This is a genomic window from Mycobacterium sp. VKM Ac-1816D (assembly GCF_000416385.1).
Classification (GTDB): domain Bacteria; phylum Actinomycetota; class Actinomycetes; order Mycobacteriales; family Mycobacteriaceae; genus Mycobacterium; species Mycobacterium neoaurum_A.
The window spans coordinates 1-56,089 of sequence record NZ_AOHQ01000105.1 but is presented as its reverse complement, the minus strand read 5'-3'; the positions used below and the strand labels follow the sequence as shown (position 1 = coordinate 56,089).

Here is a 56,089-nt window from a genome sequence, read left to right as displayed (position 1 = left end):
GCCCGGCGGTCGGGTGGAACGTTTCCACCGGATCTGTGCGGCAATCGTCGGCCGGCTGCCATGGGGGCTGAGTTCGGTTGTCGCGCCGACCTTTCTGGGCTTCGGCTTGATCGCGGGCTTCACCTTCAGCATCGACATGGCCCTGCTCACCCTGCTCTACAGCGGCATGGACGCGCCGCTGCCGGTGGCCTTGACGGTCGGCTACGTCTGCGCCTTCGCGCTGGCCTACGTCCTCAACCGCACGCTGAACTTCCGCTCCCACGCCACCGTCGGCCCACAGCTGGCGGTCTATGCGGCGGTGGTGGCGATCAACTACCTGTTGTTCATCGTCGCGCTGCCGACCTCGTTGGTCGCGGCCGGATTGCAGTACCACCTGGCGCGATTATCGGCAGGCTGCTGCGAGGCCGTCTTCATGTACAGCGCGATGCGATGGGTGGTGTTTCGCCGCTGAGACGGCGGTCCCGGGCGCAGAATGACCGCTATGACCCTGGGGCGTAGGCAGATGGTGGTCGGGAGCGCGATGGCGGTCGGCGCGCTGGGCGCGGTCGCGGCGTGTGGATCCGCGGAGGCTCCTTCGGCCGCCCCGCAGACGCCCAGCGAGCCGGCCGAGAACACCGAATTGGCCAAGACCGCCGATGTGCCGGTCGGATCGGCACTCGTCGTCGACGGCATCGTGCTGACCCAGGAACAACCCGGTCGGATCAGGGGCTTCTCGACGGTGTGCCCGCATGCCGGTTGCGCCGTGTCCAAGGTGACCGGTGCGGAGGTGATCTGTCCCTGCCACGGCAGCAGTTTCGGTCTGGACGGCGCGGTGCTCACGGGCCCGGCCCACGGACCGCTCACCCCGGTGGATGTCGTCGTGCGGGGCGATTCGGTCGTCAGGGGGTGAAACGTCGTTACCATCAGCGCCTGTGACAGACGATGCGGGCGACCGGGCCGGCGCCGAGACGCCGGTTCCCTGGTACGAGGAATCCTGGGCGATCGTCAGCGCCGGGGTGGCCGGCGTGCTGGCCATCGGCGTGCTGATCTATGCGGTGCTGAACACTGCGGAGAGCTCGGTCGATCCGACCGGCGGACCCCAGGTGTATCCGGACACCAGCACGTCCCGCACCACCTCACCGACGACCTCCTCACCGACGACGTCGCGGACGACGACCTCTCGCACCACCACAAGCACGATTACCACCACCACCAGCACCACCGACGAGACCACGAGCACCACCACCACCGAGACCACCTCGGAGGAGAACCCGTTCTTCGTCGACCCCTTCCAGACGAGCACGGTCACGAGCACCGCGACCGCCGGCGAGGGGTAACCGGGCAGGGTTCGATTCGCTCAGGACGGGAACGTCTGACAGAATCGGCCACGAGGGGAGTACTCCTGCGCTGCGGTGTCGTCATCACGTCGTTCACATTCGGACGACCGGTGCCGCGGGCCCGCGTCACGTTGCGCAGGCGGAAGAGACCTCGGCCGTTTGATCGACGACCGGAGGTCCTGAATATATGAACGTGTCCACCCTCGAGTGGGGCATCACCCTCGCCGTCACACTGGGCGTCCTGCTGGTGGACATCCTCGTGTTCGGCCGCCGGCCGCATGAGCCGTCCACCCGGGAAACCTCGATCGCGCTGACGTTCTACGTCGGTCTCGCGATCGCCTTCGGCATCTGGACCTGGACGTTCCACGGCAGCCAGTACGGTGTCGAATTCTTTGCCGGATGGCTCACCGAGTACAGCCTCTCGGTGGACAACCTGTTCATCTTCTTGATCATCATGGCCAGCTTCAAGGTGCCGCGGATCTACCAACAGCAGGCGTTGCTGGTCGGCATCATCCTGGCGCTGATCTTCCGCGGCATCTTCATCGCGCTCGGCGCCGTCGCCATCGAACAGTTCTCGTGGGTGTTCTACATCTTCGGTGCCTTCCTCATCTACACCGCCATCAAGCTGGCCAAGGACACCGACCACGACGACGACGGTGAGAACGGTGTCGTCCGGTTCGCGCGCAACTACCTGAACACCACCGACAAATGGCACGGGCTCAAGCTCACCGTCAAGGAGAACTCCAAGCGCGTCATCACCCCGATGTTCCTGGTGATCATCGCGCTGGGCACCACCGACCTGCTGTTCGCGCTGGACTCGATCCCGGCCATCTACGGCCTGACCCAGGAGCCCTACCTGGTCTTCACGGCCAACGTGTTCGCACTGATGGGTCTGCGCCAGCTGTACTTCCTGCTCGGCGATCTGCTCAAGCGGCTGGTCTACCTGTCCCAGGGGCTGTCGTTCATCCTCGGCTTCATCGGCGTGAAGCTGGTGCTGCACGCCCTGCACGAGAACGAGCTGCCGTTCATCAACGGTGGCGAACCCGTGCATGTGCCGACCATCCCGACGCTGGCCAGCCTCGGTGTCATCATCGTCACGCTCGTCATCACCACTGTCGCCAGCCTGTACAAGACAAGGGTGGTCGACAAAAAGAATGACGAGCCCTCGAAGCAGAAAACGGATTAAGCCGTTCGGACGACCCGCGATCCGCCGCTCAGCAAACTTTCTCGGAGTAGCATCCGGCGAAATCGTTGTTCCGAGCGAGCGGAGCCGGGTTGTCCAGAACACATGTCGTGGGGCTGGCCTCGGTGCTGACCCTGGCGGTCGGACTGTCGCAGGCTGCCCCGGTGCTGGCGAGCAGCACTTACTACCTGGAGGGCACCCGGATCGGGAACACCACCGGGCACCAGTCACCGCAGGATTTCGCCACCGATATGTACACCGGCGCCGGGCTGAGCGCGCCAGGTGATTTCCGGCAGGTGGACTACCCCGCGGCCATCGGACCGTTCTCCTCCGGTGGCCTGCGGGACGCGACCTGGAACACCTCGGTCGGGCGTGGGGTGGCCAACCTCGGCGAGCAGCCGGTCGCCGGTGACACCGTGTTCGGCTACTCGCAGGGCGCGGTGGTCGCCTCCGCCTACAAGGGCGGCCACCGGGCCAACGGTGTCAACTACGTCCTCGTCGAGAATCCGGGGCGGCCCAACGGCGGGATCATGGCGCGGTTCGGCGGCCTGTACGTGCCACTGCTGGACATCACCTTCAGCGGTCCGACCCCGGTGGTGCGCGACCCGCAGCCCGGGGCCGGGACCACGGTGGACATCGCCCGCCAGTACGACGGGTGGGCGGACTTCCCGACCTATCCGCTGAACCTGCTGGCCACCGCCAACGCGATCCTCGGCATCATCTATCTGCACGGCGGAACCCAGGATCTCGACGCGACGGCGCTGTCGAGCATCGACACCGGTGACCCGCACTACTACCAGCAGCGCGGCGACACCACCTACTACCTGATCCCGACCGAACGCCTGCCGCTGCTGATGCCCCTTCGCGGGATACTGCCGGATCTGCTGCTCGACGCCATCGAGCGGCCGCTGCGGGCACTGGTCGAACTCGGATACGACCGCTCCGACTACAGCAGACCGACCGGAGCTGCGCTCCTTCCGCCGCTCGGCGCGATGTTCGCATCGCAGGCCCCGGCACAGCCGGCACCGGCAGCACTCGAGCCGAAACCGGTGGCCGATACCACCGCCGTGGATTCGTCGGCCCCGATCGTCGAGCGCACCCGCGGGCTGCGGGCCGGGTTCGGTGCGCGGGTGAACACGGCCGGGCGCGAGACCGAGTCGCTTGATGACACCGACATTGCCGACCCGACAGACCCCGCGGACCCCACCGGCCTTGCCGACGTTGCAGGCCACGAGACGGATCACGAGGGCGGTGACGGTATCGAGGTGCGCACGCCGGAAGAACCCGAGCCGGGCAGGGCCGCGTCGAGCGGGCCGTCGGGGGCGGACACGGCACCGGAGCCGCCCGCCGGAGAGAGCTAGCAGCGGCCCGGGCATCGGCGGTCGTCACCACCTAGGGTGGTGGCGTGACGATGAGGCCGCGCCGGTGATCGACCAGCTGCTCGTCGTTGTGTTCGCATTGTGCGCAGCGATTTTCGCCGCCATCGGCATCGTGGTGCGGCAGCGTGCGACGCTCGACGTACCCGAGGAACACGGTGTCAGCACCGTCATGTTCGCGACCCTGCTGCGACGTCCACTGTGGTGGGCCGGGACGGCCGCGGCTGTGGCCGGGTTCGTCTTCCAGGCGTTGGCGCTGGACAACGGATCGCTCATCGTCGTCCAACCCCTGTTGGTGTCGGCGCTGTTGTTCGCCCTCCCGCTCAGCGCCCGGTTGGCGCACCGGCGGGTGACACGCGGCGCCTGGTTGTGGGCGCTGCTGCTCACCGCATCCCTGGCGGTGTTCGTCCCGCTGGCCCACCCGCGCGTCAACGAGCAGGTGGCTCCGGCGCCGACGGTGGCTGTCGTCATCACCATCTGCTCGGTGCTGGTGATCGGATGCGTGGTGTTCGCGGTACGCCATACCGGCTGGAAACGTGCGGTGCCCCTGGCGGTCGCGGTCGGCGTGATGTTCGGTCTGGTCGCGGTGCTGACCAAGATCCTGATGTTCCTGCTGGACCGCGGAAGTGCAGTCGCGGTGTTGGCGACTCCGGTGCCCTACGCACTGGTCGCGCTGGGTGTACTCGCCACCCTGCTGCAGCAGTCGGCGTTCCACGCCGGATCGCTGCAGACGTCGGTCCCGACCATGGTTGTGGTCGAGCCGATCGCCGCGGTGTTGTTCGGCGTGTTCCTCCTCGGCGAAACCCTCAACGCCAACCGGTGGGAGACCGTGGTGCTCACCATCGCCGTCCTGGCCATGACCGCGGCCACCATCGCGCTGGGCCGTGACGAGGGCGCCTACGAGGAACGGTTGGAAGCCCAGGCACACCGATCCTGACAGCCTTTTGGCAGGAAATCCGCAGCTTGTGGCGGTCGGGCATATCTTTAGTTTTGCTAACGTTGTACGCGTTGGTCGGTGAGGACGATGAGGTCCCCGGCCGTTGCAATACGTCGTGAGTAGATCCGAGGAAGTGTGATGTTCGCCGAAAATCTTGATGACCAGCAGCGCCTGGCCGACCTGTACGCCACCGATCCCGAGTTCGCCGCCGCGGCACCAGACCCCGCCATCGCCGACGCCGTCGCCGCTCCCGAGATGCGCCTGCCCGAGATCATCCGCACCGTTCTGACCGGGTACGCCGAGCGGCCCGCGCTCGGCAGCCGTGCCGTCCAACTGGTCACCGACGAAGCCACCGGACGCACCCGTGCCGAGCTCCTCGGCCACTTCGAGACCATCACCTACGGACAGCTGTGGGACCGCGTCCGTGCCGTCACCAACGCCTGGTCCGACACCGTGCGCCCGGGTGACCGCGTGGCCATTCTCGGTTTCGGCAGCGTCGACTTCACGGTCATCGACATCGCCCTGACCCAGCTCGGGGCGGTCTCGGTCCCGCTGCAGACCAGTGCGACGGCCGCCGCCCTTGCCCCGATCGTCGCTGAGACCGAACCGGCGCTGATCGCCTCCGATGTGAACCATCTCGATGACGCCGTGACGCTGGCGCTGGAGTCCGGTGTGGCGACCGTGGTGGTCTTCGACCAGAACCCCGCCGTCGACGACGACCGCGAGGCGATCGCCGCCGCCACGGCCCGGCTCGACGGGCAGACCCTGGCGACCCTCGACGAGGTGATCGCAGCCGGAGCCGAACGCCCGGACGTCGCGATCCCGGCGCAGGAGGGTGATCCGCTCTCGCTGCTGATCTACACCTCCGGTAGCACCGGCGCCCCCAAGGGCGCCATGTACCCGCAGGGCAAGGTCGCCGACATCTGGCGACCGGCCATCAACTCGCACTGGGATGCCCGCCAGGGGCACGTTCCGGCGATCGTGCTGAGCTTCATGCCGATGAGCCACGTCATGGGACGCGGCATCCTCTACGCATCGCTGGCCAGTGGCGGCGTGGTCAATTTCGCCGCCCGAGCCGATCTGTCCACACTGCTGGAGGATCTGGCGCTGACGCGCCCGACACAGCTCAACTTCGTCCCACGGGTGTGGGACATGCTGTTCCAGGACTATCAGAGCCGCGCCGCCCACGGCGGCTCCGAGGCCGACATTCTCGCCGATATGCGGACCAATCTGCTGGGCGGCCGCTATGTCAGCGCGCTCACCGGATCGGCGCCGATTTCCCCCGAACTCAAGGCATGGGTCGAGCGGCTGCTGGATCTGCACCTGGTCGAGGGCTACGGCTCGACCGAGGCCGGTGCGGTCTTCGTCGACGGTCAGATCAGCCGGCCGCCGGTGCTGGAGTACAAGCTGGTCGATGTTCCCGAACTGGGTTATCACTCGACCGATGTGCCACATCCGCGCGGCGAGTTGCTGATCCGTTCCGAGCAGCTGTTCCCGGGCTACTACAAGCGCCCCGAGGTCACGGCGTCGGTCTTCGACGAGGACGGTTTCTACCGGACCGGTGACATCGTGGCCGAGCTCGGCCCCGACCAGGTCGCCTACATCGACCGGCGCAACAATGTGCTCAAGCTGTCCCAGGGTGAGTTCGTCACCGTCTCCAAGCTGGAAGCGGTGTTCAACACCGCGCCGCTGGTGCATCAGATCTACATCTACGGCAACAGCGCCCGGCCCTACCTGCTGGCCGTGGTGGTGCCCACCGACCCCGCTGCCACCAAGGCCGAGATCGCCGACGCCCTGAAGGCGGCGGCGCGCAAGGCTGACCTGCAGAGCTACGAACTCCCGCGCGACTTCCTGGTCGAGACACAGGAGTTCACCACCGAGAACGGGCTGCTGACCGGGATCAAGAAGCTGGCTTGGCCGAAACTGAAGGAGCGTTACGGCGCCGAGTTGGAGCAGCTCTACACCGATCTGGCCGACGGCCAGGCCGGCGAGTTGCAGGCACTACGGGCCACCGGTGCCGATGCGCCGGTGCTGGAGACCGTGGGCCGTGCCGCCGTGGCACTGCTCGGCGCCGCCAGCTCCGATATCGCACCCGATGTGCATTTCACCGATCTCGGTGGTGACTCGTTGTCGGCGTTGACGTTCGGCAACCTGCTGGCCGACATCTTCGACGTCGAGGTGCCGGTCAGCGTGATCGTCAGTCCGACAGCGGATCTGGCCTCCATCGCCGCGCACATCGAGACGCAGCGCTCCGGTTCGGGCCTGCGGCCGAGCTTCGCCTCGGTGCACGGCAAGGACGCCACGGTGGCTCGGGCCGCCGACCTGACCCTGGACAAGTTCATCGATGCCGAGACACTGGCGGCCGCGGGCGATCTCGCCGGCCCGGCGACCAATGTCCGCACCGTCCTGCTGACCGGCGCCACCGGATTCCTTGGCCGCTACCTGGCCCTGGAGTGGCTGGAACGGATGAACCTCGTCGACGGCAAGGTGATCGCCCTGGTGCGGGCCCGCTCCGATGCCGAGGCACGCGCCCGCCTGGATGCCACCTTCGACACGGGTGACCCGAAACTCGTTGCGCACTACCGGGAACTGGCAGACAAACACCTGGAGGTGCTCGCCGGCGACAAGGGTGAGCACGATCTCGGACTGGATCGCCAGACCTGGCAGCGGCTGGCCGACACGGTCGACCTGATCGTCGACCCGGCGGCCCTGGTCAACCACGTGCTGCCCTACAACGAATTGTTCGGGCCCAATGCCCTCGGCACCGCCGAGCTGATTCGCGTCGCGTTGACCACCCGCATCAAGCCGTTCGTGTACGTCTCGACCATCGGTGTCGGGGCGGGTATCGAGCCGGGGCGCTTCGTCGAGGACGCCGATATCCGCGAGATCAGCGCCACCCGGGTGCTCGACGACAGCTACGCCAACGGGTACGGGGCCAGCAAGTGGGCGGGTGAGGTGTTGCTCCGCGAGGCACACGAGCAGTTCGGGCTCCCGGTCTCGGTGTTCCGCTGCGATATGATCCTGGCCGACACCAGCTACGCCGGTCAGCTCAACCTGCCGGACATGTTCACCAGGATGATGCTGAGCCTGGTGGCCACCGGCATCGCCCCGAAGTCGTTCAATCAGCTTGACGCCCAGGGCAATCGGCAGCGCAGCCACTATGACGGCCTGCCGGTCGAGTTCATCGCCGAAGCCATCTCGACCCTCGGTGCCGATGTCACCGACGGATTCGAGACCTACCACGTGATGAACCCGCACGATGACGGTCTCGGTCTCGACGAGTTCGTCGACTGGCTCGTCGACGCGGGACACCCGATCCGGCGTATCGACGACTACCAGGCGTGGTTCGAGCAGTTCGGTGCCACCTTGCGGACGCTGCCGGACCGGCAACGGCAGGCCTCACTGCTGCCGCTGCTGCACAACTACACCACCCCGGGCCAGCCGGTGAACGGCGCCATGGCACCCACCGATGTGTTCCGCACGGCGGTGCAGGAAGCGAAAATCGGCCCGGACAAGGATATTCCGCATGTCAGCCGGGACGTGATCGTCAAGTACGTCACCGACCTGCAATTGCTCGGCCTGCTGTAATCAGGCCTGCCAGACGGCCCAGTGGTGGACTTTGATCTCCACCACTGGGCCGTCGAGCGCGGTGCGTTCGTACTGCGGGTATTTCGCGCGAAGCAGCCCGTATCCGATTGCCATCTGCTCACCGTCGTGATGCACGGTGGCCGTGCCGTCGGCGCGCACCCACCACAGCGCCGACCAGTCGTCATCGTAGTGATCGACCAGCAGGCTCACCCGCGGGTTCACCTCGATATTGGCCAGCCTGCGCAGGCGCTGTGTGGACTTCCGCTTGGCGTCGACCGCCGTGTACACCGTGTCGCCCTCGACGGCGAAGACCACCGGCACCAGATGCGGCACCCCGTGGTCGTCGGCGGTGGACAACGCGGCGACGGGTGCGCCGGCGAACAGGGCGTGCGGTTCGGCCATCCTCCGATCGTAGAACCCGGTAGCGTCGGACCTCGTTCACCGAGATGTCAGGTCACGGCCACCAACCGGTCGTCTGCCCATCGGAAGGTTCCCACATGTTGATTTCGTCGACCGGTCGCACGCAGCGACGAGGAATGGCAGTCGCCGCGGCGGTGCTCGTCGGGGCGGGCCTGGTCGCCTGTGCACCGCCGGAGAAGGACCAGGCCACCGACGGCGGTGGCAGCGATGCCCGCACCGCCACCTCGGCAGCCGATTTCGGCGGTATCCAGGGCCTGATCGAGGCGGCCAAGGCCGAGGGCGAACTCAACGTCATCGCCCTGCCCGATGACTGGGCCAACTACGGCCAGATCATCAAGACCTTCGGTGACAAGTACGGCATCAAGGTGAATTCGGCTCAACCCGGCGCCAGCAGCCAGGAGGAGATCAACGCCGCAGAACAGCAGAAGGGCCGCAGTACCGCACCGGATGTCTTCGATCTCGGGCAGTCGGTGGCACTGGCCAACACCGACAGGTTCGCGCCGTACAAGGTCGAGCACTTCGGTGAGATCTCGGACTCGTTCAAGCATCCAGACGGTCTGTGGGTCAACGACTATGGCGGCTACATGTCCATCGGTTACGACTCCACCAAGGTGCCCACCATTGCCGGTGTCGACGACCTGCTCAAGCCCGAGTTCGCGGGCAAGGTGGCACTCAACGGTGATCCGACCCAGGCCGGGGCCGCGTTCTCCGGCGTGATGATGGTCGCCGTGTCCCAGGGCGGTTCCCCCGATGACATCGCCCCCGGGGTGGAGTTCTTCCGGAAACTCAACGAGGCGGGCAACTTCCTGCCGGTCGACCCCACCCCGGCCACCATCGCCTCCGGGCAGACACCGGTGGTGTTGGACTGGGACTACCTCAATGTCGAACAGTCCAAGAAGGTTCCGGGCTGGAAGGTCGTCATCCCACCCAACGCGGCGGTGGCGGGCTACTACTTCCAGGCCATCAACAAAGACGCGCCGCATCCCGCGGCAGCGCGGCTGTGGCAGGAGTTCCTGTACAGCGACGAGGGGCAGAACCTGTACCTCGGCGGTGGCGCACGGCCGGTGCGCGCGGACTGGATGGTCACCCACGGCACCATCGATCGCGAGACATACGGCACACTGCCCCCGGTCGACGGTGCGGCCACCTTCGTCACCGTCGAGCAGAACGCGGCCGCGACGAAGTATCTGGAAGCCAACTGGGCCAAGGCCATCGGCTGAGAAGTGCGCTACCTCCGGCAGACCCTGCCGCTGCTGCCGTTCCTGGCAGTGGTCACGGTCTTCCTGCTGATCCCGACCGTGACGGTCATCGTCAACGCCTTCGTCGTGGACGGCAGGTTCTCCCTCGAACTCGTCGGCGCGTTGTTCGGCCAGGCGCCGCTGACCGCGCTGGTGCGCAGTCTGGTGCTCTCGGCTTCGAGCGCGTTGATCGGGGCGGTAGGCGGCGCGGTGCTGGCCTGGCTGATCCTGAGCAGCCCGCCGCGCTCGCTGATCCGGCGCGCCGTGCTGGCCCTGTCCAGTGTGCTGGCCCAGTTCGGCGGTGTCGCATTGGCTTTCGCGTTCCTGGCGACGGTGGGTATCAACGGTGTGCTCACGCTGTGGTTACAGCACCTGTTGAGTGTGAACATCGCGCCGGGCGGCTGGTTGTACAGCCTGCCGGGATTGATCCTGGTGTACACCTACTTCCAGATCCCGCTGATGGTCATCGTGTTCCTGCCCGCCCTGGAGGGCCTGCGCGCCCAGTGGCGTGAGGCCGCGGTGAGTCTGGGGGCGAGCACCTGGCAGTACTGGCGTGCGGTGGCACTGCCCTTGCTGACGCCGGCCTTTCTCGGCTCGACGCTGCTGTTGTTCGCCAACGCATTCGCCGCGTATGCCACCGCGGCGGCGTTGGTCAGTCAGGGCAGTCCGATTGTGCCGCTGCTGATCCGGGCGGCGTTGACCAGTGAGGTGGTGCTCGGTCAGGCCGGGCTGGCCTATGCCCTTGCCGTGGAGATGATCGTGGTGGTCGCCATCGTGATGATCGCCTACAACCTGTTGGTGCGCCGGACCGCCCGGTGGCTGCGATGATCCGACCGGTACGCATCCTGCTGTGGCTGGCCTTCGGTGCCTTCTTCCTGTTCCCGCTCTATGCGATGGCCGATTTCGCGACCCGTGACCCGTTCGGCGGCGGCCGCACCATGGCGGCCTGGGCGAATCTGGTCACCGATGAGGCGCTGCTGACCGCGATCGTCACCTCGCTGCTGCTGTCGGTGCTGACCGTGGCGGCCATGCTGGCGCTGCTGGTCCCCACCATGATCTGGGTTCGGCTGCGGGCCCCGTGGGCGAATCGGTTGGTGGAGTTTCTGTGCCTGCTGCCGTTGACGATTCCCGCGTTGGTGGTGGTCGTCGGGCTGCGCAACGTGTACCTGTGGGTGACCTACCTGCTCGGGGAGTCGGCGCTGACGCTGACTTTCGTCTACATCGTGCTGGTGCTGCCGTTCGCCTACCGGGCGCTGGATTCGGCGCTGTCGGCGATCGATCTGCGGACGTTGTCGGAGGCGGCCCGGTCGCTGGGGGCGGGCTGGACGTCGACGATCGTGCGGGTGATCGTGCCCAATATCGGCACCGGCATCCTGTCGGCGGCCTTCATCTCGATCGCCGTGGTGCTCGGCGAGTACACCGTGGCCTCACTGTCCGGATTCCAGACGCTGCCGGTGCAGATCGTCGAACTCGGCCGAAGTGACGGCCCGACATCGGTGGCGGCATCGCTGGCCACGTTGATCTTCGGCTTCGGACTGCTGTTGGGGCTGTCGTTGCTGACCGGACGGAAGAGGCGGCGCGGACACTCATGAGCGTGGCTGTTGAATTACAGGATCTGACACGCACTTTCGGGACGGTGAACGCCCTGGACGGGCTTGACCTGCGCATTGAACCGGGGGAGTTGGTGGCACTGTTGGGGCCGTCGGGCTGTGGCAAGACCACCGCGCTACGCATCCTGGCCGGCCTCGAGGAGGCGACGTCGGGATCGGTGCTCGTCGACGGCCGCGATATCACCGGGGTGCCGGCGAGCAAGCGCGATATGGGGATGGTGTTCCAGGCCTACAGCCTGTTCCCACATCTGACGGTGCTCGACAATGTCGCTTTCGGGCTGAAGATGCGCGGGGTTGGTGCCGGCGAACGGCGGTCGCGGGCGGCCGAGATGCTGGAACTGGTCGGGTTGTCTGCCCAGTCGCGGCGCTATGCCGACGAGTTGTCCGGCGGTCAGCAGCAGCGGGTGGCGCTGGCACGTGCGCTGGCGGTGCGTCCGCGGGTGCTGTTGCTCGACGAGCCGCTCTCGGCGCTGGACGCCAAGGTGCGCACCCAGCTGCGTGACGAGATCCGCAGGGTCCAGCTGGAGGTGGGGACGACGACGCTGTTCGTCACCCATGACCAGGAGGAGGCGCTGGCCGTTGCCGACCGGGTGGGCGTAATGAACGCCGGCCGGTTGGAGCAACTGGCGGTGCCGGCAGAGCTCTACGCCCACCCGGCAACCCCGTTCGTCGCGGATTTCGTCGGGCTCAGCAACAAGGTGGCGGCCACGGTGTCCGGCGGCACGGCAGGCCTGCTCGACGTGTCGGTCCCCGCGCTACCCGGCTCGGTGGACGGCGCCGGTGTGGCCATGGTGCGCCCGGAATCGGTGACCGTGCAGGCCGATCCGGCGGGGCGGGCGACGGTGGTCGCGGTGTCGTTCCTCGGCGCGATATCCCGGGTCAGCGTGACGGCGGCGGACGGCGCGGCGCTCTATGCCCAGATGAACAGTTCGGCGGCACGGGCGTTCGCGCCGGGCGATCGGGTCACCGTGGGGTTGGAACCGGGCGGCGTGCTCGTCGTCGCAGAGTAGGGGGTCGCGGGTCAGACGGCCTTGACCGGGTCGATGCCGAGGTCCCGATAGGAGACCAGGGCCGCGAAGGGCACACCGAGACCGCCGAACAGTTCGGCCGCGACATCACCGCGGTCGACCATCGGGATCACTCCGGTGACCGTCACACCGGCCTCCAGCACCCGGTCGTAGGCCTTCTTGGTCGATCCGCCGGTGCTGATCACATCGTCGACCAGCAGGACCCGGTCACCGGGGGACAGCCGGGTGCCTTCGATCCACTGTTCGCGGCCGCGTTGCTTCTGTTCCTTGCGGACCGAGAACCAGGCCGCACCGGTGACGATCGCGATGCCGTGGGCCAACGGATCGGCACCCATGGTCAACCCGCCGACCGCGTCGAACTCGATACCGTGTGCGGCGGCCAGATCGGCGACGGCGCGGCTGACGGTGGTGAGCCGCTCACCGTTGTCGATGGCGTGCTTGCCGTCGATGTAGTCATGGCTCAGCTGGCCGCTGACCAGCTTGAACGGCTCCTCGCGCCGTTCGTGGGCACGGGTGCGAATCAGATCGAAGGCGGCCTGCCAGCTGTCCGGACGTTGCATACGGCGATCGTATTGCACCGCGCCGGGGCGGTGTGAGAACGGTTCAGCCCCGCTGGGCCCGCCGCGTCAGTTCCACTGCGGCGGCGCGCAACTCACCGATGCCATCGATGGGCTTGAGGTAACCGGCCCGGGTGTAGGCGATTCCGCGGGGCGTGTCCACCCGCAGGTCGAGGCCGTATCGGTCGGCCCCGGTGCAGGTCGCGGCGGTGGCATCGGGATATCCACCGAGCGCCCTGGCCATGGCCGTCAGCGCATCGGCGTGGTCGGCGTTGAGGTGGGCGATGGCGCCCGCGGAATGCGGTGCGACGGGGTCGGGTGCGGCGGCGGTGTACTGCGCCCCGGTGGTGGAGTCCATCCGGCCGTAGCCACCGACCCAGCGCACCCGCTGCACGTCGAGCACCCACAGCGTGAAATCGCTGTAGTCGATGTAGTACTTGGCGGCGGGAACCGCATCGAGGTGGGCCTGCCGGGCGGCGTCCAGCGCGGCGCCGGTGGGCCGCACGGCCACACCGGCCAGCGTGATGCGACCCGATGCCAGCGGGTCGTCCGGCGTCTCGGGGGCGACGATGGCGATGCTGGCCCGCTGGTCACCGGCGAGGTTGCGGCCATGTTCGGCGAGGTTGGACACGCACAGCACCGGTGCGCCCTCGTGCAGACCGTAGGTGACGAAGGATGCCCACGGATCACCGTCGGAGGTCAGGGTGGCCAGCGTCGCGGTGTTGGTGGACGCCGCGATGGTGCGCGCCTCCTCCGCAGCCGAAGGGCGGGTGGCGTCGCTCACCGGGGCCGTCGGTGGCGGGATCGACGGGGCGTCTCCCGGATCGCCGTGGTCGCGCAGATCAGCCATAGCGGCACCCTACCGAAACCCGGGGCGGGTGTATGTGGGCGCACAGTCGGGTACGAGGGTGGAAGGGCACGGCATCCGGGCCGCCCCGCGACTACGTTGGAGAAGCGATGACCTTGCCGTTCGCCCAGTGGTTACCCCGACAGCGGTGGTACGGCGGGCGCGGCCGCTATCTGACCGACGTCCGCCCGACGGTGGTGCCCCTCGGCGAGGACCTCGACCTGGTCCTGCTCGAGGTCGACTACGCCGACGGGTCCGTCGATCGGTATCAGGTGGTGGTGCGCTGGGACTCCGGTGCCGAGCACACCGCGATCGGCACCGATGCCGGCCGTACCGGATACGACGCCCTCACCGATCCCGAGGTGGCCGGCCGACTGCTGGGCCTGATCGGCGAATCCGCCACCATCGGCCCGGTCAGCTTCTCGGCCGAACCCGACGTCCAGTGGGGTCCGGTGACACCGGTGCGCAGTATGGGCGCCGAACAGTCGAACACCAGCGTGGTGTTCGGCGACCACTCGATCATGAAGGCATTCCGCAGGCTGACCCCCGGCATCAACCCCGATATCGAACTGACCCGGGCGCTGGCTGGTAATCCGCATATCACCGCACTGCTCGGCTCCTATGACATCGCTTGGGAGGGTGAGCAGTACACGCTGGGCATGGTGAGCGTCTTCGCCAAGGGTTCATCCGACGGCTGGTCGGTGGCAGAGCGGCGCACCGAGGATTTGCGTTCGGCGGAGGCGGATTTCGTTCAGGAGTCACACCTGCTCGGCGAGGCGGTGGCCTCGGTGCACCTGTCCTTGGCCGAGACCCTCGGCAGCCGGATGACCGCGTTCCCGGCACAGACGCTGATCGATCGGGCCCGGTCGGTGGCCGCGTCGGTGCCCGAGGTCGCCGCACGCCTCGCCCAGATCGAGCAGTGCTATCGGCAGGTCGCCGACGAGCCGACCCCGCAACAGCGTGTCCACGGCGATCTGCACCTCGGTCAGGTGTTGCACACGCCCGCCGGCTGGCTGATCATCGATTTCGAGGGCGAACCCGGGCAGCCGCTGGCCGAGCGCCGCCGCCCGGACTCCCCGCTGCGCGATGTGGCGGGAATGCTGCGCTCCTACGATTACGTTGCCTCGCAACGGTTACTGACTGTCCAGGACGCCGACCTCGAAGTGGCCGCGCGCGAGTGGGTGCAGCGCAACCGCAAGGCTTTCTGCGACGGGTACGCCTCGGTCGGCGGACTCAATCCTTGGGATTCGGCCGGTGTGTTGGTGGCCTACGAGCTGGACAAGGCGGTCTATGAGGTGGGCTACGAGTCGCGCTACCGCCCGACCTGGCTGCCGATCCCGCTGGGTGCACTGGACCGGTTGCTGGGCAACTAACGCACCAGCCGACGCAGCAGCGCCGATGCGGTGAGCACTCCGAGCGCCGCCGACCCGACCAGCACCGCGATGTCCAACGCCGCATTGGTGGGCGTTCCGATCAGCAGGCCGCGCAGTGCATTCACTTCATAACTCAGGGGATTGACCGCCGACAGCCAGCGCAGCCACTGGGGCATGACCTCCACCGGGTACAGCGCATTGGAGGCGAAGAACAGCGGCATGGTGATGGCCTGGCCGATGCCCATCAGCCGGTCCCGGTTGCGCACCAGCCCGGCCAGCGACATCGACAGGCAGGCGAAGAACGCCGAGCCGAGCATCACTACCGCCATCGCGCCGAGGATGCGCAACGGGTTCACCGTCATGTGCACACCGATGACATACGCCAGCGCGACGACACCGATGACCTGCACCACCGAACGCACCCCGGCGGCGAACGCCTTCCCGGTGATCAGGGCTGACGGTGGTGCCGGAGTGACCATCAGTTTGGCCAGGATGCCCGCGTCGCGGTCCCAGATGATCTGGATGCCATAGAAGATCGAGATGAACAGTGCCGATTGCGCGATGATCCCCGGTGCCAGGAACGCCAGATACGGCACGTCGCCGGTGTCGATCACGCCGAGCCGATTGAAGGTCTGACCGAAGATGATCAGCCACAGGGCGGGCTGCACCATACGGGTGAACAGCTCGGTGCGGTCGTGCCGCAGCTTCTGCACCTCGACGAGGGCGAATGCGCCCATCCGCGAGCCGATTCCGGGTATCCGGCGCCAGCCGCGCGGGGCCCGGATCAGGGGGACGGGGATATCAACCGACACGGCGGGCCGTCCTTCGGGCGGCGCGGACCTCCCGCAGGCCGGCCGGCGCCGCGTTGTCGAGGTCCGAGCCGGCATAGTGGCGGAACACGTCCTCCAGTGTGGCATCCTTGCCGACGGTCGACTTCAGCTCGGACGGGGTGCCTTCGGCCTGCAGCCGGCCGTGGTGCATCAGGACCACCCGGTCGCATAGGGCGTCCGCCTCGCCCATGTAGTGCGTCGTCAGCAACACCGCCATCCCGAAGTCCTGCTGCATACGCTCGACTTGGTCCCAGACACTGTCGCGGGCAATGGGATCCAGACCGACGGTCGGTTCGTCGAGGAGCAGCAGCGAGGGGCGGTTCACCAGTGCCTGCGCGAGCTCGAGGCGACGCACCATACCGCCGGAGTAGCTGCCCGCGGGCTTGTCGGCAACCTCGGTCAGTCCCATCGCGTCGATCGCCTCGGCCACCCGGGCGGCGCGGTCCCGGCGGCCGATGTCGTAGAGGCGGGCGAACAGTTCGACGTTCTGCCGACCCGTCAGTGCCGCTTCGATGGAAAGTTGTTGCGGCACATAGCCGATGTTGTATCGGATGTCCATGGTGTCGCGACGGGCGTCCAGGCCGAAGATGTGGACCTGCCCCTGCTGGATCGGGGTGAGGGTGGTCAGTACGCGGATCGCGGTGGTCTTACCGGCCCCGTTGGGCCCGAGCAGGCCGACCGTCTCGCCCGGTCGGACCAGCAGGTCCAGCCCGTCCACCGCGGTGAACTTGCCGTAGCGATGGGTGAGCCCGCGACAGTCGATGGCCGCAGCGGTCATGGGTTGTCCTCCTGCAGGATCCGGGTGAGCTCGGTGAGGACGTTCAGTCCGGCGGTGAGTGCGGCGATCTGGTCGTCGTCGAGTCGGTCCAGCGCCCCGGCCAGTGCGGTGCGCCTGGCCTCGCGGGACCGGTCGGCGATCTGCTGCGCGGCGGGAGTGAGCCGCAACCGGCCCACCCGACGGTCGCTGCTGTCCACCGAACGGATCAGCAGGTCGTCGGCGGCGAGTCGGGAGACCAACGTGGAGGCGGTGTTGGCGGCCAGGCAGAGTTCGGCGGCCGCATCGCGCACCGACACCCCGGGGCGGCGGCCGACGAGTCGCAACAGCTCGGTCTGTGACTGGGTCAGACCGTCGTGGTCGAATCCGCCGGCCGTGCCTTTCGTGGATCGGCGCAGCTGGCGACGGAATCGTCCGACCACGCCGAACAGTTCGCCGGCCAGATCGGTGCGGGTGCGCATGGCCCACACATTACCTCTGTTACAGAGCTATCTGCAGGCGCGCTGATGAGCGGGCCGGCCGGTCGATCCGACTCGCCGATTTCCCCGCAACTCTCCCCTCGGGGTAGGGTTGGTGAAGCGGGCGCGAACAGTGTTTCCGTCCAACACATCTGGCGCAACGTGGCGCACCACATCACCAGCTTTTCGAGGAGCCCTCGTGCCCATCACCCCTGCGCGGGAACAGTCTGTACTGGCCGCACTGCGCTCACCACGACGGCTGCGCACCGAGGTCCTCGCCGGCCTGGTGGTGGCGTTGGCGTTGATTCCCGAGGCCATCTCCTTCTCCATCATCGCCGGCGTCGACCCCCGCGTCGGACTGTTCGCCTCGTTCACCATGGCGGTCACCATCGCCCTGGTCGGAGGCCGGCCGGCGATGATCAGCGCCGCGACGGGAGCTGTCGCGCTGGTGGTCGCGCCCTTGGTGCGCAGCCACGGATTGGATCACCTCATCGCGGCGGTGCTGCTGGCAGGTGTCATCCAGGTGATCCTCGGCGGCTTGGGGGTGGCCCGTCTGATGCGGTTCATCCCGCGCAGCGTCATGGTCGGATTCGTCAACGCGCTGGCCATCCTGATCTTTGTCTCCCAGGTGCCGCACCTGCTCGGTGTTCCGTGGCTGGTGTATCCGATGGTCGCGGTCGGGATGTTGCTGATGATCCTGCTGCCCAGGATCACCACCGCGATCCCCGCCCCACTGGTGGCGATCGTCGTGCTGACCGCTGCCACGATCGGATCGGGCTGGTCGGTGCCGAACGTCGGCGACGAGGGGCAGCTTCCTTCCAGCCTGCCGTCGCTGCTGATTCCGCAGGTGCCGTGGACCTGGCAGACATTGGGGGTGATCGCGCCCTATGCGTTGACCATGGCGGTCGTGGGTCTGCTGGAGTCGCTCATGACGGCCAAACTCGTCGACGACATCACCGACACGCCCTCGAACAAGTCGCGTGAGGCAATCGGTCAGGGGGTGGCCAATGTGGTCACCGGTCTGTTCGGTGGCATGGGCGGTTGCGCGATGATCGGCCAGACCATGATCAACGTCAAGGTCTCGGGTGCCCGTACCCGGATCTCCACCTTCCTGGCCGGCGCGTTCCTGCTTGCCCTCGTTGTCGGCCTCGGTGACCTGGTCGCGCAGATTCCGATGGCAGCCCTGGTAGCCGTGATGATCATGGTGTCGGTGGCCACTCTCGACTGGCACAGCGTGCACCCGAAGACGTTGCGTCGCATGCCCAAGAGCGAAACTGCCGTCATGCTGGCGACGGTCGCGGTCACGGTGGCCACCGACAATCTCGCCTATGGGGTCGGGGTCGGGACATTGACCGCCATGGTGTTGTTCGCCCGCCGCGTCGCACATCTGACCGAGGTCGTCGAGATGTCCGACCCCGATGCCGGGAGCGATGCGGACACCCGCGTCTACGCTGTCCGAGGCGAGCTCTTCTTCGCATCGAGCAACGACCTCATATACCAGTTCGACTACGAAGCCGACCCGCTGAACATCGTCATCGACATGAGTCAGGCGCACATCTGGGATGCCTCGACGGTGGCCACCTTGGATGCGATCACCACCAAGTACGCGGCCAAGGGTAAGAATGTCACCATCATCGGGATGAACGACAACAGTGCGCAGCGCCATGCCCGTCTCAGTGGTCGCATGGAGTCCGCCCACTAGGGTGCGTACCGTGGGCGAGCTTTTGCAGATCGGTGATGTCGCTGCCCGAACCGAGTTGTCCATCAAGACGATCCGACATTACGACGAGGTCGGTCTGGTGACCCCCTCGGCGCGTTCGGCCGGTGGTTTCCGGCTCTACACCGCCCGAGATATCGATCGCCTGCTGTCGATTCGGCGGATGAAGCCGCTGGGCTTCACACTTGAGGAGATGCGTGAGCTGCTCGACGCCCTCGACGTGATCGGTGACGTGTCGTCGGACCCCGAGCGGCAGGTCCATGCCAGACGCCACCTGGCCGACTGTCATGAGCGTGCCCGGCAGGCGTCCGCGAAGTTGGCCCGGAACCTGGCCTATGCCGAAGAACTGATCGGACAACTGTCGGACTACGGCACCGCGGACCCTACTCGGTGACCTCGACGCCGCGCGCCCGTAGCAGGGTCACCGCCTCGGCGGTGGTGTCCGCGGCGACTCCCGCGCACAGCGGTAGCAGCACCCGCGTGCGCAACCCGGCGGCAGCGGCGTCCAGCGCGGTCGCGCGCACGCAGTAGTCGGTGGCGATGCCCACCACGTCCACGGCGTCCACACCGCGGCGGGCCAGCCAATCGGTCAGCGAGGTGCCATCGGCATCGGTGCCCTCGAAACCGCTGTAGGCGGCCGAGAACTCACCCTTGGTGAACACTGCCTCGACCGCGGCGGGGTCGAGATTCTCGTGGAAGTCCACCCCGGAGGTGCCGACCACGCAGTGCCGCGGCCAGGACACCCGGTAGTCCGGGGTATCGGAGAAATGCTCACCGGGATCGATGTGGAAATCCATGGTCGCGACCACATGGTCGTAATCGTGACCGGTGAGCAGGCCGGTGATCGCACCGGCGACGGCGGCACCACCTTCGACGGCCAACGATCCGCCCTCACAGAAATCCTTCTGCACATCCACCACGATCAGCGCACGCATGCAGACAACCGTACTGCTCAGCCACCGAAGAGCAGATAGAGCCCGAGGAACGTGTAGCCCACCATGACCAGCATCATCGCCAACTGCCCGGTCATCTGATGCCCCTTGGGCAGTACCCGCAGCGCGCGGTCGTGCGCGGCCACCACCCCCGCCACATGCCCGAGCAGCACGAAGCCCACCTTGAGCGATGCCAGCAGTGACGGGTGCATGGACAGCAGGTAATAAACCTGCGCGTCCTGCAGCCCGAGGAGCGCGTGCACCGTCTGCTGACCCTTCTCGATCAGATAGGTCAGGTAGTGGGCGAACACGTATCCGATCACGATCGGTATCAGCGAGTGCGCCATCAAACCCGGCAGTTGCCTGCGCCGCGCGCGGTCCACACCACCGGTGGCCGCGGCCGCCAGACTGAACGTCACGCCGACGGTGACGACGAAGACCGCCAGCCCGGCCGTCTTGACGGCGCTGGCTCCCCATTGTCCGTCGGCGTGCGCGTCGACGAAGTTGCGCCATCCCGGGATGGCCGAGAAGCTGTCGAAGGCCGTGGAGCCCAGCAGAACCGCCAGCACGGCGACGATGCCCGGGCGGACCGGTAGCGACAGCAGTCGGTCGAACGGGTTGCCGATGGCGATGCGGCCGTCCGGGTTGCGCCGCCACGGTGCGCACCGCGAGGCCACCATGCTGTACACCTCGAAGGGGTCGGCTCGCGCACACCAGCGCTGCCCGCACAAGAGCGCACCGACCATGGTGATCCCGAAGTACACCAGCAGCCAGATCTTCACCGCCGAAAGCGATCCGGGGTCGGGACTGGCCAGCTCCAGCCAGACGAAGGCGAACAACCCGGCCGCTGCCGGCCAGTAACCCAACCGGGGCGGGTAGGTGATGCGGGCGCCACGCACACCCAGCAGGCGTGTGACGGTGCGGGCCGGCGACAGCACCCGCCAGACGGGGCCGAACAGCGCCGACAACGCCACCAATCCGACCCACAGCAGCACGTAGAACACCCCGGGCAGGGCATTGCGGGAATCCTGCGGGCCGGTCACGGCCGCGACGGTGACCCAGACGGTGAACGCGATACCGGCACCGGCCAGCACCCAGCGGGTGATGGCCGAGTCGACCACGCGGGTCACGATGTCGGGCAGCGGACGTCCCGGAGCGTCGGCATCGAATCGCGGTGTGCGCCAAGCCAGTGCGACCAGGGCGAAGGTAAAGGTGAGTGTCCAGGCGGCGCCGATCAGCGCGTAGGTGAACGGGATGGGCAGGTCGGTCGAGCCGCCCAGCCCGTGCGCCAGTACGGTCACTGCACCGCGATGGTCGCGACGACCCGATGCGCCTCGTGCAGTTCCACGTCGACCCTTCCGGGCACCTCGACGGTGAACTGGAACGTCTGTGCCGGACCGGGTTTCACCTCGAAGGAGTGTTCGGGGGTGGCGTGGACGTGCAGTTCGTCGGGTGTGTCGCTGGTGACCCGGATCAGTATAGGCTCACCGACACGGGCCCGCAGCTGCTGATTGGTCGGGGTGACCTGACCGCCGGCGATGGTGACCTCGAGCAGCACCTGCTCCGGTGCCGCCTGCTGGTCGGTCAGGGTCGGGACCGCGGACGCGGCGGGCTGGGCCGGCTCCTCGGGACGGTCGGGTGGCCGGCTGCTGCAACCCGCCGATACCAGTGCCGCGGTGGCCAATACGATCAATGACCGCACACTACGTCCTCTCCTCGTCGGTGTCTTCGTCGTCGTCGGGGGTGCGCCGGTCCCGGATCGCCACATAGGCGACGACGCCCGCGACCACGACCGCTGGCGCAAAAGCCGGCAGCGCCAACAGCAGTGAATGGTCGGCCAGATAGGTCATCGACGTGTTCAGTGTTGTGGCACCGGATGTTTGGGTGTCGATTCGGTGTCCACCCGCATCTCCCGGTCGTTGATCCGGCCCGCACCCCAGCTCAATGCCGCGATGAGGATGAGCGAGCACAACAGGACCACCAGGGAGGCCGCGGTGAACAGCCAGCTCGGCACCTCCAGGTTGCGTTCGCGCTGCAGGATCTCGATCTCCTGGACGAACGGCCGATCGATCGACCGCTCGGCGGGCAGTTCGGTGGCACCGATACCCGGATCGGCGGGCAGGAACACGGGCACGGCGGCCATGGTCCGGCCGTCCTGGACGCGGACCAGCGTTTTCCAGGTGCCCCACACCGGCATCGGGCGGGTGGTGCGGTAGTGCCCTGGCCCGAGCCGCTCCAGGTGATCGACCACCAGTCCGCGCTCGTTGTCCAGTCCGCCCTGCCAGGACAGCATCGAGACCCATTCGGGGTCCTCGCTGATCAGATCGGCGGGGGTGACGCGGATATCGGCGCTGACCAGCCGCTGGCCGGCGGGGCTGGGAAGTTCGGTCAGGGTGATCTGCGCGCTGGCGTTCTGCGGCACCGAGATGTTCAACCCGTTGCCCACGGCAGCGCCGATGGTCAGCACGGTCGCCACGATGATGCCGATGCTCACCGCGCGTTTGGGCAGCGGTCGCCCGGTGAGCACGATGCCCAGCAGCGCGCCGCACATGCCCATCAAAATGGCGACGGGCGCGGCGGTGAGCACGGTCTCGATCCACATCGAGGAGGGCCACGGATACATGAAGACGGCGTCGATCCAGAAGGACTCCAGCCACAACCCGACGGTCCCGATGGCGGCACCGGCCACCGCGCCGAACACGATGGGGCGCTTGATCAACGGAGTGAGCGCCAACAGCTCGACCACCAGGGCCGGGCCGAGGTAGAGCGCGAACCAGCTGTAGGGCGCCCCGAGCACCGGGCCGACGGCCACGGCGACGATGCCGCGGATCAGTAGGGCGAACAGCACGGCGGCGATGGCCGCGCCGCGGCCCATGGTGATCCGCGCGGCGATGAGCGTCAGCGCGGCCGCCGCGGCGACCAGCATGGGGTGCAGGACCAGCCGGAACTGCTCGATGCCGAAGTCGTATTCGACGGGGAAGACCGACATGCCGATGACCAGCCCGCCGAAGGCAAAGTAGCGCAGGACCGTCGGCAGCGAGCTGTCGTCGGCCGCGGTCCCCGAGGCGAGCCGACCCTCGTGTTCGAGCAGCAGCACGGCGACCAGGGACAGGCCCGCCCCGCCGATCAGCATCAGATGCGTCGGCCCCCACAGCGTGACGTCCTGGCCGAAGATGCGGTGCCACACGTCATCGAGCGGGAAGCCGATGAGCGCGTACAGACCGCAGGCGGCCATCAGGATTCCGCCGACGGGGGCGTACCAGGTCCTGGTGATCTTGATGGCCGCGGGCCCGGGCTTCTCGTGGGGCAGGATGATCGCCATCGAACCGGCGATGAACAGCAGGAACAGTCCGACCAGGATGAAGTAGTGCGCCGGGTTGGCCAGCGGGCCGGAATCGCGGCCCTTGCCGATGTGCAGGCTGACATCCCAGATGAAGCCGAACATGGCGCAGATGATCGTCGAGGTGAACAGCAGTGTCGGCAGGGCCACCCAGGCGGGCCGGTTCATCTTGGCGCCGACCTTGTCGCCGAGGTTGCCCAGCCAGGTGATCCGCCGGGTGCGGTGCAGGATGCCGATCCACAGCAGCCCCGCGGTGATGATGGCGGTCGCGATCGAGATACCGATGATCTGGTCCAGCGCGGCGCCACCACCCTCGGTGGCCTCCACTGCCAAGACTGACAACGTGCCTGCCATCTGCACCCCCGTTTGAGTCGCCGTCGACGTTCTTACCGGCCGGTAATGTTGCCAGAATCGGTTATCCGAAACCAGGGGTACCGGGTCACGATTAGCCTCGGTGCCGATGAAGCTCGCCGGTTATCGCCTACGGCAACGCGACGGCATCAGCTGCGGCCCCACCGTCGCGGTGGTCGCCGCCGCGTTGCTGGACGAGGGTTACCGGTCGCGGCTGCAGACGGGTCCCGGGTGGTTCGGCACCGAACAGGACATGGTGCATCGACTGGTGAACCGGGTGTGGCCGCCGCCATCGCCGACCGCTGCGCAGTGCCTTGTCGCTGGCGGGTCGCCCGCGGTCTGCTGCCCGGGCGGGTGGATGCGATCGCGGATGTGTTGGACGCCGTGCGTGCCGGCGCCCCGGTGCCGATGCTGATCGGGCAGGTCATCCCGCGGCACTGGGTCCTGATCGTGTCGGTGACCGGAGAACGGTTGCGCTGTTTCGATCCGGCGTCCGGCGAACTGCGCGAGGTCACCGTCTCGGCTGTCCGGCAAGCGCAACTGGAGGGGCTCGGATTCGGCAGACCGTTCGCTTTCGTGCTACCGATCCGACCCGGGCCGCGTTGCGCCCCCCAGCGGGTCGAACTATAGTCTGGACACATGTCCAGCATGCCTGCGCCGCAGTTCAGCGGATTGAGCTGACGTGCGTATCGCTCTTCTCTCCTACCGCAGCAAGACCCATTGCGGTGGGCAGGGCGTCTACGTCAGGTACCTGTCCCAAGGCCTTGCCGAGCTCGGCCACCAGGTCGAGGTGTTCTCCGGTCAGCCCTATCCGGAGGGCCTCGACCCGCGGGTCCGGCTCACCAAGGTGCCCAGCCTGGACCTCTACCGCGAGCCCGACCCGTTCCGGGTTCCGCACCCGCGTGAGATCCGCGATCACATCGACCTGCTCGAACTGCTGACCATGTGGACGGCCGGATTCCCCGAGCCCAAGACGTTCTGTATGCGGGTCAAGCGGATCATGGCCGAGCGCGGCGACGAGTTCGATGTCGTGCACGACAACCAGAGCCTGGGATCGGCGCTGCTGGGCATCGCGAACATGGGATTGCCTGTCGTCGCCACGGTGCATCACCCGATCACCAGGGACCGGGTCTTGGAGGTGGCCGCCGCCACGTGGTGGCGCAAGCCGTTGGTCCGGCGGTGGTACGCCTTTGCCGAGACGCAGAAGAAGGTCGCGCGCGCCATCCCCGAACTGCTGACGGTCTCCTCGACGTCGGCGGCCGATATCGCCGAGGATTTCGGGGTGAGCGCCGACCAGCTGCACGTGGTGCCGCTGGGCGTGGACACCGATCTGTTCACGCCGTCGCCGACGCGGGTTCCCGGGCGCATCATCGCGATTGCCAGCGCCGACGTACCGCTCAAGGGCGTCGGGAATCTGTTGCATGCGGTGGCCCGCCTGCGCGCCCATCACAACCTCGATGTGCAGCTGGTGTCCAAGCTCGAGCCCAACGGTCCGACCGAGAAGCTCATCGCCGAACTGGGCATCTCCGATATCGTGCACATCTCCAGCGGATTGTCCGACGAGGATCTTGCCGGCTTGTTGGCTTCTGCCGAGATCGCTTGTATCCCTTCGTTGTACGAAGGTTTCTCGCTACCCGCCGTCGAGGCGATGGCCAGCGGTACCCCGATCGTCGCCAGCCGGGCGGGCGCGCTGCCCGAGGTGCTGGGAGCCGAAGGCGAGTGCGCCAGGTTGGTCCCGCCCGCCGATGTCGATCAATTGACCACCGTGCTCGGGGAACTGCTCGATTCGCCTGCCGAGCGGCAGCGCCTCGGCGCGGCCGGCCGGCGCCGGGCCGTCGAGGTGTTCAGCTGGGAATCCGTTGCGGCACAGACCGTCGCGGTGTACGAGCGCGCCGCCCAGAGAACTCAGAAAGGACGCACTGCGTGCTGACCGTCGATTTCGACAGACTAGGTATCGGCCCGGGGACATCGGTCATCGATGTCGGTTGTGGGGCCGGGCGGCATTCCTTCGAGGCCTACCGGCGTGGTGCGGACGTCGTCGCCTTCGACCAGAGCGTCGAGGATCTCAATGACGTCGACGCGATCTTAACCGCGATGAAGGAGCAGGGTGAGGCTCCGGCCTCGGCACGTGCCGAGGCCGTCAAGGGTGATGCGCTCGACCTGCCCTACGCCGACGGAACCTTCGACTGTGTGATCGCCTCGGAGATCCTGGAGCATGTACCCGCAGACGACGCGGCCATCGCCGAGCTGGTCCGGGTCCTCAAACCCGGCGGCGCGCTGGCGGTCACGGTGCCGCGCTGGCTCCCGGAAAAGGTCTGCTGGATGCTCTCTGACGAGTATCACGCCAACGAGGGCGGCCACATCCGCATCTACAAGGCCGACGAGTTGCGCGACAAGATCACCGGCCGCGGAATGCATTTCACGCACAGCGAGCATGCGCATTCGCTGCACTCGCCGTTCTGGTGGCTCAAATGTGCTGTCGGCGTGGACAAGCCGGATCACCCGGTGGTGACCGCTTATCACAAGCTGCTGGTGTGGGACATGATGAGCCGGCCGTGGGTCACCAAGCAGGCCGAGGCCGCGTTGAATCCGCTGATCGGTAAGAGCGTCGCCCTCTATTTCCGCAAGCCAACGGTCTGAGATGACCGCCCACGAGATCCCCGGTGTCGCCGGTGTTCTGACACCCGAGCAGTGCCTCCAGACGGCGGTCTCCATCGCCGACACCCAGGAGTCCTCGGGCGCCATTCCGTGGTCCGTGGGCGGACACACCGATCCCTGGGATCACGTCGAGAACGCGATGGCGCTGACGGTGGCCGGGCTGCTGGAGCCGGCGCGGGCCGCCTTCGAGTGGAGCCGGACGGCCCAGCGACCGGACGGATCCTGGCCGATCCAGCTGCGTAACGGCGTCATCGAGGACGCCAACACCGACAGCAACTTCTGCGCCTATATCGCGACCGGTGTGTGGCACCACGTGTTGATCACCGGTGACCGCCGCTTCGCCGAGCTGATGTGGCCGACGGTGTCCCGCGCGATCGACCTGGTGCTGACGATGCAGCTTCCCGGTGGGGAGATCGGTTGGGCCAGAAGCGATGCCGGTCTGATCGAGGAGGCGCTGCTGACCGGCTGTGCGAGCATCTTCCACAGCATCCGGTGTGCGCTGGCGCTGGCCAACTATCTGGACGATCCGCAACCGGAGTGGGAGGTTGCGCTCGGCCAGCTGGGCCATGCCATCGCCGAGCACCCGGAGTCGTTCAACGCCAAGGACTCTCACGCGATGGAGTGGTACTACCCAGTGCTCGGCGGTGCGTTGCGCGGGCATACCGCACGGGCCCGTATCGAGGCGCGGTGGGACGATTTCGTGGTCGAGGACCTCGGCATCCGCTGTGTGGACCATCGGCCATGGGTCACCGGCGCCGAAACCTGCGAGCTGGTGCTGACGTTGGACGCCATCGGTGATCGCGCCAGGGCTCGCGAACAGTTCGCCGCGATGCAGCACCTGCGCGAAGGCGACGGTTCTTACTGGACAGGACTGGTGTTCGCCGACGGGAAGCGTTGGCCGGAGGAGCGGACCACCTGGACGGGCGCGGCGATGATCCTGGCCGCCGATGCGCTGTCGAGTACCACCCCGGCCGCCGGTATCTTTCGGACCGACCTTCCGCGCGGGCTGGAGAGCGAATTCGACTGTGCCTGCGCCACATCCGGTCCGGCGGGGCGTTAGCGACGCTCCAGCAGCCGCAGTGAGCCGGTGACCGAGACCTCGGTGAAATCACCGGAATCGATGGCACGCCGGTAGATGTGGTACGGCGCCTGTCCGCCGTCGTTCGGGTCGGGGAACACGTCGTGGATCACCAGGGCGCCGCCGGATGCCACCCACTTGGCCCACCCGTCGTAGTCGCGCTGAGCGGCCTCCTCGGTGTGACCGCCGTCGATGAACAGGAATTGCACCGGCGTCGCCCAGACCTTGGCGACCACAGGCGATTTCCCGACGACGGCCACCACGTGCTCGTCAAGGCCCGCCAGGTCGAGGGTGTGCCGTGCGGTGGGCAGGGTGTCGAATCGGCCGGTGACGGGGTCGACCAGGCTGGTGTCGTGATACTCCCACCCCGGCTGGTGTTCCTCGGACCCGTGGTGGTGGTCGACGGTGTAGATGATGCTGCCGGTCTGCACGGCGGCCGCCCCGAGCAGCACCGTCGACTTCCCGCAGTACGTGCCGATCTCGACGCCGACGCCGCCGGCCAGGTAGCGCACCGCCGCGTCGTAGAGCGCGCGCCCCTCGTCGGCCGGCAGGAAGCCGGTGACCTGCTCGGCGAACGCGAAGAGCCGGGCGGTTTCGGGCGGCAGGTCGGTCTGCGCGGTGCTCATGGCAGACAACCTACCGTTGCTGGTGGGCCGGGGTTGCAGTAGTGTCTGGACACGTGTCCGATGCGACCCTGGAGTCGACGCGCCGTCGGTTGAGCGCCAAGCAGGCCGACACCGTCGATCGCCTCGGCAGGGCGGCCTTGGATCTGCTGGCCCGGGATGGTTTCGCGGCATTGACCGTGCGTCGGGTGGCCGCAGCGGCCGGCGTCGGTGCCGCGACGGCCTATACCTATTTCTCCTCGAAGGAACACCTTGTCGCCGAGGTGTTCTGGCGTCGGCTCGCCGAATCGCCGCTGGCCGCCCACGAGTCCGAGGATCCGGCGACCAGGGTGCTGGAGGTGCTGGAACACATTTCCGCGCTGGTGGCCGGCGAGCCGGAATTCGCGGGCGCGGTGACCAACGCGCTGCTCGGTAAGGATCCCGATGTCGACGCGCTGCGGGGGCGCATCGGCGCCGATATCCGAGGCCGCCTCGTGGCGGCACTGGGGGCGGCGGTCGATGCCGATGTCATCGAGGCGCTCGAGTTGCTCTACACCGGAACGCTGGTGTGGGCGGGCATGGGCTACGAGGGCTATCCGGAGATCTCGCTGCGGCTACTGAAATCGGCGCGGCTGATCTTGCGTTGATCCGCGCCGAGGATCGCCGCCGCCGCGGTGATGGCCGGCGCCAGGATGCGCTGTACCGGTGCGCCGTCCTCGACGGTCAGGGCGGTGAGCTCGCGGAGCCCGCCGAGCAGGATCACCGCGAGTTCCCGGCTCACCGGTGCGATGTCCGCGCGCTGGAAGCCCGGACTGCTGGTCAAGTCGACGAGCATTTCGGTCAGTCCGCTCATCGCCGAACGCTGTACGGTGCGCACCGTCGCGCCGAGGGCGGGCAGTTCCCTGATCCAGCTCAGCATGATCGCCGGCCCGGCGTCGATGTGCGCGACATAGGCCGAGGCGGCCTGCTCGATCTGGTCCTGCCATGGTGCCTGCGGATCCACGGCGGCGCGGATCTCGGCGATCAGTGTCTCGTGATCGGCGCGCAGCAGCTCGAGGAAGCACTGTTCCTTGTCGGTGAACTCGGCGTAGAAGGTGCGCTTGGAGGTGCGTGCATGGCGCACGATATCGGCCACCGTGGTGGTGCGATAGCCGCGTTCGGCGATCGAGGCGGCCAGCCCGTCGAGCAGACGAACCCGAAACGACGTGTCGTCGCCCATCAACCCTCCTCGTCGAACGGGTCTTGCCGGGGCCGGTACCGAGGAGTACCGTAGCCGACATCCCGTGGTACACCGCAGTACCACCTACCGGTCTGGAGTGTGGTCATGAGCGAAGCGACCGTCGAACGTATCGATACCCCCGCCATCAACCTGCCTCCTGGCCCGACCTTCAACCGAGCGGTGCTCGGCATCGGCTTTGCGCTGTTCCGCCGTCCGGTGGTCGCGCGTCTGGCCAGTCGGTACGGGTCTGCCTTCAGTATGCAGCTGCCGGTCTTCGGCCCGACGGTGATCGTCACCGACTCGCAGTTGGCCAAGCAGTTGTTCACGGCCAGCCCGGAGGATGTCGGCAACATCCAACCCAATCTGTCGCGCATCCTCGGCGCGGGTTCGGTCTTCGCGCTCGACCGTGCCGAGCACCGACGTCGCCGCAAGCTGCTCACCCCGCCGTTCCACGGCAAGAGCATCAAGAACTACGAACGCATCTTCGAGGAAGAGACGCTGCGCGAGTCGGCGAATTGGCCTATCGGGCAGGAGTTCCCGATTCTCGAACCGATGATGCGGATAACCCTCAACGCGATCCTGCGCGCGGTGTTCGGTGCCGACGGAGCTCATCTCGACGAACTGCGCCGGATCATCCCGCCGTGGGTGACGCTGGGCTCGCGGTGCGCGACCCTGCCCACTCCGAAGCGGGACTACGGACGCTGGCATCCCTGGAGCCGGTTGGCCGAGTATCGCCGCCGCTACGACGAGGTGGTCGGCAGGCTCATCGACGAGGTCGCGGCCGATCCGCGCCTCGACGAGCGCGATGACGTGCTGGCCCTGTTGCTGCGCAGCAGTTATGAGGACGGCACCGCGATGTCGCGACAGGACATCGCCGACGAACTGCTGACCCTGCTGGCGGCCGGTCACGAGACCACGGCCTCGACCATGGGGTGGGTGTTCGAGCGGATCAGCAGGCATCCCGATGTACTGAGCAGGCTGGTCGAGGAGGCGCAGGGAGATGACACCGCCAATGAGTACCGCCAAGCCGTCATCCTGGAGACCCAGCGGGTGCGCACCGTCATCGACTTCTCGGGACGGCATGTGTATTCGCCGACCTTCGAACTAGGCGAGTGGGTCATCCCGCGCGGACATTCGATCGTGGTGAGTCTGTCGCAGCTGCACGAGCGTGAGTTCGACAACGCCGATCGATTCGATCCACAGCGGTTCGTGGGCAACCGTCCGCCGCTGGCCTGGGTGCCCTACGGCGGCGGGACCCGGCGCTGCGTCGGTGCCGTGTTCGCGAATGTGGAGATGGATATCGTCCTGCGAACGGTGTTGCGGCACTTCACCCTTGCCACCACCACCGCGCCGGGGGAGAAGGTGCACTCACGTGGAGTGGCCTTCACCCCCAAGCGCGGTGGGCGCGTGGTGCTACACGCCCGGTGAATCAGACCTCCGCGCGCTTGGGTAACTTCCAGCCCGGGCGCGGGAAGTGGCAGGTGTACCCGGTCGGGTAGCGCACCAGGTAGTCCTGATGCTCGGGCTCGGCCTCCCAGAAGGGAGCCTCCGGTACCACCTCGGTGACGACCTTTCCGGGCCAGAGGCCGGAGGCGTCGACATCGGCGATGGTGTCCAGCGCGATCGACTTCTGCTCGTCATCGACATAGAAGATCGCCGACCGGTAGCTGGTGCCGACATCGTTGCCCTGACGGTTCTTCGTCGACGGGTCGTGGATCTGGAAGAAGAACTCCAGCAGTGCCCGGTAGTCGGTCTCGGCGGGGTCGTAGATGATCTCGATCGCCTCGGCATGGCCCGGGTGGTTGCGGTAGGTGGCGTGCTCGTTCTCGCCGCCGGTGTAGCCCACCCGCGTCGACACGACCCCCGGCTGCTTACGAATCAGATCCTGCATGCCCCAGAAGCAGCCGCCGGCCAGAATGGCCTTCTGGAAGTCGCTCATGCGCTATCACTCCTTTGCTTCGGTTCACCATCCATTGTGCTCCGCCGTTACGGTGGAACCCATGCGTAGAGCTGTAACAACAGCGCTCGTCGGTCTAATCCACGCCGGCTGCCTGCTCGCGGCGGGTTTTCCGGTCGCCTCGGCCAGTCCTGCGGACGTCCCGCCTGAGGTCCCTGCCGACCCGGACCGGGTCGTGTTCGCCGATAATCCGCAGATCCTGAACCCACACGCGGCGGTGGTGGAGTCGTGGAGCCGCAGCGATGACGGATTGCTGCTGAACTTCGTCTCCGGCGCGCAAGACTGCTTCGGCGTCCACGTCCTGGTCGACGAGACGCCGGAGGCCGTCACCGTCGACCTCAACGGCGGTATGCCGCCCTCGTCGATCGGCCGGATGTGCATCGCGCAGGCCGTGCCGGGCAGTGTCGAGGTCCGCCTCGACGAACCGCTGGGTGACCGGGTGGTGCTGGCCGTTGCCAGAAATCTCGACAAACCCAGCTAGAACGTGTTCTAGTTTGTGGTGTGACGCCATTCACCCGTGACGAATTGGCCGAGGCCTACACCACCTTCGAGAAGACCGTGGCTCGGGCCGCGACCACCAGGGACTGGGACCCGTGGGTGGACCAGTACACCCCCGATGTCGAGTACGTGGAGCACGCCGCAGGCACGATGCGCGGCCGGGAACAGGTGCGGCCGTGGATCTGGAAGACGATGGAGACCTTCCCGGGTAACCACATGACCGCCTTTCCGTCGCTGTGGTCGGTGATCGACGAGGGCACCGCGCGAGTCATCTGCGAACTCGACAATCCCATGCGTGATCCCGGGGACGGCACCATCATCAGCGCCACCAACATCTCGATTCTCACCTATGCCGGTGATGGTCTGTGGCGCCGGCAGGAAGACATCTACAACCCGCTCCGGTTTGTCTCCGCGGCCATGAAGTGGTGCAAGAAGGCGCAACAACTCGGGACCATCGACGATGAGGCCGCCGAATGGATGAAGGGTATGGCGCGATGACGGAGACGTCCCCCGTTCTGGTGATCGGCGCGAACGGCTATCTCGGCTCGCATCTGACCCGACAGCTGGTGGCCGACGGCCACGATGTGCGGGTGATGGTGCGTGCGGGCGCCAACACCGTCGGTATCGACGACCTGGATGTGCAGCGCTTCGTCGGAGACATCTGGGACAACGATGTGTTGCGCGCCGCGATGACCGGTGCGCAGACGGTCTACTACTGCGTGGTGGACACTCGGGGCTGGTTGCGTGATCCGTCGCCGCTGTTCCGCACCAATGTCGAGGGCACGCGCAACGTGCTGAACATCGCCGTCGAACCCGAGATTGCCTCCGGTTTGCAGAAGTTCGTGTTCACCAGCAGCTATGCCACGGTCGGGCGGCGTCGCGGACGGACCGCCACCGAGAATGACGTCATCGGCCGCCGGGGCCTCACCCCGTATGTGCAGTCGCGCGTGCAGGCCGAGAACCTGGTGCTGTCGTATGCCCGCGAGCGGGGGCTGCCCGCGGTGGCGATGTGCGTGTCGACGACCTACGGCGGCAAGGATTGGGGTCGCACCCCGCATGGAGCGATCATCGCGGGCGCGGCCTTCGGGAAATTGCCCTTCGTGATGAGCGGTATCGAGCTGGAGGCCGTCGGCGTCAACGATGCTGCGCGGGCGTTGATCCTGGCCGCCGAGAAGGGGCGCGTCGGCGAGCGATACCTGATCTCGGAGAAAATGATCAGCAATGCCGAGGTGGCCCGGATCGCCGCCACCGCAGCCGGTGTCGCACCGCCCGCGCGGTCGATCCCGTTGCCATTGACCTACGTGCTGGCCGCGCTGGGTACCGTCAAGGGGCGGCTGCGAAAGACCGACGAGAAGCTCTCGCTGGCCTCGTTGCGGCTGATGCGCGCCGAGGCGCCGGTCGACTGCACCAAGGCCCGCAGTGAACTCGGTTGGGAGCCAACGCCGGTGGAGGACTCCATCGCCGAGGCGGCTCGGTTCTGGGTAGAGCTGCGCAATTCGCGCAAGCGAACCTAGCCGGCGCGCCCTGGTCCTTCAGAAGGGTGGCGGGTGGGCGTCGATGGCCGCGCGGTTGTGTGCGCGTTCGTGGGCTATTCGGTAGGCCCGGTTTTGGGTGCGGGTGCGGGATCGTGTGGGGGCGGCCTGTTCTCGGCCCAGTGTCGGTGGTGGCATATCGGTGGTGCCGAGTTCTGCGGTGGGCGCCGCTAGCCGAGGGAAGAACAGCGCGCCTTCGGGTGTGGTCGTGTAGACCCGGCCGTTGGGGGCGGTGAGGGTGCCGTCGGGGTGTTGTTGGTCGGTCCAGCCGCTGGGCCCGCAGTGGAAGGTCTTGATCAGGTGGTGGATGCGGCAGTACAGCTTGGTGTTCGACGGATGGGTGGGCCCGGCCGGCCAGGGTGTGGTGTGGTCGATGTCGCAGCGCGCCACCGCCACGGTGCAGCCGGGCCAGCGGCAGGTCAGGTCGCGGCAGCCGACGAAATCGGCCAGCGCTCTGGATGGGTGATAGCCGGGTTCGCCACCCAGGTCGGCTGGGTCGGGGACGGGTCGGATCTGGGCCGCCGGTAGCAGGTCGGTCAGTTGGTTGGCGGTGATGGGCCCGTACCCGGGGATCAGCGCCGGTCGTGGTGTCTTCGCCGGACGCGGCGCGCTTGAGGGTGCAGCGGACTCTTCGGCCGGGCCGCCGCGTTCAGCCTGTGCGGCGGCCACCGTGTCGCGCTCGGCGAGCACGTGGATCACGAACTGACCCGTGGCCACCTTGTTGCCTGCTGCCGGGCAGTCTGGGCGTCCGCACTGGCACGCGATCCTGGCCGCCCGTAATGCCAGGGCGTCGAGGGCGTCGGCGCGGCGTTGGGCGTGGGTGCGCGGATCCTGCGGGCACACGGTGCGCGCCAACGCCTCGACAGTCTGGTCGAACACCGCACCCTTGGCGGCGTCGACGAGCCCGTAGATTTCGACCATCCCGTCCCCGACCGGGGCGACGGTCAGGTGGCGGCGCCGCCGAGTCTGCCGGGCCCGGCGGACCGTGACGGGGTCGATCTCGATGATCGTCCAGTCGATCAGTTCGGCGATCCGTTCATCCGACAGTGCGTTCCACGAGGGTGCGGCCGCGGCGAGCTGGGCATCGATGATGGCCGTGATGTCGGGATCGGTGATCAGTGCGCACCGGTGCAGGATGACTCGCAGCACCCGCAGATCCACCCCACCCCTGGCGAACACTTCGGCCAGCGCGGGCAGACGGGTGAGCAGGTCGCGGCCCTGGGTGATCAGCGTGCAGGCCCGGCCCCGGCTGATCCCGAGCTCCGCACCCAGTTCGGCGGCCACCAGTTCCCAGTCATCGACGATCAGATCCTGCAACCCGTGCCCGAGCTCGACCATCCGAGCCAACGCGAACCGGCCCGCCGCCACCACCTTCGCCGCCACCGCCACCCGTTCGACGTGCAGCTGAGCACGCGCGGCATCGAGGTGAACCCCCACCCCCGACCGTTCGCTCATACGCTCGATGGCGCCACCAGGGTATGACAACTCATGCGAGCCCGCGGGCGGGGTGGGGGCACCGGTACTCCGCGTCAGCCCTCGGTAGGCCCCCGGATGCCGAGGACAGGTTGTCGCGGACCGCCGAGATTGAAATCGGGACACCAGGGGGAGTGGCCGTCGTGATCGCGCCAGGCGACCTGCATCCCGCGAACGGGTCCGCCGTGGTAGGCCACCGCCCACCCCATGTGCACATCGGGTGCGCTCACCTCGACGAATTCGGCCACCACATCGTCCCCGAAGTCCATGGTGTCGCCGGGCAACGGCTCAGTCTCGTGCACCATGTAGTGAGCCGCTGCGTTCAACAGACCCAGGGAACGTTCCGGCGGCAGGCCGGTGATGAGTAGTTCCGGCAGCCCCGCATCGGCCAAGCCGATGGTGTACGCGAATGGTGGATCGGTCTCGACGTACTGCACGGCCCAGCCGGTCTTTCTCGCCGCGCGGCGCAGGACTTCCAGATAGTCGGCCCGGGTGGCTCCGGGATGATCGCATTGCCAGCACATGATGTGCCCCTTCCGTGAGTGCTTGGGCCCCACCATCCGCCTGACCACCGACAACGCGACTGGCAGAATCGTCAGGTGCCCACGATCAACGGTCAGGTATCGCACTGGTTCGACACGCTTCCGACGCCGCGCCCCGGACTGCCGGGTGATCGCGACGCCGATGTGTGCATCGTCGGCGCCGGATACACCGGATTGTGGACGGCCTATTACCTCAAGAGGGCCGACCCGTCCTTGCGGATCATCGTGCTCGAGGCACGGTTCGCCGGCTACGGTGCGTCCGGGCGAAATGGTGGCTGGCTGTCGGGCCTGGTTCCCGGGGACCGGAACAGGATGGCGAAAAGCCATGGCCGAGAGAAGGTTATCGCCTGGCAGCAGGCGCTGAACGACGCCGTCGACGAGGTGATCGCGGTCGCGGCCGCCGAGGGCATCGACGCCGGGGCCGTCAAGGGTGGGAATCTGGAAATCGCCCGCAATCCCGCGCAGGCCGCCCGGCTGTCCGCCGCCGTCGCCGAGGAACGCAGGTGGCTCAACGACGTCACCGAGCTGACCAAAGAGGAAGCGGCGCAACGGATCGCATTCGACGGAATGCTCTCGGCCTACCACACCCCGCACTGTGCGCGCATTCAACCGGCGGCGCTGGTTCGTGGCCTGGCCGACACCGTGGAACGCCTCGGTGTCGCACTCTACGAGCGGTCTCCTGTCCACGAGATCGTCCAGGGTCGCGCCGTCACGGTGAGCGGGACCGTGCGGGCCCCCATCGTGCTACGCGCCACCGAAGGATTCACCTCGGCGCTGCCGGGTCTGCACCGCCGCTGGCTGCCCATGAACAGTTCGATGATCGCCACCGAGCCCATCCCCGTCGCGTTGTGGGATGAGATCGGTTGGGGGGAAAGAGAGCTCGTCGGCGATACTGCGCACGGCTTCTTCTATGCCCAGCGCACCGTCGATGACCGAATCGCCATCGGCGGGCGCAGTGTGCCCTACCGGTTCGGTTCGCGCACCGACAATGACGGCCGGGTGCCCGCGCGGACCATCCGATCGCTGACCGAGGTGCTGCACTCGCTGCTGCCCCAGGTGCGTCAGGTTCCGATCGCCCACGGCTGGTGTGGGGTTCTGGCGGTACCGCGGGACTGGGAGGCCGGGGTGGCGCTGGATCGCGCGAGCGGCCTCGGCTGGGCGGGCGGCTATGTCGGGCATGGGGTGACGGCCACCAACCTGGCCGGGCGCACGCTGGCCGACCTGGTCCTCGGGCACCGCACCGAGCGCACCCAATTGCCGTGGGTCGGTCACCAGTCGCGCAACTGGGAACCAGAACCGTTGCGCTGGCTCGGGGTCCGTGGTCTCTACACCGCGTACAAGGTGGCCGATCGACACGAAGCGCGCAGCGGATCCGCGAAGACATCACCGATCGCGCGAGTGGCCGATCTGATCACCCGCAAACCCTAGGCTTCCGCGCGCTCCTTGAGGCGCTGCAGAGTGAGCCGGATGTGTTCGGCATTGGCGTTGTCACGGTCACTCACGCCGGTGGCGAGCCCGGCGAACTTCTTGAACCACCCGGCGCGCCGGTCCCAGACCGATTCGGTGACCGTGCACCCACCCTCGGTGGCGACGATGTCGTAGCGCCAGTGCGCGATCGGCAGCATCGCCGACTTCACGTCGAAGGCGAACGCGCTACCGGGATCGGCCGCGGTGACGGTGCAGGTGGTGCTCCACGACTTCGCACCGTTGCGGTTCCGGCCCCTGAACACCGCGCCGGGTGCGGCTGCGGACCCCTTCGTCCACGACATGGCGTGCACCTCCTCGGCCAAGGACGCCATCGTCGGTAGGTCGGTGATCAGCGAGTAGACCGCGGCGGGTTCGGCAGCGATGGTGACGGATGCTTGGACCGGTGCGCTCATGCAGCGAATGGTAACCGCCGGCCGGTGACGGGAATCACGGTCGCCACCGCTGTGTTGAAGTGGCCATGACAGCCCGGCAACCCCGGCAGCCCAATGCCGAGCATCCGATCACCATCACGCCCACCGGACGGCGGGTCACCGTCACCGTCGGCGATACCGTCGTGGCCCGTACCGATGACGCGCTGACCCTGCAGGAGGCCAGCTATCCGCCGGTCCAGTACGTCCCGCTGGCCGACGTCGATCCCGCCGTGCTCTCCGCCAGCGCGACGACCACCTACTGCCCGTACAAGGGCGACGCGAACTACTACAACGTCGGTGACGTGCCCGATGTCATCTGGAGCTATCGGCAGCCCTATCCCGCGGTCGCCGAGATCGCCGGCCGGGTCGCCTTCTACCCGGACAAGGCACGCGTGGAACTGTCCTAGATTGAGTGGCGTGCCGTCCGCCACGCTCAGGTTCGACGGGCCCGTCAGTCCCGGTCTGACGCTGGCCCCGTTGCGACGTGGCGGCGGCGACCCGTGCTATCAGATCGTCGGCACCGACATCTGGCGGACATCGCTGATGCGCACCGGCCCGGTCACTGCCCGCATCGCCAAGACCGCCGTCGACACGGTGGAGTGCGAAGCATGGGGAGCCGGGGCGGCCGAGTTCATCGACGGGCTGCCCGTATTGCTGGGCGTCGACGACGATGACGCCGGATTCATGCCCACCGACCCCACCATTGCGGCGGCGCGCCGGCGGGTGCCGCACCTGCGTCTGGGCCGCACCGGCCGGGTGCTGGAGGCCCTGATCCCGGCGATCATCGAACAGCGGGTATACGGCAAGGACGCATTCCGGGCCTGGCGCATACTGACCACGAAGTTCGGCGGCCCGGCCCCTGGTCCGGCGCCGACCGGTATGCGCGTCCCGCCGAGCGCGGAGGTGTGGCGGCGCATTCCGTCCTGGGAGTTCCAGCTGGCCAACGTGGACCCCGGCCGGGCCCGAACCGTCGTCGGGAGTGCGCAGCGCGGCGACGCGTTGGAACGGTTGACCGCCGAGAACGCGGTGCGCGGTCTGAGATCGCTGCCGGGCGTGGGGATATGGACCGCTGCCGAAACGGTGCAGCGCGCTTTCGGTGACGCCGACGAAATCTCGGTCGGTGATTACCATCTCGCCACCACGGTCGGACTGAGCCTGCTCGGCGTCCCGATCGACGACGCCGCGATGGTGGAGTTGCTCGAGCCGTTGCGGCCGCATCGTCAGCGCGCGGTGCGACTGCTCTACGCCAGCGGGCTCGCGATCAACCCGCGCCGGGCACCGAGACAGGCCATTCCCAATCTGCGGGCGCTCTGATCGGCCGGTGATTACCGGGCGGCGCGGTTGGGTAAACGAGCGTCGGGCACGTCGATGCCGAAGACAAACACGACGTCACGCGAAGGAGCGACCATGACTGCGTTCACCATCCCTGGACTGACCGACAAGCAGGGAGCCGAGGTGGCCGAGCTGCTGCAGAAGCAGCTCAGCCGCTACAACGACCTGCACCTGACCCTCAAGCACGTGCACTGGAATGTCGTGGGGCCGAACTTCATCGGCGTGCACGAGATGATCGACCCGCAGGTCGACCTGGTGCGTGGGTATGCCGACGAAGTCGCCGAACGTATTGCGGCACTCGGTGCATCACCGCTCGGAACGCCGGGTGCGATCATCAATGATCGCAGCTGGGACGACTACTCGGTGAACCGCGACAAGGTCCAGGCCCATCTGGCCGCCCTGGACCTGGTCTACACCGGCATCATCGAGGACACCCGTAAGAACATCGAGCGTCTCGATGACATCGACCTGGTCTCCCAGGACATGCTCATCGGACATGCCGGCGAGCTGGAGAAGTTCCAGTGGTTCGTCCGTGCGCACCTGGAGAGTGCCGGCGGCACCCTGGTGCACGAAGGGAAGTCCACCGAGAAGGGTGCCGCCGACAAAGCCCGCTGACATCGGCTCCGCCGACAGGCCCGCTGACGTCGCTCAGCGCGCGTCGAGCTCGTCGTCTCGAACCGGACGATCGGCCAATTCCTCTGCGACACCGAACAACAGCGGATAGGCGACTCCGGCTATGGCCGCTCCCACCAGCGGGGCAAGCCAGAACAGCCAGAGTTGGCTGGGCGCTCCATCGGCGTTGAACAACGCGACGCCGGTGGAGCGCGCCGGGTTGACCGAGGTGTTCGAGATCGGAATGGAGATCAGGTGGATCAGGGTGAGCGTCAATCCGATTGCCAGCCCGGCAAACCCCTTCGGAGCGCGATCGTCGGTCGAACCGAGGATGACCAGCAGGAAGATGAAGGTCAGCACCACTTCGGTGATCAACACCGCCCATATCGAGTATCCGCCGGGTGAGTGCACGCCGTATCCGTTGGCGGCCATGTTCCCGGTGGGGCTCCAGTCCGGCGCCCCGCTGGCGATCGCGTAAATGATTGCACCGCCTGCGAACCCGCCTATCACCTGGACAATCCAGTACGGCAGCACCGCGCTCCACTCCACGCGCTTGGCCAGTGCCGCACCCAGTGTCACAGCGGGATTGAAGTGGCCGCCTGAAATGGTGCCGAAGGCGTACACGCCGGTGAGCACCGTGAGCCCGAACGCCAATGCGACACCGAGGAAGCCGATGCCGAGCGACACACCGTCGCCGGCGAGGAACTTGGCGGCGAACACAGCACTACCGCATCCGCCGAGCACAAGCCAGAAGGTGCCGATGAACTCGGCTGCGAGTCGATGTGTCATGGTGGGTGTGGACATGGCGGTTGTGGACATGGCGCCGCTCCTAGGTCGGGCAACAGCTGATTCGCCGAGAGTCCCACCGTGGGCGCGCCGTTCGGACCGGTTGAGACCCGATCGCTTCGCAATGGAGATGCGGCGCCGCTGAATCTCCACCGCCGCGTGACCTAGTCCCGGTACGCCGTCAGACGGGCCGTCAGGGCCAGTCGGCCATTGGCGTCGATGCCCTGGGCTTCGGCCACTCCGCTGCTCCGCCCGGCGTGCAGCGCAGTCCCGCGGTAATGAGCCTGCCCGCCGCCGATCAGCCGGCGCAGATAGTTGATCCGCAGTGACGCGGTGTGGAGTGGGGGCCGCGCCGGGTCGGTATTCAGTGCTGCGGCGGCCACCAGTTCCAGGCCGGCGGCCACGATTCCGCCGTGCACCGCGCCGAGGTGGTTGTTGATCGCCGGATGCGCATGCTGGCGGAGTACTCGCGCGTCGCCCGCCGCACCTCCGGCCTCGGCCACCTCGACGGCCAGCAGATCGCTCAGTTCGGTCGGCAGAATCGTGTCGGCGTCCGGCTCCGGGTGAGGCAGATTTGCATTGCCCGAAGCGGCTTCGATGTAGAAGGAACGTATGGTGGCATGGCCGATCGGCCGGCCGTCGTGCGTGAGGTCGCATACCGACAGCGACGTTCCGGCCGGGACGCCGAGCGTCCGACTGGTTGCCACGATCGGCGCAGCGTTGTCGGCAGTCAGCGTGTGGTGCGCGCCCGGGCAGAATTCGATTGTCAGTTCACTGGTTACCGTCCAACGGCCGTCGGGCCGCCGAGCGTGGTTGGGGTAGCCGGCGATGTGATCCACCAGGACGCCCAGCGCTGCCATGCTCGGTGCCCCGGTGAACGGATTGCGCCATGCGGCGACCGGTAGGGCTGCCGAATACGTGGTCGGTCCCTGCTCGACATCGTGGATGCCGAAACGGCCGGTCGGGGTGTTCAGTGGATATGACATCACCGTTCAGCTTCACCCCGCCGGACGCGGCCCGTACCACTGGGGGGTATCCGCGGGATTGTCTAAGAATCTGGCTAGTCTTTGAGCAAACTAATGACGCATAAAAAGTGCAGTTCAAAGCCTATTGTATTCTGTGTGGCAAACATTTTGACCGAGGGTGCCAAGAGTGACTGTCGGGCGGCGGTGGCGCGCGGCCGCGGGAGGTGTTGCGAAATAGATTGCCGGACAACGTTATCGGCCGATGTGTGGCGTGGCCGTGCAGGCGTAGAGAAAAGCGGGCCATATAGTCTAGTTAGGGCTGGCTAAGTTGGCATGCCTTGCGGTCTTTGTCATATCGTTTTGGCAACTTGTGGCGAGTGGGTAAAAGCCGTCGTTCAGTGCTGCACGAAGGCGCCGCGAACGCCAGGCCACTGGTAACTGCCGACAGTGGACGCCGATTCACGCAGGCATGAGAGTAAGGGTCAGGTGGATTACCGATGGGAAATGTGCCCAGCGGCCTCTACAACCCCGCATACGAGCACGACTCATGCGGCGTGGCCATGGTGGCCGATATGCACGGTCGCCGCAGCCGCGACATCGTCGACAAGGCGATCACCGCGCTGCTGAACCTGGAGCACCGCGGTGCCGCCGGGGCCGAGCCCAACACCGGTGACGGCGCGGGCATCCTCATCCAGGTTCCCGACGAGTTCCTGCGCGCGGTGATCAAAGAGCAGGGCCTGAGCTTCGAGCTCCCCGCCGAGGGCAGCTACGCCACCGGTATCGCCTTCCTCCCACAGTCCGCCCGCGACGCCAACCTGGCCTGCGAGGCCGTGCAGAAGATCGTCGAGGCCGAGGGGCTGCAGCTACTGGGCTGGCGCGACGTCCCGCACGACGATTCCTCGCTGGGCGCGCTCGCCCGCGACGCGATGCCGACGCTGCGACAGGTCTTCATCGCCGGTGCCTCCGGCATGGATCTGGAGCGCCGGGCCTACGTGATCCGCAAGCGCGCCGAGCACGAACTGGGCACCAAGGGGCCCGGTCAGGACGGCCCCGGGCGCGAAACCGTCTACTTCCCAAGCCTTTCCGGACAGACGTTCGTCTACAAGGGCATGCTGACCACGCCGCAGTTGCGCGCCTTCTATCTGGACCTGCAGGACGAGCGGCTGACCAGCGCACTGGGCATCGTGCACTCGCGGTTCTCGACCAACACCTTCCCGTCCTGGCCGCTGGCGCATCCGTTCCGCCGCGTCGCCCACAACGGTGAGATCAACACCGTCACCGGCAACGAGAACTGGATGAAGGCCCGTGAGGCGCTCATCCACACCGACGTTTTCGGATACCACAACGACCTGAACAAGATCTTCCCGGTCTGTACCCCCGGCGCATCGGACACCGCCCGTTTCGACGAGGTCCTCGAGCTGCTGCACCTGGGCGGGCGAAGCATCGCGCACGCGGTGCTGATGATGATCCCGGAGGCCTGGGAGCGCAATACCGAGATGGACCCCGCGCTGCGGGCGTTCTACCAGTACCACGGCTCGCTGATGGAACCGTGGGACGGCCCGGCATCGGTCTGCTTCACCGACGGCACCGTCATCGGCGCCGTGCTGGACCGCAACGGCCTGCGCCCCTCGCGCATCTGGGTGACCCAGGACGGCCTCGTCGTGATGGCCTCGGAGGCCGGCGTGCTGGACCTCGACCCGTCCACCGTCGTGCAGAAGATCCGGTTGCAGCCGGGTCGCATGTTCCTGGTCGACACCGCGCAGGGCCGCATCGTCTCCGACGAGGAGATCAAATCGCAGCTCGCCGCCGAGCATCCGTATCAGGAGTGGCTGGACGCCGGTCTCTTCCACGTCGACGATCTGCCGCCCGGTAAGTACGTCAAGATGCCGCACCACCGCGTGGTGCTGCGTCAGCAGGCGTTCGGCTACACCTACGAGGAGCTCAACCTGTTGGTGGCGCCGATGGCGCGCACCGGAGCCGAGGCGTTGGGCTCGATGGGCACCGACACCCCGATCGCCGTGTTGTCGCAGCGGCCGCGGATGCTCTACGACTACTTCCAGCAGCTGTTCGCCCAGGTGACCAACCCGCCACTGGACGCCATCCGCGAAGAGGTGGTGACCAGCCTGCAGGGCACCGTCGGCCCCGAGGGCGACCTGCTCAACCCGGACGAGAACTCATGCCGTCAGATCGTGCTGCCGCAGCCGATCCTGCGTAACGCCGATCTGTCCAAGCTCGTCGACGTCGACCCCGACCATGAGATCAACGGCCACCAGCACGGCATGCGTGCGGCCGTGGTGAGCTGCCTGTACCCCGTCGCCGATGGTGGTGCCGGTCTGCGCCGCGCGCTGGAGGACGTCCGCACCAAGGTCAGCCAGGCCATCCGCAATGGTGCCCGCATCATCGTGCTCTCCGACCGCGAATCCACCGAGTGGCTGGCTCCGATCCCGTCGTTGCTCTCGGTCGCCGCCGTGCACCATCACCTGGTCCGCGAGCGCACCCGCACGCAGGTCGGTCTGGTCGTCGAGTCCGGTGATGCCCGCGAGGTGCACCACATGGCGATGCTGTGTGGTTTCGGCGCCGCCGCGATCAACCCCTACATGGCCTTCGAGTCGATCGACGACATGATCGACCGTGGCGTCATCACCGGCCTGTCCAGCGACGCGGCCAAGGCCAACTATGTCAAGGCCGCCGGCAAGGGTGTGCTGAAGGTGATGTCGAAGATGGGCATCTCCACCCTGGCGTCCTACACCGGCGCCCAGCTGTTCCAGGCCATCGGTATCAACCAGCGGGTGCTCGACGAGTACTTCTCCGGGTTGCACTGTCCCACCGGCGGTATCGACCTCGACGATATCGCCGCCGATGTCGCGGCCCGCCACGAGCTGGCCTACCTGGACCGGCCCGACGAGTGGGCGCACCGTGAGCTCGAGGTCGGCGGTGAGTACCAGTGGCGCCGGGAGGGCGAGTATCACCTGTTCAACCCCGACACCGTGTTCAAGCTGCAGCATTCGACCCGCACCGGGCAGTACGAGGTGTTCAAGCAGTACACCAAGCTGGTCGATGACCAGAGCGAGCGGATGGCCTCGTTGCGCGGCCTGCTGAAGTTCAAAGAGGGTGTGCGCGAACCGGTGCCGCTCGACGAAGTCGAGCCGGCCAGTGAGATCGTCAAACGCTTCTCGACCGGTGCCATGAGCTATGGGTCCATCTCGGCAGAGGCGCACGAGACGCTGGCCATCGCCATGAACCGCCTCGGCGGACGCTCGAACTCCGGTGAGGGCGGCGAGAGCGTCGATCGCTTCGAACCCGACGAGAACGGTGACTGGCGGCGCAGCGCCATCAAGCAGGTGGCTTCGGGCCGGTTCGGCGTGACCAGCCACTACCTGACCAACTGCACCGATATCCAGATCAAGATGGCCCAGGGCGCCAAACCCGGTGAGGGCGGCCAACTCCCGGGTCACAAGGTGTACCCGTGGGTCGCCGAGGTGCGGCACTCCACACCGGGTGTCGGCCTGATCTCCCCGCCGCCGCACCACGACATCTACTCGATCGAGGATCTGGCGCAGCTGATCCACGATCTGAAGAACGCCAACCCGTCGGCGCGCATCCACGTCAAACTGGTCAGCGAGAACGGTGTCGGCACCGTAGCCGCGGGTGTCTCGAAGGCGCACGCCGACGTGGTGTTGATCTCCGGGCACGACGGCGGTACCGGTGCCACTCCGCTGACCTCGCAGAAGCATGCCGGCGCCCCCTGGGAGCTCGGACTTGCCGAGACGCAGCAGACCCTGCTGCTCAACGGTCTTCGCGATCGCATCGTCGTCCAGGTGGACGGTCAGCTCAAGACGGGTCGCGATGTCGTGATCGCCGCCCTGCTCGGCGGCGAGGAGTTCGGATTCGCCACCGCGCCGCTGGTGGTCTCGGGTTGCATCATGATGCGGGTGTGCCATCTGGACACCTGCCCGGTGGGTGTGGCCACCCAGAACCCGGTGCTGCGCCAGCGCTTCAACGGCAAGCCCGAGTTCGTGGAGAACTTCTTCATGTTCATCGCCGAAGAGGTTCGGGAACTGATGGCGCAGTTGGGTTTCCGCACCGTCAACGAGATGGTCGGCCAGGTAGGTGCGCTGGATACCACGGAGGCCGCCGCGCACTGGAAGGCGCACAAGCTCGACCTCGCGCCGGTGTTGCACGAGCCCGAGTCGGCGTTCATGAACCAGGACCTCTACTGCAGCTCGCGTCAGGATCATGGTCTGGACAAGGCGCTTGACCAGCAGCTGATCACCCAGTGCCGCGAGGCGCTGGATGCCGGCACGCCGGTGCGGTTCACGACAAAGATCGCCAACGTCAACCGGACCGTCGGCACCATGCTGGGCCACGAGGTCACCAAAGCCTATGGTGGCGAAGGACTTCCCGACGGCACCATCGACATCACCTTCGAGGGTTCGGCCGGTAACAGCTTCGGGGCGTTCGTCCCGCGCGGTATCACGCTGCGGGTGCACGGTGACGCCAACGACTATGTCGGCAAGGGTCTTTCCGGTGGCCGGATCGTGGTGCGTCCGCCGGGCAACGCGCCCAGTGACTATGTGGCCGAAGACAACATCATCGCGGGCAACGTGATCCTGTTCGGCGCGACCACCGGGCAGGCGTTCCTACGCGGTCAGGTCGGTGAGCGGTTCGCGGTGCGCAACTCGGGTGCCCACGCCGTCGTCGAGGGCGTCGGTGACCACGGTTGTGAGTACATGACCGGTGGCAAGGTCGTAATTCTCGGCCGCACCGGACGCAACTTCGCGGCAGGTATGTCCGGCGGTGTCGCGTATGTCTACGACCCGGACGGCCGGCTGCCCGGCAATGTGAACGGCGAGATGGTCGATCTGGACGACCTGAGCGCCGAGGACCTCGAGGTGTTGCAGGAGATGATCGTGGCGCATGTCGATACGACGGATTCGGCGGTGGGCCGCCGGATCCTGGCCGACTGGGATGGTGCGGCCAAGCAGTTCGTCAAGGTGATGCCCCGTGATTACAAGCGGGTGCTGGTAGCCATCGAGGAGGCCGAGAACTCCGGCCAGGACGTGGGCGAGGCGATCATGGCGGCGGCCCGTGGCTGATCCGAGCGGTTTCCTCAAGCACACCGTCCGTCAGACCCCGGTCCGGCGGCCGGTCGACCTGCGCCTGAAGGACTGGAAAGAGGTCTACGAGGACTTCGACCACGAGACCCTGCAGGTGCAGGCGTCGCGGTGTATGGACTGTGGTATTCCGTTCTGCCACAACGGTTGCCCCCTGGGTAACCTGATCCCAGAGTGGAACGACCTGGTGTACCGGGACCGCTGGCGCGACGGTATCGAGCGGTTGCACGCCACCAACAACTTCCCGGAGTTCACCGGGCGGCTGTGCCCCGCGCCGTGCGAGGCGTCCTGCGTGCTGGGAATCAACCAGGACCCGGTGACCATCAAGCAGGTCGAGGTCGAGCTGATCGACAACGCCTTCGACCAGGGTTGGGTCACGCCGATGGTCCCGACCGTGCGGACCATGAAGAAGGTCGCCGTCGTCGGGTCGGGCCCGGCTGGGCTGGCTGCCGCGCAGCAATTGACCCGGGCCGGCCACAGCGTCACGGTGTTCGAGCGGGCCGACCGTATCGGTGGGTTGCTGCGCTACGGGATCCCCGAATTCAAGATGGAAAAGCGGCATATCGACCGCCGGCTGGAGCAGATGGCGGCCGAAGGCACGCAGTTCCGCACCGGTGTGAACGTCGGTGTGGACATCACCGTCGAGCAATTGGACGAGGAGTTCGACGCCGTCGTGCTCGCCGGCGGTGCTACCGCCTGGCGAGACCTGCCGATCCCCGGACGTGAACTCGAGGGCATCCACCAGGCGATGGAGTACCTGCCGTGGGCCAACCGCCTGCAGCAGGGTGACGATGTCGCCGGGGCTGACGGCGAGCCGCCGATCACCGCCAAGGGCAAGAAGGTCGTCATCATCGGCGGCGGCGACACCGGTGCGGACTGCCTGGGCACCGCGCATCGGCAGGGGGCGCACAGCGTCCACCAGTTCGAGATCATGCCCCGCCCGCCGGAGACCCGGGCCGAGTCGACCCCGTGGCCGACGTATCCGCTGATGTACCGGGTTGCCTCGGCGCACGAAGAAGGTGGCGAGCGCGTCTTCTCGGTCAACACCGAAGAGTTCCGCGGCGCCGACGGTCGGGTGACCTCGCTGAAGGTGCACGAGGTCCAGATGAAGGCCGGGAAGTTCGAGAAGGTCGAGGGTTCGGATTTCGAGCTCGAGGCCGACATCGTCTTCCTGGCGATGGGCTTCGTGGGTCCCGAGCGCGAGGGCCTGCTCAACGAGCTCGGCGTCGAGCTGACCGATCGCGGCAATGTCGCCCGCGACGAGGACTTCCAGACCAATGTCCCCGGCGTGTTCGTCGCCGGTGACATGGGCCGTGGGCAGTCCCTGATCGTGTGGGCGATTGCCGAAGGCCGGGCCGCCGCGGCGGGTGTCGATCGTTACCTGATGGGTGAGTCCGCGTTGCCGCGACCGATTGCGCCGACGGCGGCGCCGCAGCGCTGAGGGTGTGCGCTGGAGGCCTATCGATTGGCCAGCAGCTACCTACTCTTAGTCACATCAGCAACATCAGTCACACCAGAAACATCCGATTTTTAATCGGCGTGCCGGTTGGTGTTAGCCGCGTCACAGGTGTCTAATGGCGGCACAGGGGTCGTCGGGTAAAGTGACCCCACGGTGCAGCTATTCGCCGACCGTAGGAGTTCCTACCGTGTACATGACACCCAATTCGCGGTCGCGGGTGAGTCGAATCGCCTGGTCATGGCTACGTCATCCCCGTCGCAGCCGCGATTTCCCAGCTAAGCACGAGCGGCTCATCACGTCCGCAGAGTTACTTCGATACGGCTGCTGATCCGGCCCGCCGGCGAGCGGCGGACCGGATCGAGCGAGGTTTGCCGAATCGTAATAATTTCGTGACCGTCATATTTAGGGACGTGTCAGCAGCCCCGAATCCCTGATGGTTTCGGCGAGCGGTTCCAACACCGCGGGGTCGTACGGCGGCGGCAGGTAGATGATCGCGAGGTCGAGGCCTTCGGCGCCCAGCGCTATGGCGTCTTCGACGACTCGGCGATAGTTGCGATCCTCGCCGAGCCGGATGTGGGCCGACAGCGTGATCTCTTTCGGGTCGCGACCGATATCGGCGCAATGCGCTGCCAGCACATCGCGCTTGCGGGCGAATTCCTCCGGTGTGCCGCCCACGAAGTTCCAATGGTCGGCGTACTTCGCGGTGATCCGAAGAGTCCGCTTCTCGCCGCTGCCGCCGATACAGAACGGGGGGTGCGGCTGCTGCAGGCCCTTCGGCTCGTTGCGGGCGTCCTTGAGTTGGTAGAACTTGCCGTCAAATGTGGTGGATTCCTGGCTCAACAGGCCCTTGAGGACCTCGCAGGCCTCCTCGAAGCGGTCGAAACGCTCCTTGATGGTGCCGAGTTCGATGCCATAGGCACCGGACTCCTCTTCGTTCCAGCCGGCACCGATCCCGAGCTCGAGGCGGCCGCCCGAGATGATGTCCAGCGCCGAGGCCATATTGGCCAGCACGGCGGGGTGTCGGTAATGAATACCGGTGACCAGCACCCCGACCCGCAGCCGCTCGGTGGCCTGGGCGAGCGCGGTCAGCGTCGTCCAGCCCTCGAGGCACGGGCCGCTCGAATCGGAGAAGATCGGATAGAAGTGGTCGAAGGTCCACCCTGACTGGAAGACGTCGATGTCATCGGCGGTCTTCCAGATGGCCAGCATGTCCGACCAGGTGGTGTTCTGCGGCGAGGTTTTGAAGGCAAAGTCCACACTTGGGGAACTCGTCACGTTGCCGAGAAATTCCGGCCTGCGTCACTGTCCTCGCGGGACGAGCGAGCGCAGTGCATCAGATTTGCGGCCGGGAGCACACTGGAGGCATGGATCCCGTGCAGGCCCTTCGCCGGATTGCCTACTACAAGGATCGCGCGCGCGAGGATTCGCGGCGCGTGATGGCTTACCGCAAGGCCGCCGATGTGGTGGAGGCCATGACGCCCGAGCAGCGCGAGAAGGTCGGCAAGGCGAACAGCTGGCAGACGTTACCGGGCATCGGTCCCAAGACCGCCACGGTGATCGCGCAGGCGTGGGCCGGCCGCGAGCCCGAGACGCTGGTCGCGCTGCGCGAGTCGGCGGCCGACCTCGGTGGTGGCGAGATCCGCGCCGCACTCAAGGGAGATCTTCACCTGCACTCGAACTGGTCGGACGGTTCTGCCCCGATCCCGGAGATGATGTCCGCCGCAGCCGAACTGGGCCACGAATACTGCGCGTTGACCGACCATTCCCCGCGGCTCACGGTGGCCAACGGACTGTCGGCAGAACGTCTACGACGTCAACTCGACGTCATCGACGAACTGCGCGAGCAGTTTTGGCCGATGCGCATCCTCACCGGGATCGAGGTCGACATCCTCGATGACGGCACCCTGGACCAAGAGCCCGAGCTGCTCGAGCGCCTCGACATCGTCGTCGCCAGCGTGCACTCCAAGCTCAAGATGGATGCACCGTCGATGACGCGCCGGATGGTGCGCGCGGTCAGCGGCGGCCAAGCGAACATCCTGGGCCATTGCACCGGTCGGCTGGTAGAGGGTGGCCGGGGGATGCGCCCGGAATCGCAGTTCGACGCCGAAGCGGTCTTCACTGCTTGCCGGGATAATGGTGTTGCGGTGGAGATCAATTCGCGGCCCGAGCGACGCGATCCGCCCACCCGGCTGCTCGATCTGGCGCTGCAGATCGGGTGTGACTTCTCCATCGACACCGACGCGCACGCCCCCGGTCAGCTCGACTTCCTGGGCTATGGCGCGCAACGGGCACTCGACTCCGCGGTCCCGCTGGATCGCATCGTCAACAGCTGGTCGGCGGATCGACTGTTGGCGTGGGCGTCAGCCCGCTGACCGGCGCTCAATCCGGCAGCATCGGCATCTCCAGTCCCGGGTCGCGGCCCAACAACACCCCACGGGTGACCGAGGCGTTGCCGAAGCGCTGGCGGACCTCGTCGACGGCCGCGTCCAGCGCATCGTGATCAGCCGGCGCGCCAAAGGGCAGCTCCAGCTGTGCGGCACCATCGCGATCGATATTGGACACCGCGAAGCCGACCAGCGACAGCCCGCGTTCTGCGATCAACGGGGCGGCGGCCGTCACCAGGTCCCGCGCCGCCGCCAGCACCGCATCGGTGGACGAGGTCGGTCTCGGCATGGTGTGCGACCTGGTCACCCGGCCGAAGTCGGCGAACCGTAGGCGCAGTACGACCGTGCGCCCGGTGCGTCCCGATGCGCGCATCCGTCGGGTGATGCGGTCCACGAGATTGATGACGACGGCATCGATTTCGGCCGCGGACATGTCGCTGCCCGACCGCCCCAACGCCCGCTGCGCCCCCACCGAGCGTCGCCGCACGCCGGAGGTGACCCGGCGGCGGTCGATGTTGTGCGCCAGGGCGAACAGTTGCCTGCCCATCGCGGGGCCGACCATGGCGCCCAGGGACGTCTCGCTGAGTTCGGCGACATCGGCCACCGAGTGAATACCGTGTGCGCGCAGCTTGTCGGCGGTCTTGGCGCCGACGCCCCAGAGTCGACGGACCGGCAATGGATGCAGAAAGGCCAGTTCGCCGTCCGGCGGGACGAGGAGCAGGCCGTCGGGTTTGGCCTCCTGGCTGGCGACCTTCGCCAGGAATTTCGTGCGGGCGATCCCGACGGTGATGGGCAGCCCGACGTCCATGCGGACCCGATCCCGCAATTGCGCGGCGATCTGTACCGGCGTGCCCGACACCCGGCCGAGCCCGCCCACGTCGAGGAAGGCTTCGTCGACCGACACCGGTTCGACGAGCGGCGTGGTGTCGTGGAAGACCTCGAACACGGCGCGGCTCGCCTCGGAGTACGCCCGCATCCGCGGGGGGACGACGATGGCCTGTGGGCACAGGCGCTTGGCCTGGTGGCCGCCCATCGCCGTGCGCACGCCGTAGGCCTTGGCCTCGTAGCTGGCCGCGAGCACCACTCCGCCGCCGACGATGACCGGCCGGCCCCGCAGGCTCGGGTCATCGCGCTGCTCGACGGAGGCATAGAACGAGTCGAGATCAGCGTGCAGGATGACCGCCTTGTCAGCCGACGATCCAGCCATCGCACCGGACACGAACATATGTTCGCATCCGGCCCCGACAAGATCAGGGTGCGGTGCCGTAGATGCTGGTCAGCCAGATGTGCGTGAGGGTGTCCACCACGCGATCGTGTTGGACCGACGGTCGGTCTTCGGCGAGGGCGGCCATCATCATCTTCTCGTTCATCAGGTTCAACGAGGTCGCGAGATCGAGGGCGGGCAACGTGTCCGGGGCCGCGCCGCGCTGCCGTTCGGCGTTGATCAGGGCGGCGGTCAATCCGATCCACTTCTGCATCAGGCCGGCCCAGACGGCCCGGAATTCGGGAACGCTGTGGACGGCCTCGACCCCGGCGCGCGCGGTGGCCGGGTGTGACCCGAAGGAGCTGAAGAAGATCTCGATACCGCGCCGGATCGCCTTGTGCGGTTCGGCGGGCATGGTGTCCATGGCGTTGTCGAAGCCGGTATCGGCGCGCTTGATCAGCGGATCCATCAGCGACAGCAGCACCGCCTCCTTGGAGGCGAAGTAGAAGTAGAAGGTCGGGCGCGAGATGCCGGCCCCTTTGGCCAGGTCGTCGACCGATATATCAGAGAAGGACCGCTCCTGGATCAGCCGGGATGCGGTGTCCAGGATCGCCTGCTGCCGTTCGTCCCCGGAGGGCCGCGCGGCACGACGTCCGCGACTCGGGCTGGCGGTGGTCACGGCCCAACCTTAACACCGTGTCGACTTTCTCGACACACCGTTGACTCAGTCAACACCATGTTGATACCGTCGGTCCCATGAACGAACACTTCGACGTCGTGATCGTCGGTGCCGGCATCTCCGGTATCAGCACCGCGTGGCATCTGCAGGACCGCTGCCCGTCCAAGAGCTATGTCATCCTGGAGCGGCGGGAGAACATCGGCGGCACTTGGGATCTTTTCAAGTACCCCGGTATCCGCTCCGACTCCGACATGTTCACCCTCGGGTTCCGGTTCAAGCCGTGGACCTCGTCCCGGTCGATCGCCGATGGCGCCTCGATCTGGAACTACATCAACGAGGCGGCCGTCGAGAACGGCATCGACAAGCACATCCGCACGGGTCAGAAGGTCACCGCGGCGGACTGGTCCGATGCCGACAACAGGTGGACCGTCACCGTCGAGGTCGACGGCCAGGAGAAGCAGATCACCGCTTCGTTCCTATCGGTCTGCAGCGGCTACTACAACTACGACGAGGGCTACTCGCCGACCTTCGCCGGCGCCGAGGACTTCACGGGCAAGATCATCCACCCGCAGCACTGGCCGGAGGACCTGGACTACGCGGGCAAGCGGATCGTCGTGATCGGGTCCGGCGCGACCGCCGTGACCCTCATTCCGTCGCTGGTCGACGGGGGAGCCGGTCATGTCACCATGCTGCAGCGCTCGCCGACCTACATCGGGGCCCTGCCGCTGGAAGATCCGGTGGCGGCACAGGCCAACAAGTATCTGCCGAAGAACATGGCGCACTTCGTGAATCGCTGGAAGGCGATCGGCTATGCCACCGGCCAGTATCAGATCGCTCGGCGATTCCCGTCGGTGTTCAAGCGTGCGCTGCGTCAGATGGCCACCCGCCGACTGCCCAAGGATTTCGACTACGACAAGCACTTCAGCCCGCGCTACAACCCGTGGGACGAGCGAGTCTGCCTGGCCCCCAACGGTGATCTGTTCAAGACCATCCGTTCCGGCAAGGCCGATGTCGTCACCGACACCATCGAGCGCTTCGACGAGACCGGAATCCAGCTGACCTCCGGGCAGCATCTGGACGCCGATATCATCATCACCGCAACAGGTTTGAACATGCAGCTGTTCGGCGGCGCCAAAGCGCTGCGCAACGGTGAGCCGATCGACCTGACCAAGTCGATGACCTACAAGGGTCTGATGCTCTCGGGTGTGCCCAACATGGCGATCACCTTCGGCTACACCAACGCGTCATGGACGCTCAAGGCCGACCTGGTGTCCGAGTTCATCTGCCGGGTGCTGAACTACATGGACGACAACGGATTCGACCGTGTCGAGGCGCAGCATCCCGGATCGGCGGTCAAGGAAGAGCCCTTCATGGACTTCACCCCTGGCTACTTCCGCCGGGCCATGGACACACTGCCCAAGTCGGGTTCGGAGGCGCCGTGGCGGCTCAAGCAGAACTACTTCATCGACCTGCGCACCATCCGGTACGGCAAGGTCGACGAGGAGTCGCTGCTGTTCACCAAGCACCGCGCGGCCGTCTCGGCCTGACCCTCAACAGACGCGTATCCCCCCCGAAATGAACACATTTCGGGGGGGATACGCGTCTGCTCGCCAGTGGGAGGTGCCCAGTTCGCGCTACGTAGCGGGGGCGACGGGGCTTATGCGCCGCGTCCGGCGACCGGGCCTATGCGCCGCCTCCGGCGACCGGGCCTATGCGCCGCGTCCGGCGACCGGGCCTATGCGCCGCCTCCGGCGACGACCACAATCCCGTCCTCGTCGCTGTAGGCGATCTCCCCGGGAACGAACGTCACGCCACCGAAGCTGACTTCGATATCGCGTTCTCCGGCACCGGTTTTCGTTCCCTTGCGCGGATTGGTGCCCAACGCCTTGATGCCGACGTCGATGGTGCGCAGCGCCGCCGCATCCCGCACCGCGCCGTGCACGATCACCCCGGCCCAGCCGTTGTCGGCCGCGAGCCCGGCGATGATATCGCCGACCAGTGCGGTGTGCAGCGAACCGTTCCCGTCGACCACCAGGACGCCGCCGTCACCGGGGGTCGACAGGATCGACTTCAACAGCGCGTTGTCCTGGAAGCACCGCACGGTGGTGATCGGACCGGCGAACGCGGCGCGTGCACCGTAGTTGCGCAACTGGAGATCACAGCTGCGGACGTCGGGGTAGATCTCGTCGACCAGATCGGCCGTGGCGCGGGGCTGGACAGTCATTCCATGATGCTAGCGATGACGATGTCGTGCACGAACTGGGCCAGCCCCGGTTCGACATCGTCGTAGTACGCGGTGAATCTGGAATCGGTGAGGTACATCTCGACCAAGTTCCGGTGCATCTGCCCGCCGCAGTCGTAGAAGCGCTCGATCGCGGCACGGTGCCGGGCGGCCAGCGCGTCGGCCTGCGCTGATCCCGCCGTGACCCCGGCCCGCTTGGCCGCGGCCAGATCCGCCAGCAGGGCATCGCCTTCGGCCTTGATATCCATCCAGTCCTGCTTGCTCAGCTGCGCGACGCGCCGCCGGGACTGCTTCCACTCCGCGGTTTCACCCCAGCGCTGTTCGGCCTCGACGGCATAGTCGGTGCCGAATGCGGTGGTACCGAATATCTCGACCTGCTCCTGGGCGGTCAATTGGATGCCTGAGCGGTGTGCGTCCATGAGTTCCTCCACTGCCTTGATGGTGCGCTGCAGCCCCTCGGCACGCTCCAGTAGCAGCGCGTGCTGACGGCGCAGCAGAGACAGCTCGTCGGCCTCGGGGTCGTCGAGCAGGACGCGGATCTCCTCGAGCGGTAACCCGGCCTCGCGGTATACGAGCACCAGGTGCAACCGCTCCACGTCGGCATCGGTGTAACCGCGATAACCGGCGGCGGTCCGCACGCTCGGCACCACCAACCCGATGTGGTCGTAATGATGCAGAGTGCGCACGGAGACGCCGGTGAGTGCGGCGACACTGCCGACGGTCCGTTCGTCCATGTCTCCGACTATGAGCTCTGACGCCACGTCAGGGTCAAGTGCGGATCAGGAGTGGTTGTCTCCGCGGCGGGACAGCAGGACCACGATGACGGCGAGCAGCCCGACGGCGACGGCCACGGCCAGCGGCAGCCGGGACTGATCGGGTCCGACGGCCGGTGCGACAACCGGGCCCGGCGTCGCGGCCGCGACAGTCGACTTGGCCTGGGCGGCAACTTCTTTGGCAGCTACCTTGGCGATCGCTGTGGGAGCCGCCGGCGCCGGGGTGGCCTTGACCGGTGGCGCCTTCTTGGCGGGGGCCTTCTTCGCAGGCACGGCCTTCTTGGCCGGGGCAGCCTTCTTCGCCGGCGCGGCCTTTTTGGCGGGGGCCTTCTTGGCGGGTACAGCCTTCTTGGCCGGGGCGGCCTTCTTCGCGGGCGCCTTCGTCACCGGCTCAGCCTTCTCGGCCGGCGCCGACTCGGCGGGCCCGTCCGCGGGCAGAGCCGATTCAGCCGGGTCCTTCTGCTCGGGAAGGTCCTGCTCGTCGGCCATGTCTGTTGCTCCTTTGCAGGAAGTGGTCGGAATTCCCATCATGCCAGCTCCCGGATTCGGCTAGCCGGTCACCGCCAGCGCGGCCGCCAACATCAGCGCCACCGCCATCAGTGCCAGCTCTATGCCCGAGCGCCGACTGGAGCCCTCGGCGCTCACCCGGTGCCCGCGCGCCGACGGCACCCATGACCGCCGGTTCCGCCAGGCCAGCACCATCAACGCCGCGGTGACCGCCACCTTCGCCAGCAGCAGCCGCCCGTAGCCCGTCGACACCAGCGCCGACACGGAATCCAGCGGAACCGCCGCCGCCGCACTCACGATGCCGCCCGCGATCAGGACCAGCACACACCACAGCGACAACATCGAGAACCGCGGCAACAAGCGCGCCCACTGCCCACGGTGCCGCACCGTCAGCAGCATCGCTGCCAGCAGCCCACACCACACGGCCGCCGCCAGGACGTGCAAGGTGACCGCCACACCGCCGAGCGGGCTTTCGGAAAGGTGACCGGACAGCGTGCGTGCGGCAAGGCCCAGCGCGGCGATACCCGTGATCGTCGCCGATGCCACGGCACCGCGCGCCGCGATCGCGGCCGCCCCGACCGCGGCGGCACACAGCACCGTGATCAGGTCGGCGCGGCCGGCAACGGTCGCCGTCGCGTACTCCAGCGTGGTACCGACCGCGAGATCACCGATGCCCACCGCTGCCGTGGCGGCGGCCGC

57 protein-coding genes (1 of these 57 cut by a window edge) are annotated in these 56,089 nt (G+C 67.1%); 31 read left to right on the top strand and 26 right to left on the bottom strand.

Annotation, left to right across the window (positions count from 1 at the left end):
* The 7 genes from G154_RS02460 to car all read left to right on the top strand — a co-directional run.
* On the top strand, positions 1–451 hold the 3' portion of the coding sequence (locus G154_RS02460; RefSeq protein ID WP_110807399.1) for a GtrA family protein. It extends 17 nt beyond the left edge of the window; 451 of the gene's 468 nt are visible here — the last part of the coding sequence; the start codon falls outside the window, past its left edge; it ends in the stop codon at positions 449–451.
* Between the two features lie 30 nt (positions 452–481).
* The gene (locus G154_RS02455; protein ID WP_023985022.1) at positions 482–889 is read left to right on the top strand and encodes a Rieske (2Fe-2S) protein; all 408 of its coding nucleotides are present in this window, start codon (positions 482–484) and stop codon (positions 887–889) included.
* A 22-nt stretch (positions 890–911) separates the two neighbouring features.
* A complete protein-coding gene (locus G154_RS02450; protein ID WP_019510579.1) occupies positions 912–1,316 on the top strand; it encodes a hypothetical protein in 405 nt (134 codons plus the stop codon).
* Positions 1,317–1,503: 187 nt separating this feature from the next.
* Entirely contained in the window at positions 1,504–2,502 is a 999-nt protein-coding gene (locus G154_RS02445) for a TerC family protein (RefSeq protein ID WP_019510580.1), read from the top strand.
* A gap of 89 nt (positions 2,503–2,591) precedes the next feature.
* Positions 2,592–3,860 carry a PE-PPE domain-containing protein gene (locus G154_RS25430; protein ID WP_131701357.1) on the top strand — a complete coding sequence of 423 codons (1,269 nt, stop codon included), beginning with the start codon at positions 2,592–2,594 and terminating at the stop codon, positions 3,858–3,860.
* A gap of 64 nt (positions 3,861–3,924) precedes the next feature.
* A complete protein-coding gene (locus G154_RS02435; RefSeq protein ID WP_019510582.1) occupies positions 3,925–4,812 on the top strand; it encodes a DMT family transporter in 888 nt (295 codons plus the stop codon).
* 138 nt (positions 4,813–4,950) lie between these two features.
* On the top strand, positions 4,951–8,400 hold the full coding sequence (car, locus tag G154_RS02430; protein WP_019510583.1) for a carboxylic acid reductase: 3,450 nt from the start codon (positions 4,951–4,953) through the stop codon (positions 8,398–8,400).
* Here the strand turns inward: car and G154_RS02425 are convergent, their stop codons facing one another.
* Positions 8,401–8,802 (bottom strand): TIGR03668 family PPOX class F420-dependent oxidoreductase, encoded by a 402-nt coding sequence (locus G154_RS02425; RefSeq protein ID WP_019510584.1) that lies wholly within the window; start codon positions 8,800–8,802, stop codon positions 8,401–8,403.
* Positions 8,803–8,936: 134 nt separating this feature from the next.
* Between G154_RS02425 and G154_RS02420 the strand changes: the two genes are divergently transcribed.
* From G154_RS02420 to G154_RS02405, 4 genes are read left to right on the top strand one after another with little or no spacing between them, the layout of a single operon-like run.
* Positions 8,937–10,040, top strand: coding sequence for an ABC transporter substrate-binding protein (locus G154_RS02420; protein WP_019510585.1), 1,104 nt, complete (start codon positions 8,937–8,939; stop codon positions 10,038–10,040).
* Between the two features lie 3 nt (positions 10,041–10,043).
* Positions 10,044–10,886, top strand: a complete 843-nt coding sequence (locus G154_RS02415; protein ID WP_019510586.1) for an ABC transporter permease subunit — start codon at positions 10,044–10,046, stop codon at positions 10,884–10,886.
* On the top strand, positions 10,883–11,650 hold the full coding sequence (locus tag G154_RS02410) for an ABC transporter permease (protein ID WP_019510587.1): 768 nt from the start codon (positions 10,883–10,885) through the stop codon (positions 11,648–11,650). Before G154_RS02415 ends, G154_RS02410 begins: the two co-directional genes overlap by 4 nt.
* A gap of 2 nt (positions 11,651–11,652) precedes the next feature.
* Entirely contained in the window at positions 11,653–12,678 is a 1,026-nt protein-coding gene (locus G154_RS02405; protein WP_023985021.1) for an ABC transporter ATP-binding protein, read from the top strand.
* An 11-nt stretch (positions 12,679–12,689) separates the two neighbouring features.
* Here G154_RS02405 and G154_RS02400 read toward each other — a convergent pair whose 3' ends face one another.
* Both G154_RS02400 and G154_RS02395 read right to left on the bottom strand, forming a co-directional pair.
* Entirely contained in the window at positions 12,690–13,256 is a 567-nt protein-coding gene (locus tag G154_RS02400; protein WP_019510589.1) for an orotate phosphoribosyltransferase, read from the bottom strand.
* A 43-nt stretch (positions 13,257–13,299) separates the two neighbouring features.
* Positions 13,300–14,103, bottom strand: coding sequence for a HugZ family protein (locus G154_RS02395; RefSeq protein WP_019510590.1), 804 nt, complete (start codon positions 14,101–14,103; stop codon positions 13,300–13,302).
* Between the two features lie 107 nt (positions 14,104–14,210).
* Between G154_RS02395 and G154_RS02390 the strand changes: the two genes are divergently transcribed.
* Entirely contained in the window at positions 14,211–15,473 is a 1,263-nt protein-coding gene (locus tag G154_RS02390; RefSeq protein ID WP_019510591.1) for a phosphotransferase, read from the top strand.
* Here the strand turns inward: G154_RS02390 and G154_RS02385 are convergent.
* The 3 genes from G154_RS02385 to G154_RS02375 all read right to left on the bottom strand — a co-directional run bounded on the left by G154_RS02385 (position 15,470) and on the right by G154_RS02375 (position 17,539).
* Complete coding sequence (locus G154_RS02385) at positions 15,470–16,210, bottom strand: ABC transporter permease (protein ID WP_019510592.1); 741 nt, start codon at positions 16,208–16,210, stop codon at positions 15,470–15,472. The genes G154_RS02390 and G154_RS02385 overlap by 4 nt on opposite strands.
* 64 nt (positions 16,211–16,274) lie before the next feature.
* Entirely contained in the window at positions 16,275–17,081 is an 807-nt protein-coding gene (locus tag G154_RS02380; RefSeq protein ID WP_019510593.1) for an ATP-binding cassette domain-containing protein, read from the bottom strand.
* Positions 17,078–17,539 carry a MarR family winged helix-turn-helix transcriptional regulator gene (locus tag G154_RS02375; protein WP_019510594.1) on the bottom strand — a complete coding sequence of 154 codons (462 nt, stop codon included), beginning with the start codon at positions 17,537–17,539 and terminating at the stop codon, positions 17,078–17,080. The genes G154_RS02380 and G154_RS02375 overlap by 4 nt, the downstream gene beginning before the upstream one ends.
* A gap of 196 nt (positions 17,540–17,735) precedes the next feature.
* Between G154_RS02375 and G154_RS02370 the strand changes: the two genes are divergently transcribed.
* On the top strand, positions 17,736–19,238 hold the full coding sequence (locus G154_RS02370) for a SulP family inorganic anion transporter (RefSeq protein WP_019510595.1): 1,503 nt from the start codon (positions 17,736–17,738) through the stop codon (positions 19,236–19,238).
* A gap of 10 nt (positions 19,239–19,248) precedes the next feature.
* Positions 19,249–19,647, top strand: coding sequence for a MerR family transcriptional regulator (locus G154_RS02365; protein ID WP_019510596.1), 399 nt, complete (start codon positions 19,249–19,251; stop codon positions 19,645–19,647).
* Here the strand turns inward: G154_RS02365 and G154_RS02360 are convergent.
* From G154_RS02360 to G154_RS02345, 5 genes are read right to left on the bottom strand one after another with little or no spacing between them, the layout of a single operon-like run.
* Positions 19,637–20,188 (bottom strand): isochorismatase family protein, encoded by a 552-nt coding sequence (locus G154_RS02360; RefSeq protein WP_019510597.1) that lies wholly within the window; start codon positions 20,186–20,188, stop codon positions 19,637–19,639. The genes G154_RS02365 and G154_RS02360 overlap by 11 nt on opposite strands.
* A 17-nt stretch (positions 20,189–20,205) precedes the next feature.
* The gene (locus tag G154_RS02355) at positions 20,206–21,486 is read right to left on the bottom strand and encodes a hypothetical protein (RefSeq protein ID WP_019510598.1); all 1,281 of its coding nucleotides are present in this window, start codon (positions 21,484–21,486) and stop codon (positions 20,206–20,208) included.
* On the bottom strand, positions 21,483–21,887 hold the full coding sequence (locus G154_RS02350) for a hypothetical protein (RefSeq protein ID WP_019510599.1): 405 nt from the start codon (positions 21,885–21,887) through the stop codon (positions 21,483–21,485). Before G154_RS02350 ends, G154_RS02355 begins: the two co-directional genes overlap by 4 nt.
* A gap of 1 nt (position 21,888) precedes the next feature.
* Positions 21,889–22,035, bottom strand: a complete 147-nt coding sequence (locus G154_RS26700) for a hypothetical protein (protein WP_019510600.1) — start codon at positions 22,033–22,035, stop codon at positions 21,889–21,891.
* 8 nt (positions 22,036–22,043) lie between these two features.
* Positions 22,044–23,879 (bottom strand): hypothetical protein, encoded by a 1,836-nt coding sequence (locus tag G154_RS02345; protein WP_023985017.1) that lies wholly within the window; start codon positions 23,877–23,879, stop codon positions 22,044–22,046.
* Between the two features lie 276 nt (positions 23,880–24,155).
* Between G154_RS02345 and G154_RS02340 the strand changes: the two genes are divergently transcribed.
* Genes G154_RS02340 through G154_RS02325 form a run of 4 tightly spaced genes read left to right on the top strand, consistent with a single transcriptional unit; the run spans position 24,156 to position 27,594 of the window.
* Positions 24,156–24,506: a hypothetical protein gene (locus tag G154_RS02340; RefSeq protein WP_019510603.1), complete on the top strand. Its 351-nt coding sequence runs from the start codon at positions 24,156–24,158 to the stop codon at positions 24,504–24,506.
* Positions 24,507–24,558: 52 nt separating this feature from the next.
* Positions 24,559–25,806, top strand: coding sequence for a glycosyltransferase family 4 protein (locus G154_RS02335; RefSeq protein WP_019510604.1), 1,248 nt, complete (start codon positions 24,559–24,561; stop codon positions 25,804–25,806).
* Entirely contained in the window at positions 25,800–26,516 is a 717-nt protein-coding gene (locus G154_RS02330) for a class I SAM-dependent methyltransferase (protein WP_019510605.1), read from the top strand. Before G154_RS02335 ends, G154_RS02330 begins: the two co-directional genes overlap by 7 nt.
* A gap of 1 nt (position 26,517) precedes the next feature.
* Positions 26,518–27,594, top strand: a complete 1,077-nt coding sequence (locus G154_RS02325) for a prenyltransferase (RefSeq protein WP_019510606.1) — start codon at positions 26,518–26,520, stop codon at positions 27,592–27,594.
* Here G154_RS02325 and G154_RS02320 read toward each other — a convergent pair.
* Positions 27,591–28,238, bottom strand: a complete 648-nt coding sequence (locus tag G154_RS02320; protein WP_019510607.1) for a class I SAM-dependent methyltransferase — start codon at positions 28,236–28,238, stop codon at positions 27,591–27,593. The two genes, G154_RS02325 and G154_RS02320, sit on opposite strands and share 4 nt — an antisense overlap.
* A 53-nt stretch (positions 28,239–28,291) precedes the next feature.
* On the opposite strand from G154_RS02320, the gene G154_RS02315 reads away from it, so the two are divergent.
* Positions 28,292–28,861, top strand: coding sequence for a TetR/AcrR family transcriptional regulator (locus G154_RS02315; RefSeq protein ID WP_019510608.1), 570 nt, complete (start codon positions 28,292–28,294; stop codon positions 28,859–28,861).
* Here G154_RS02315 and G154_RS02310 read toward each other — a convergent pair.
* Positions 28,807–29,433, bottom strand: a complete 627-nt coding sequence (locus G154_RS02310; protein WP_019510609.1) for a TetR/AcrR family transcriptional regulator — start codon at positions 29,431–29,433, stop codon at positions 28,807–28,809. The genes G154_RS02315 and G154_RS02310 overlap by 55 nt on opposite strands.
* Positions 29,434–29,538: 105 nt before the next feature.
* Between G154_RS02310 and G154_RS02305 the strand changes: the two genes are divergently transcribed.
* A complete protein-coding gene (locus G154_RS02305; protein ID WP_019510610.1) occupies positions 29,539–30,861 on the top strand; it encodes a cytochrome P450 in 1,323 nt (440 codons plus the stop codon).
* A 1-nt stretch (position 30,862) separates the two neighbouring features.
* Here G154_RS02305 and msrA read toward each other — a convergent pair whose 3' ends face one another.
* Positions 30,863–31,372 (bottom strand): peptide-methionine (S)-S-oxide reductase MsrA, encoded by a 510-nt coding sequence (gene msrA / locus G154_RS02300; protein ID WP_019510611.1) that lies wholly within the window; start codon positions 31,370–31,372, stop codon positions 30,863–30,865.
* Between the two features lie 61 nt (positions 31,373–31,433).
* Between msrA and G154_RS02295 the strand changes: the two genes are divergently transcribed.
* The 3 genes from G154_RS02295 to G154_RS02285 are packed head-to-tail and all read left to right on the top strand — an operon-like array spanning position 31,434 to position 33,402.
* The gene (locus tag G154_RS02295) at positions 31,434–31,871 is read left to right on the top strand and encodes a hypothetical protein (RefSeq protein ID WP_023985016.1); all 438 of its coding nucleotides are present in this window, start codon (positions 31,434–31,436) and stop codon (positions 31,869–31,871) included.
* Positions 31,872–31,891: 20 nt separating this feature from the next.
* Positions 31,892–32,386: a nuclear transport factor 2 family protein gene (locus tag G154_RS02290; protein ID WP_019510613.1), complete on the top strand. Its 495-nt coding sequence runs from the start codon at positions 31,892–31,894 to the stop codon at positions 32,384–32,386.
* Positions 32,383–33,402, top strand: coding sequence for an NAD-dependent epimerase/dehydratase family protein (locus G154_RS02285; protein WP_019510614.1), 1,020 nt, complete (start codon positions 32,383–32,385; stop codon positions 33,400–33,402). Before G154_RS02290 ends, G154_RS02285 begins: the two co-directional genes overlap by 4 nt.
* Positions 33,403–33,420: 18 nt before the next feature.
* Here the strand turns inward: G154_RS02285 and G154_RS02280 are convergent, their stop codons facing one another.
* Positions 33,421–34,875, bottom strand: a complete 1,455-nt coding sequence (locus G154_RS02280; RefSeq protein ID WP_019510615.1) for an HNH endonuclease signature motif containing protein — start codon at positions 34,873–34,875, stop codon at positions 33,421–33,423.
* 74 nt (positions 34,876–34,949) lie between these two features.
* Complete coding sequence (locus G154_RS02275) at positions 34,950–35,417, bottom strand: DUF4262 domain-containing protein (RefSeq protein ID WP_023985015.1); 468 nt, start codon at positions 35,415–35,417, stop codon at positions 34,950–34,952.
* A gap of 75 nt (positions 35,418–35,492) precedes the next feature.
* Between G154_RS02275 and G154_RS02270 the strand changes: the two genes are divergently transcribed.
* The gene (locus G154_RS02270; protein WP_019510617.1) at positions 35,493–36,863 is read left to right on the top strand and encodes an FAD-binding oxidoreductase; all 1,371 of its coding nucleotides are present in this window, start codon (positions 35,493–35,495) and stop codon (positions 36,861–36,863) included.
* On the opposite strand, the gene G154_RS02265 is transcribed toward G154_RS02270, so the two are convergent.
* Positions 36,860–37,315 carry an SRPBCC family protein gene (locus G154_RS02265; protein ID WP_019510618.1) on the bottom strand — a complete coding sequence of 152 codons (456 nt, stop codon included), beginning with the start codon at positions 37,313–37,315 and terminating at the stop codon, positions 36,860–36,862. The genes G154_RS02270 and G154_RS02265 overlap by 4 nt on opposite strands.
* A gap of 65 nt (positions 37,316–37,380) precedes the next feature.
* On the opposite strand from G154_RS02265, the gene G154_RS02260 reads away from it, so the two are divergent.
* The 3 genes from G154_RS02260 to G154_RS02250 all read left to right on the top strand — a co-directional run bounded on the left by G154_RS02260 (position 37,381) and on the right by G154_RS02250 (position 39,280).
* Positions 37,381–37,740 (top strand): DUF427 domain-containing protein, encoded by a 360-nt coding sequence (locus G154_RS02260; protein ID WP_019510619.1) that lies wholly within the window; start codon positions 37,381–37,383, stop codon positions 37,738–37,740.
* A gap of 10 nt (positions 37,741–37,750) precedes the next feature.
* Complete coding sequence (locus G154_RS02255) at positions 37,751–38,647, top strand: DNA-3-methyladenine glycosylase (protein ID WP_019510620.1); 897 nt, start codon at positions 37,751–37,753, stop codon at positions 38,645–38,647.
* A gap of 93 nt (positions 38,648–38,740) precedes the next feature.
* The gene (locus G154_RS02250) at positions 38,741–39,280 is read left to right on the top strand and encodes a Dps family protein (protein WP_019510621.1); all 540 of its coding nucleotides are present in this window, start codon (positions 38,741–38,743) and stop codon (positions 39,278–39,280) included.
* A gap of 33 nt (positions 39,281–39,313) precedes the next feature.
* On the opposite strand, the gene aqpZ is transcribed toward G154_RS02250, so the two are convergent.
* Positions 39,314–40,081, bottom strand: coding sequence for an aquaporin Z (gene aqpZ / locus G154_RS02245; protein WP_019510622.1), 768 nt, complete (start codon positions 40,079–40,081; stop codon positions 39,314–39,316).
* 146 nt (positions 40,082–40,227) lie between these two features.
* Entirely contained in the window at positions 40,228–41,049 is an 822-nt protein-coding gene (locus tag G154_RS02240; RefSeq protein ID WP_019510623.1) for a PaaI family thioesterase, read from the bottom strand.
* 476 nt (positions 41,050–41,525) lie between these two features.
* On the opposite strand from G154_RS02240, the gene gltB reads away from it, so the two are divergent.
* Both gltB and G154_RS02230 read left to right on the top strand, forming a co-directional pair.
* Positions 41,526–46,124, top strand: coding sequence for a glutamate synthase large subunit (gene gltB, locus G154_RS02235; protein WP_023985014.1), 4,599 nt, complete (start codon positions 41,526–41,528; stop codon positions 46,122–46,124).
* Positions 46,117–47,583, top strand: coding sequence for a glutamate synthase subunit beta (locus G154_RS02230; protein WP_019510625.1), 1,467 nt, complete (start codon positions 46,117–46,119; stop codon positions 47,581–47,583). The genes gltB and G154_RS02230 overlap by 8 nt, the downstream gene beginning before the upstream one ends.
* A 420-nt stretch (positions 47,584–48,003) precedes the next feature.
* Here G154_RS02230 and G154_RS02225 read toward each other — a convergent pair whose 3' ends face one another.
* On the bottom strand, positions 48,004–48,858 hold the full coding sequence (locus tag G154_RS02225) for an LLM class F420-dependent oxidoreductase (RefSeq protein WP_019510626.1): 855 nt from the start codon (positions 48,856–48,858) through the stop codon (positions 48,004–48,006).
* A 107-nt stretch (positions 48,859–48,965) separates the two neighbouring features.
* Between G154_RS02225 and G154_RS02220 the strand changes: the two genes are divergently transcribed.
* Entirely contained in the window at positions 48,966–49,973 is a 1,008-nt protein-coding gene (locus G154_RS02220) for a PHP domain-containing protein (protein ID WP_019510627.1), read from the top strand.
* 7 nt (positions 49,974–49,980) lie between these two features.
* On the opposite strand, the gene dinB is transcribed toward G154_RS02220, so the two are convergent.
* Positions 49,981–51,210: a DNA polymerase IV gene (dinB, locus tag G154_RS02215; protein WP_019510628.1), complete on the bottom strand. Its 1,230-nt coding sequence runs from the start codon at positions 51,208–51,210 to the stop codon at positions 49,981–49,983.
* 25 nt (positions 51,211–51,235) lie between these two features.
* Entirely contained in the window at positions 51,236–51,868 is a 633-nt protein-coding gene (locus G154_RS02210; protein WP_019510629.1) for a TetR/AcrR family transcriptional regulator, read from the bottom strand.
* A gap of 77 nt (positions 51,869–51,945) precedes the next feature.
* Between G154_RS02210 and G154_RS02205 the strand changes: the two genes are divergently transcribed.
* Positions 51,946–53,415 (top strand): NAD(P)/FAD-dependent oxidoreductase, encoded by a 1,470-nt coding sequence (locus G154_RS02205; RefSeq protein ID WP_019510630.1) that lies wholly within the window; start codon positions 51,946–51,948, stop codon positions 53,413–53,415.
* Between the two features lie 188 nt (positions 53,416–53,603).
* On the opposite strand, the gene rraA is transcribed toward G154_RS02205, so the two are convergent.
* The 4 genes from rraA to G154_RS02185 form a co-directional block, all read right to left on the bottom strand.
* A complete protein-coding gene (gene rraA / locus G154_RS02200; RefSeq protein WP_019510631.1) occupies positions 53,604–54,092 on the bottom strand; it encodes a ribonuclease E activity regulator RraA in 489 nt (162 codons plus the stop codon).
* Complete coding sequence (locus tag G154_RS02195; protein ID WP_019510632.1) at positions 54,089–54,844, bottom strand: MerR family transcriptional regulator; 756 nt, start codon at positions 54,842–54,844, stop codon at positions 54,089–54,091. The genes rraA and G154_RS02195 overlap by 4 nt, the downstream gene beginning before the upstream one ends.
* A gap of 45 nt (positions 54,845–54,889) precedes the next feature.
* Positions 54,890–55,372 carry a hypothetical protein gene (locus G154_RS27275; RefSeq protein WP_019510633.1) on the bottom strand — a complete coding sequence of 161 codons (483 nt, stop codon included), beginning with the start codon at positions 55,370–55,372 and terminating at the stop codon, positions 54,890–54,892.
* 60 nt (positions 55,373–55,432) lie between these two features.
* Positions 55,433–56,089, bottom strand: a 657-nt coding sequence (locus G154_RS02185; protein ID WP_036478824.1) for a CopD family protein, incomplete at its 5' end; no start/stop codon positions are given.

Excerpts from the sequence above, each read along its gene's own strand:
- G154_RS02455 (WP_023985022.1), top strand. The coding sequence starts at position 482 with ATGACCCTGGGGCGTAGGCAGATGGTGGTCGGGAGCGCGATGGCGGTC.
- G154_RS02445 (WP_019510580.1), top strand. The coding sequence starts at position 1,504 with ATGAACGTGTCCACCCTCGAGTGGGGCATCACCCTCGCCGTCACACTG.
- car (WP_019510583.1), top strand. The coding sequence starts at position 4,951 with ATGTTCGCCGAAAATCTTGATGACCAGCAGCGCCTGGCCGACCTGTAC.
- G154_RS02425 (WP_019510584.1), bottom strand. The coding sequence starts at position 8,802 with ATGGCCGAACCGCACGCCCTGTTCGCCGGCGCACCCGTCGCCGCGTTG.
- G154_RS02420 (WP_019510585.1), top strand. The coding sequence starts at position 8,937 with ATGGCAGTCGCCGCGGCGGTGCTCGTCGGGGCGGGCCTGGTCGCCTGT.
- G154_RS02410 (WP_019510587.1), top strand. The coding sequence starts at position 10,883 with ATGATCCGACCGGTACGCATCCTGCTGTGGCTGGCCTTCGGTGCCTTC.
- G154_RS02400 (WP_019510589.1), bottom strand. The coding sequence starts at position 13,256 with ATGCAACGTCCGGACAGCTGGCAGGCCGCCTTCGATCTGATTCGCACC.
- G154_RS02395 (WP_019510590.1), bottom strand. The coding sequence starts at position 14,103 with ATGGCTGATCTGCGCGACCACGGCGATCCGGGAGACGCCCCGTCGATC.
- G154_RS02390 (WP_019510591.1), top strand. The coding sequence starts at position 14,211 with ATGACCTTGCCGTTCGCCCAGTGGTTACCCCGACAGCGGTGGTACGGC.
- G154_RS02385 (WP_019510592.1), bottom strand. The coding sequence starts at position 16,210 with ATGGGCGCATTCGCCCTCGTCGAGGTGCAGAAGCTGCGGCACGACCGC.
- G154_RS02380 (WP_019510593.1), bottom strand. The coding sequence starts at position 17,081 with ATGACCGCTGCGGCCATCGACTGTCGCGGGCTCACCCATCGCTACGGC.
- G154_RS02375 (WP_019510594.1), bottom strand. The coding sequence starts at position 17,539 with ATGCGCACCCGCACCGATCTGGCCGGCGAACTGTTCGGCGTGGTCGGA.
- G154_RS02360 (WP_019510597.1), bottom strand. The coding sequence starts at position 20,188 with ATGCGTGCGCTGATCGTGGTGGATGTGCAGAAGGATTTCTGTGAGGGC.
- G154_RS26700 (WP_019510600.1), bottom strand. The coding sequence starts at position 22,035 with ATGACCTATCTGGCCGACCATTCACTGCTGTTGGCGCTGCCGGCTTTT.
- G154_RS02345 (WP_023985017.1), bottom strand. The coding sequence starts at position 23,879 with ATGGCAGGCACGTTGTCAGTCTTGGCAGTGGAGGCCACCGAGGGTGGT.
- G154_RS02325 (WP_019510606.1), top strand. The coding sequence starts at position 26,518 with ATGACCGCCCACGAGATCCCCGGTGTCGCCGGTGTTCTGACACCCGAG.
- G154_RS02320 (WP_019510607.1), bottom strand. The coding sequence starts at position 28,238 with ATGAGCACCGCGCAGACCGACCTGCCGCCCGAAACCGCCCGGCTCTTC.
- G154_RS02310 (WP_019510609.1), bottom strand. The coding sequence starts at position 29,433 with ATGGGCGACGACACGTCGTTTCGGGTTCGTCTGCTCGACGGGCTGGCC.
- G154_RS02305 (WP_019510610.1), top strand. The coding sequence starts at position 29,539 with ATGAGCGAAGCGACCGTCGAACGTATCGATACCCCCGCCATCAACCTG.
- msrA (WP_019510611.1), bottom strand. The coding sequence starts at position 31,372 with ATGAGCGACTTCCAGAAGGCCATTCTGGCCGGCGGCTGCTTCTGGGGC.
- G154_RS02295 (WP_023985016.1), top strand. The coding sequence starts at position 31,434 with ATGCGTAGAGCTGTAACAACAGCGCTCGTCGGTCTAATCCACGCCGGC.
- G154_RS02285 (WP_019510614.1), top strand. The coding sequence starts at position 32,383 with ATGACGGAGACGTCCCCCGTTCTGGTGATCGGCGCGAACGGCTATCTC.
- G154_RS02280 (WP_019510615.1), bottom strand. The coding sequence starts at position 34,875 with ATGAGCGAACGGTCGGGGGTGGGGGTTCACCTCGATGCCGCGCGTGCT.
- G154_RS02275 (WP_023985015.1), bottom strand. The coding sequence starts at position 35,417 with ATGTGCTGGCAATGCGATCATCCCGGAGCCACCCGGGCCGACTATCTG.
- G154_RS02265 (WP_019510618.1), bottom strand. The coding sequence starts at position 37,315 with ATGAGCGCACCGGTCCAAGCATCCGTCACCATCGCTGCCGAACCCGCC.
- G154_RS02260 (WP_019510619.1), top strand. The coding sequence starts at position 37,381 with ATGACAGCCCGGCAACCCCGGCAGCCCAATGCCGAGCATCCGATCACC.
- G154_RS02250 (WP_019510621.1), top strand. The coding sequence starts at position 38,741 with ATGACTGCGTTCACCATCCCTGGACTGACCGACAAGCAGGGAGCCGAG.
- aqpZ (WP_019510622.1), bottom strand. The coding sequence starts at position 40,081 with ATGTCCACACCCACCATGACACATCGACTCGCAGCCGAGTTCATCGGC.
- G154_RS02240 (WP_019510623.1), bottom strand. The coding sequence starts at position 41,049 with ATGTCATATCCACTGAACACCCCGACCGGCCGTTTCGGCATCCACGAT.
- gltB (WP_023985014.1), top strand. The coding sequence starts at position 41,526 with ATGGGAAATGTGCCCAGCGGCCTCTACAACCCCGCATACGAGCACGAC.
- G154_RS02220 (WP_019510627.1), top strand. The coding sequence starts at position 48,966 with ATGGATCCCGTGCAGGCCCTTCGCCGGATTGCCTACTACAAGGATCGC.
- dinB (WP_019510628.1), bottom strand. The coding sequence starts at position 51,210 with ATGTTCGTGTCCGGTGCGATGGCTGGATCGTCGGCTGACAAGGCGGTC.
- G154_RS02205 (WP_019510630.1), top strand. The coding sequence starts at position 51,946 with ATGAACGAACACTTCGACGTCGTGATCGTCGGTGCCGGCATCTCCGGT.
- rraA (WP_019510631.1), bottom strand. The coding sequence starts at position 54,092 with ATGACTGTCCAGCCCCGCGCCACGGCCGATCTGGTCGACGAGATCTAC.
- G154_RS02195 (WP_019510632.1), bottom strand. The coding sequence starts at position 54,844 with ATGGACGAACGGACCGTCGGCAGTGTCGCCGCACTCACCGGCGTCTCC.
- G154_RS27275 (WP_019510633.1), bottom strand. The coding sequence starts at position 55,372 with ATGGCCGACGAGCAGGACCTTCCCGAGCAGAAGGACCCGGCTGAATCG.